General features: G+C 41.9%; 50 protein-coding genes, 2 tRNA genes and 1 pseudogene (1 of these 53 running past the window's edge). 26 read left to right on the top strand and 27 right to left on the bottom strand.

Annotation, left to right across the window (positions count from 1 at the left end):
• On the top strand, positions 1–150 hold the 3' portion of the coding sequence (locus H7844_09235; protein ID MEO5357467.1) for a TIGR02757 family protein. It extends 705 nt beyond the left edge of the window; only the last 150 of its 855 coding nucleotides appear in the window; its start codon lies off the left edge, out of view; the stop codon is at positions 148–150.
• Positions 151–180: 30 nt separating this feature from the next.
• On the opposite strand, the gene H7844_09230 is transcribed toward H7844_09235, so the two are convergent.
• The 11 genes and pseudogenes from H7844_09230 to H7844_09180 form a co-directional block, all read right to left on the bottom strand.
• On the bottom strand, positions 181–435 hold the full coding sequence (locus H7844_09230; protein MEO5357466.1) for a sulfurtransferase TusA family protein: 255 nt from the start codon (positions 433–435) through the stop codon (positions 181–183).
• A gap of 33 nt (positions 436–468) precedes the next feature.
• Positions 469–882: a DsrE family protein gene (locus H7844_09225; protein ID MEO5357465.1), complete on the bottom strand. Its 414-nt coding sequence runs from the start codon at positions 880–882 to the stop codon at positions 469–471.
• A 1-nt stretch (position 883) separates the two neighbouring features.
• Complete coding sequence (locus H7844_09220) at positions 884–1,243, bottom strand: DsrE family protein (protein ID MEO5357464.1); 360 nt, start codon at positions 1,241–1,243, stop codon at positions 884–886.
• Between the two features lie 8 nt (positions 1,244–1,251).
• A complete protein-coding gene (gene tusB, locus H7844_09215; protein MEO5357463.1) occupies positions 1,252–1,548 on the bottom strand; it encodes a sulfurtransferase complex subunit TusB in 297 nt (98 codons plus the stop codon).
• A 126-nt stretch (positions 1,549–1,674) separates the two neighbouring features.
• A pseudogene (gene crtI, locus H7844_09210) lies at positions 1,675–3,162 on the bottom strand (phytoene desaturase family protein).
• A gap of 78 nt (positions 3,163–3,240) precedes the next feature.
• Entirely contained in the window at positions 3,241–3,648 is a 408-nt protein-coding gene (locus H7844_09205; GenBank protein MEO5357462.1) for a redoxin domain-containing protein, read from the bottom strand.
• 149 nt (positions 3,649–3,797) lie between these two features.
• Positions 3,798–6,344, bottom strand: coding sequence for a dynamin family protein (locus H7844_09200; GenBank protein MEO5357461.1), 2,547 nt, complete (start codon positions 6,342–6,344; stop codon positions 3,798–3,800).
• A gap of 30 nt (positions 6,345–6,374) precedes the next feature.
• Positions 6,375–7,097, bottom strand: coding sequence for a hypothetical protein (locus H7844_09195; protein ID MEO5357460.1), 723 nt, complete (start codon positions 7,095–7,097; stop codon positions 6,375–6,377).
• A 112-nt stretch (positions 7,098–7,209) separates the two neighbouring features.
• Positions 7,210–8,667, bottom strand: a complete 1,458-nt coding sequence (locus H7844_09190) for a glycosyltransferase family 39 protein (protein ID MEO5357459.1) — start codon at positions 8,665–8,667, stop codon at positions 7,210–7,212.
• A gap of 277 nt (positions 8,668–8,944) precedes the next feature.
• Positions 8,945–9,028: transfer RNA gene (locus tag H7844_09185), tRNA-Leu, on the bottom strand.
• A 171-nt stretch (positions 9,029–9,199) separates the two neighbouring features.
• A complete protein-coding gene (locus tag H7844_09180; protein MEO5357458.1) occupies positions 9,200–10,786 on the bottom strand; it encodes a hypothetical protein in 1,587 nt (528 codons plus the stop codon).
• Between the two features lie 117 nt (positions 10,787–10,903).
• On the opposite strand from H7844_09180, the gene H7844_09175 reads away from it, so the two are divergent.
• From H7844_09175 to H7844_09160, 4 genes are all read left to right on the top strand, one after another.
• Positions 10,904–11,788 carry a hypothetical protein gene (locus tag H7844_09175; protein ID MEO5357457.1) on the top strand — a complete coding sequence of 295 codons (885 nt, stop codon included), beginning with the start codon at positions 10,904–10,906 and terminating at the stop codon, positions 11,786–11,788.
• A gap of 146 nt (positions 11,789–11,934) precedes the next feature.
• Positions 11,935–14,520, top strand: coding sequence for a dynamin family protein (locus H7844_09170; GenBank protein MEO5357456.1), 2,586 nt, complete (start codon positions 11,935–11,937; stop codon positions 14,518–14,520).
• On the top strand, positions 14,510–15,295 hold the full coding sequence (locus H7844_09165; protein ID MEO5357455.1) for a hypothetical protein: 786 nt from the start codon (positions 14,510–14,512) through the stop codon (positions 15,293–15,295). Before H7844_09170 ends, H7844_09165 begins: the two co-directional genes overlap by 11 nt.
• Before the next feature lie 194 nt (positions 15,296–15,489).
• On the top strand, positions 15,490–17,634 hold the full coding sequence (locus H7844_09160) for a response regulator (protein ID MEO5357454.1): 2,145 nt from the start codon (positions 15,490–15,492) through the stop codon (positions 17,632–17,634).
• Between the two features lie 237 nt (positions 17,635–17,871).
• Here H7844_09160 and H7844_09155 read toward each other — a convergent pair whose 3' ends face one another.
• Positions 17,872–18,267 (bottom strand): response regulator, encoded by a 396-nt coding sequence (locus H7844_09155; GenBank protein MEO5357453.1) that lies wholly within the window; start codon positions 18,265–18,267, stop codon positions 17,872–17,874.
• A 260-nt stretch (positions 18,268–18,527) separates the two neighbouring features.
• On the opposite strand from H7844_09155, the gene H7844_09150 reads away from it, so the two are divergent.
• Genes H7844_09150 through H7844_09135 form a run of 4 tightly spaced genes read left to right on the top strand, consistent with a single transcriptional unit; the run spans position 18,528 to position 22,207 of the window.
• Entirely contained in the window at positions 18,528–18,698 is a 171-nt protein-coding gene (locus tag H7844_09150; protein ID MEO5357452.1) for a hypothetical protein, read from the top strand.
• Complete coding sequence (locus tag H7844_09145) at positions 18,695–19,351, top strand: EcsC family protein (GenBank protein MEO5357451.1); 657 nt, start codon at positions 18,695–18,697, stop codon at positions 19,349–19,351. Before H7844_09150 ends, H7844_09145 begins: the two co-directional genes overlap by 4 nt.
• Before the next feature lie 10 nt (positions 19,352–19,361).
• A complete protein-coding gene (locus H7844_09140) occupies positions 19,362–19,730 on the top strand; it encodes a cyclic nucleotide-binding domain-containing protein (protein MEO5357450.1) in 369 nt (122 codons plus the stop codon).
• Between the two features lie 32 nt (positions 19,731–19,762).
• Positions 19,763–22,207, top strand: a complete 2,445-nt coding sequence (locus H7844_09135; GenBank protein MEO5357449.1) for a polysaccharide pyruvyl transferase family protein — start codon at positions 19,763–19,765, stop codon at positions 22,205–22,207.
• 1 nt (position 22,208) lies between these two features.
• Here H7844_09135 and H7844_09130 read toward each other — a convergent pair whose 3' ends face one another.
• The 4 genes from H7844_09130 to H7844_09115 form a co-directional block, all read right to left on the bottom strand.
• Positions 22,209–22,730, bottom strand: a complete 522-nt coding sequence (locus H7844_09130) for a Uma2 family endonuclease (GenBank protein MEO5357448.1) — start codon at positions 22,728–22,730, stop codon at positions 22,209–22,211.
• A gap of 71 nt (positions 22,731–22,801) precedes the next feature.
• Complete coding sequence (locus H7844_09125; protein MEO5357447.1) at positions 22,802–23,878, bottom strand: 3-methyl-2-oxobutanoate dehydrogenase subunit VorB; 1,077 nt, start codon at positions 23,876–23,878, stop codon at positions 22,802–22,804.
• Between the two features lie 460 nt (positions 23,879–24,338).
• Complete coding sequence (locus tag H7844_09120; GenBank protein MEO5357446.1) at positions 24,339–24,716, bottom strand: putative toxin-antitoxin system toxin component, PIN family; 378 nt, start codon at positions 24,714–24,716, stop codon at positions 24,339–24,341.
• Positions 24,717–24,726: 10 nt separating this feature from the next.
• Positions 24,727–25,032: an AbrB/MazE/SpoVT family DNA-binding domain-containing protein gene (locus H7844_09115; protein MEO5357445.1), complete on the bottom strand. Its 306-nt coding sequence runs from the start codon at positions 25,030–25,032 to the stop codon at positions 24,727–24,729.
• A gap of 240 nt (positions 25,033–25,272) precedes the next feature.
• Between H7844_09115 and H7844_09110 the strand changes: the two genes are divergently transcribed.
• The 8 genes from H7844_09110 to H7844_09075 all read left to right on the top strand — a co-directional run bounded on the left by H7844_09110 (position 25,273) and on the right by H7844_09075 (position 35,019).
• Positions 25,273–26,145: a glycine--tRNA ligase subunit alpha gene (locus H7844_09110; protein MEO5357444.1), complete on the top strand. Its 873-nt coding sequence runs from the start codon at positions 25,273–25,275 to the stop codon at positions 26,143–26,145.
• A 2-nt stretch (positions 26,146–26,147) separates the two neighbouring features.
• The gene (gene glyS, locus H7844_09105) at positions 26,148–28,238 is read left to right on the top strand and encodes a glycine--tRNA ligase subunit beta (GenBank protein ID MEO5357443.1); all 2,091 of its coding nucleotides are present in this window, start codon (positions 26,148–26,150) and stop codon (positions 28,236–28,238) included.
• 36 nt (positions 28,239–28,274) lie between these two features.
• Complete coding sequence (locus H7844_09100) at positions 28,275–29,771, top strand: B12-binding domain-containing radical SAM protein (GenBank protein ID MEO5357442.1); 1,497 nt, start codon at positions 28,275–28,277, stop codon at positions 29,769–29,771.
• Between the two features lie 44 nt (positions 29,772–29,815).
• Positions 29,816–31,045, top strand: coding sequence for a cobalamin-dependent protein (locus H7844_09095; GenBank protein ID MEO5357441.1), 1,230 nt, complete (start codon positions 29,816–29,818; stop codon positions 31,043–31,045).
• A 14-nt stretch (positions 31,046–31,059) separates the two neighbouring features.
• Positions 31,060–32,049, top strand: a complete 990-nt coding sequence (locus tag H7844_09090; protein MEO5357440.1) for a glycosyltransferase family 2 protein — start codon at positions 31,060–31,062, stop codon at positions 32,047–32,049.
• A 99-nt stretch (positions 32,050–32,148) separates the two neighbouring features.
• Entirely contained in the window at positions 32,149–32,991 is an 843-nt protein-coding gene (locus H7844_09085) for a lysophospholipid acyltransferase family protein (protein MEO5357439.1), read from the top strand.
• A gap of 251 nt (positions 32,992–33,242) precedes the next feature.
• On the top strand, positions 33,243–34,088 hold the full coding sequence (locus H7844_09080) for a tetratricopeptide repeat protein (GenBank protein MEO5357438.1): 846 nt from the start codon (positions 33,243–33,245) through the stop codon (positions 34,086–34,088).
• A gap of 28 nt (positions 34,089–34,116) precedes the next feature.
• A complete protein-coding gene (locus tag H7844_09075) occupies positions 34,117–35,019 on the top strand; it encodes a VacJ family lipoprotein (protein MEO5357437.1) in 903 nt (300 codons plus the stop codon).
• Positions 35,020–35,028: 9 nt separating this feature from the next.
• Here the strand turns inward: H7844_09075 and H7844_09070 are convergent, their stop codons facing one another.
• Both H7844_09070 and H7844_09065 read right to left on the bottom strand, forming a co-directional pair.
• Positions 35,029–36,087: a HAMP domain-containing histidine kinase gene (locus H7844_09070; protein MEO5357436.1), complete on the bottom strand. Its 1,059-nt coding sequence runs from the start codon at positions 36,085–36,087 to the stop codon at positions 35,029–35,031.
• A complete protein-coding gene (locus tag H7844_09065; GenBank protein ID MEO5357435.1) occupies positions 36,077–36,682 on the bottom strand; it encodes a response regulator in 606 nt (201 codons plus the stop codon). Before H7844_09065 ends, H7844_09070 begins: the two co-directional genes overlap by 11 nt.
• Positions 36,683–36,878: 196 nt before the next feature.
• On the opposite strand from H7844_09065, the gene H7844_09060 reads away from it, so the two are divergent.
• The 3 genes from H7844_09060 (at position 36,879) to H7844_09050 (ending at position 38,964) form a co-directional block, all read left to right on the top strand.
• Positions 36,879–37,082 carry a hypothetical protein gene (locus tag H7844_09060; GenBank protein MEO5357434.1) on the top strand — a complete coding sequence of 68 codons (204 nt, stop codon included), beginning with the start codon at positions 36,879–36,881 and terminating at the stop codon, positions 37,080–37,082.
• A 34-nt stretch (positions 37,083–37,116) separates the two neighbouring features.
• On the top strand, positions 37,117–37,887 hold the full coding sequence (gene truA / locus H7844_09055) for a tRNA pseudouridine(38-40) synthase TruA (protein MEO5357433.1): 771 nt from the start codon (positions 37,117–37,119) through the stop codon (positions 37,885–37,887).
• Between the two features lie 138 nt (positions 37,888–38,025).
• A complete protein-coding gene (locus H7844_09050) occupies positions 38,026–38,964 on the top strand; it encodes a TerC/Alx family metal homeostasis membrane protein (protein ID MEO5357432.1) in 939 nt (312 codons plus the stop codon).
• A gap of 258 nt (positions 38,965–39,222) precedes the next feature.
• Here H7844_09050 and H7844_09045 read toward each other — a convergent pair whose 3' ends face one another.
• Positions 39,223–41,469 (bottom strand): ATP-dependent RecD-like DNA helicase, encoded by a 2,247-nt coding sequence (locus H7844_09045; GenBank protein ID MEO5357431.1) that lies wholly within the window; start codon positions 41,467–41,469, stop codon positions 39,223–39,225.
• A 72-nt stretch (positions 41,470–41,541) separates the two neighbouring features.
• On the opposite strand from H7844_09045, the gene H7844_09040 reads away from it, so the two are divergent.
• Positions 41,542–41,931 (top strand): nucleotide pyrophosphohydrolase, encoded by a 390-nt coding sequence (locus H7844_09040; protein MEO5357430.1) that lies wholly within the window; start codon positions 41,542–41,544, stop codon positions 41,929–41,931.
• A 120-nt stretch (positions 41,932–42,051) separates the two neighbouring features.
• The gene (locus tag H7844_09035; GenBank protein MEO5357429.1) at positions 42,052–42,591 is read left to right on the top strand and encodes a macro domain-containing protein; all 540 of its coding nucleotides are present in this window, start codon (positions 42,052–42,054) and stop codon (positions 42,589–42,591) included.
• A 74-nt stretch (positions 42,592–42,665) separates the two neighbouring features.
• Here H7844_09035 and H7844_09030 read toward each other — a convergent pair whose 3' ends face one another.
• Entirely contained in the window at positions 42,666–43,736 is a 1,071-nt protein-coding gene (locus H7844_09030) for an AI-2E family transporter (GenBank protein ID MEO5357428.1), read from the bottom strand.
• A 241-nt stretch (positions 43,737–43,977) separates the two neighbouring features.
• Here H7844_09030 and H7844_09025 point away from each other — a divergent pair, with 241 nt between their 5' ends.
• Positions 43,978–45,048 (top strand): sigma 54-interacting transcriptional regulator, encoded by a 1,071-nt coding sequence (locus tag H7844_09025; GenBank protein ID MEO5357427.1) that lies wholly within the window; start codon positions 43,978–43,980, stop codon positions 45,046–45,048.
• Positions 45,049–45,234: 186 nt separating this feature from the next.
• Here the strand turns inward: H7844_09025 and H7844_09020 are convergent, their stop codons facing one another.
• The 6 genes from H7844_09020 to H7844_08995 form a co-directional block, all read right to left on the bottom strand.
• Positions 45,235–45,753 carry a Uma2 family endonuclease gene (locus H7844_09020; GenBank protein ID MEO5357426.1) on the bottom strand — a complete coding sequence of 173 codons (519 nt, stop codon included), beginning with the start codon at positions 45,751–45,753 and terminating at the stop codon, positions 45,235–45,237.
• A 201-nt stretch (positions 45,754–45,954) separates the two neighbouring features.
• A complete protein-coding gene (locus H7844_09015; GenBank protein MEO5357425.1) occupies positions 45,955–47,382 on the bottom strand; it encodes a mechanosensitive ion channel family protein in 1,428 nt (475 codons plus the stop codon).
• Positions 47,383–47,563: 181 nt separating this feature from the next.
• On the bottom strand, positions 47,564–48,823 hold the full coding sequence (locus H7844_09010) for an insulinase family protein (protein MEO5357424.1): 1,260 nt from the start codon (positions 48,821–48,823) through the stop codon (positions 47,564–47,566).
• Between the two features lie 97 nt (positions 48,824–48,920).
• Positions 48,921–51,008 (bottom strand): polyribonucleotide nucleotidyltransferase, encoded by a 2,088-nt coding sequence (pnp, locus tag H7844_09005; protein ID MEO5357423.1) that lies wholly within the window; start codon positions 51,006–51,008, stop codon positions 48,921–48,923.
• Between the two features lie 11 nt (positions 51,009–51,019).
• Positions 51,020–51,265, bottom strand: a complete 246-nt coding sequence (gene rpsO, locus H7844_09000; GenBank protein MEO5357422.1) for a 30S ribosomal protein S15 — start codon at positions 51,263–51,265, stop codon at positions 51,020–51,022.
• Between the two features lie 182 nt (positions 51,266–51,447).
• A tRNA-Cys gene (locus H7844_08995) sits at positions 51,448–51,520 on the bottom strand.
• A gap of 139 nt (positions 51,521–51,659) precedes the next feature.
• On the opposite strand from H7844_08995, the gene H7844_08990 reads away from it, so the two are divergent.
• From H7844_08990 to H7844_08980, 3 genes are all read left to right on the top strand, one after another.
• On the top strand, positions 51,660–53,930 hold the full coding sequence (locus H7844_08990) for a GspE/PulE family protein (GenBank protein MEO5357421.1): 2,271 nt from the start codon (positions 51,660–51,662) through the stop codon (positions 53,928–53,930).
• A 138-nt stretch (positions 53,931–54,068) separates the two neighbouring features.
• Positions 54,069–55,103, top strand: coding sequence for a tRNA 2-thiouridine(34) synthase MnmA (mnmA, locus tag H7844_08985; GenBank protein MEO5357420.1), 1,035 nt, complete (start codon positions 54,069–54,071; stop codon positions 55,101–55,103).
• A gap of 71 nt (positions 55,104–55,174) precedes the next feature.
• On the top strand, positions 55,175–56,350 hold the full coding sequence (locus H7844_08980; protein MEO5357419.1) for an LL-diaminopimelate aminotransferase: 1,176 nt from the start codon (positions 55,175–55,177) through the stop codon (positions 56,348–56,350).
• 164 nt (positions 56,351–56,514) lie between these two features.
• On the opposite strand, the gene H7844_08975 is transcribed toward H7844_08980, so the two are convergent.
• On the bottom strand, positions 56,515–57,378 hold the full coding sequence (locus tag H7844_08975) for a cation diffusion facilitator family transporter (protein ID MEO5357418.1): 864 nt from the start codon (positions 57,376–57,378) through the stop codon (positions 56,515–56,517).
• Between the last annotated feature and the right edge of the window lie 293 nt (positions 57,379–57,671).

Here is a 57,671-nt window from a genome sequence, read left to right as displayed (position 1 = left end):
GGTCTTAATCCGCAGGATCCGTTAAGATACGACTTTGCCCTCTGCCACCACGGCATCTCAGGCTCATGTAAGGCAATACGGCAAGCCGATGCCTGCAATAATTGTTCCCTTAATTCAGTAAGGGAAGGACAAAGCCCTTCCCATTACTAAAAATATTCAGTAATTATTAAAAACCTGCTGCTATTTGGTTTTTTTAATGTACAGTTCCCAGTGGCCTTTATCCTCGACCTTAACGGAGTCAAACCCAAAGCCCTGTTTTTCAGCATATTTTGGAATGGAGTCCTCGGCAGAGGCCGGGGCGTCACAGAGAACTTTAAGAAGTGTGTCTTTTTCCATTTTTTCCATTTTTTTCTTGGTTAATACCAAGGGATAGGGGCACACCCTTCCTAAAACATCCAGGACCTCAGTGGGCTCCTCCGCTCTTAAATCACCCATATAGTGTTACCTCCAAAGGCAAATTTTTTATACTTAAAAATACATTAAGTGGACAGATGATTCCATCTCAGCCATAATCTCGCTAAATGGGACAATCTGGGTGGTCATATCGGCGCCCAGGTCCTCGGCATCCATAATCAGGGTGTCCTCGGTAAGGCCAAGTCTTTTGATGTCTTCCTCACAAATCAGCACCTTGATATCGGTAAGCAGAGCGTTTTTAATGTGAGATTCCAGTGTGGAGACGCCATATGTATTGGCGTCTTGGTTTTTTAAACAATTTAAAACGCCGTTTCCGACAAAGGCCAGCACAGGTTCAACGTTTTCGTCCTCCTCAAGATGTATCTCCACGGTTTGGCTTGCTATGCAATGGGTGAGGGCCAGCCTTGAACTTTCACCCTTATACGGCAATTTATCAACAATGAAAGTTATCTTCTTAATCGCCGACATCCTACTCACCTCCTATATGAAGTACCCGGTCGGCATTATAACAACTTGCCAGATACCAGTCCATGCTTTTTCTGCCAAATTTGTCAATAAGGTCTTCTTTATGGTACCCCCTGGCCTCGGCACAAGCCTCGCAGGCAACAACAGTCATTCCACCGGCAACCAGATCGGTCATGGTTTTCTCAAGTGATGAATAATCCTTAAAAGTGCGCTGCCCCTTCTTTGAAAGCATAGTGCCGTTGCCCGAAAGCCACATATCAACATCGTGGCCTTTTTCTCTGGCCGCCTCGGCAAGCTTCACAGCAAAATCCAAAGTCATGGAACCCACCAGGGATGAAAAACATCCTATAGTTAATTTGCTCATTGTACCCCCTATAGCCAGATTAATTTTTCAAAATCGTTAAAAATTAAATCCACAAGCCCGCTGTAATCCACGACCGTTACACCGGATGTGACCTTTGATGGATCAAATCCTCTTACCTGCAAATCCTCCGAAAGAGCATATATTTTCGTACCTTTCCCAAGAACCGGTGAGCTCTGCCCGTTTTCACTAACCACAGCATTATAGACTCCGTTTTGCACCAGCACTATTCCCAGAAAATCCGTTTTCAGCCTTTCGAGGGTATCGTTCTTTGTGCCATATTCACTGACAAATACCCCTAACTTCATAAATACACCCCCCTTAAATATTGCTTTTATTTAACTACCACAGTTATTTCAAACAACCCTCTAATTAAAACAATTGGAAGATAAAATTGTCAACAGGCAGGCTTAACTAAAAAAAAGTAAATTGAATTAGAACTGGAAATAACCCCTGCCAGTGTCGTCTTTGATAAGCAGCTCAGCTGTGATTATTGAGGATATACAGATATTTGGCAGGCCGCTGCCGGGATGTGTCCCGCCTCCGGCTATGTAGCAATTTGACAACTCCTCAGACCTGTTGTGCGGCCTGAAGTAAAACATCTGGCTTAAATCATGGCTAAGGTTAAACACCGCACCATTGTATATGTTAAAGTCCTTTTCCCAGTCATCAGGTGTTAGTACTCTCTCCACCTCAATGTGGTCTTCAATGCCCTTGAGCTCCGTGGATTTACCAATAAAATCCAATACTTGATCTCTGAAATCCTGCCTTACTGCACCCCAGTTAATTTGAGCCTTATTATTTGGCACAGGCACCAATATATAAACTGAGGATTTCCCCTCCGGCGCCAAAGTGCTGTCTGTAACAGAGGGATTTTGAATGTATGCAAAGGCCGTGGATGAGGGTTTCAGCGTCATTGTTATATCATCCATTTGCCCCTTAAAGCCGCTGCCGAAAATAAGGTTGTGGTGAGGCATGTCATACTTCTTGTCAATGCCAAGATACACCATAAACGCTGAACACGAATAGTCACGCCTTTGCAAGTCATTATCGGTATATTTTTTCCGCTTCCCCATTAAATTTGACATTGCATAGGCAAAATCCGCATTTATTATTACATAGCCGGAGTAGTCCCTCTCACCATTTTCTAAAAGCACTCCCACAGCTTTTTTATCCTTTCGTAAAATCTGTTTTACTGCGGTTGAAGTGTGAATCTTGCCGCCATATTTTTCAACAACAGATGCCATAGCAAGCGTTAAACGGTTTAACCCTCCCGTTACGTGTGCGATTCCCCACGTATGTTCTATAAATGAAATTAATGTATAAGCCGACGGCGCCCGCCACGGTGACATCCCAATGTATTTTGTCTGAAATGACATTGCCAACCGCATCTTCTCATCAGTAAAATACTTTTCCAGTCTGTTTCTCAGAGTGTTAAATACATCCATTTGAGGAAGAGCCTCTATAAAATGGGGTCTCAGAAAATCATACAGGCTGTCGTAAGGCTCTTTAAAACACCGCTCTATGCGTCTGAATCTGTAGTGTTCTAGTTCCTTAAATTTTAGATAATTATCCACTTCCGCAGGAAACAGCCGCCTTATTTCGGCTATTGTTTTATCTGTATTTGTTGAAGGAAAAAACTCCGTGCCGTCATCAAACTTTAGCCGGTACAACGGATCCAGCGCCTTAATCTCCACATAGTCTTTCAGGTCGGCCCCGGCAAGCGTAAAAAGCCCCTCCATGTACTGAGGCATCATTAAAAACGTGGGCCCTATGTCGAAAACGTAATCATCAATAATAAGTCTGCCCGTCCTGCCCCCGACAGACTTTTCCTTTTCATAAACTGTTACATCGTAGCCCTTATAAAGCAACAACATAGCCGTAGCCAACCCGCCCGGCCCAGCTCCTATAATTATGATTTTCTTTTTCATGTAACAGAGAAAAAAGAGTGCTTAAAATCCCCTCTCACAAGGGAGCGCAACCCCCTTGACCCCTTTATTTCACTCTGCGCCACCACTGTGGATACCCAGTCTGTAAATATCACGCAGGAGTTCACCTGCAGAGGGGTGGTCTGCAATATTTTTTGAGTAGTGTGCATATCTTATGACGGCGTTAACGTCTATTATGAACACTCCTGAGAGTTGAAGGACATCCCCTGCGGGCACTCCGGGAAGATGTCCTTTTCCTAAGGCCCTCAGGCCGCTTATTAATACCCTTGGAGATACAATGCCGGTTACGCCTGCGCTGTGGAGCTGATACGCCCTGTAGAGATTCTTATGAGGGTCGCATATTATCGTAAATGTAATGCCGTGGACCTTACGGAACAACTCCGCCTGCTTGAGTGTGCCCATGCCAACAAGTATTATGTTAATGCCAAGAGCATCAAAGTGCCGCCTTTCTCTGTGCAACTGCACAGCCTGTTCCTTGCAAAACGGTCATCCGAAATGCCGCAAAAACACAAGCACTATTGTGCCCTGAAGCCACAACCGGCTTAACTGCACTTCTGTACCCTCTGACAGAAGCACCTTTGAGTCAGGAGCAATGCTGCCATATTTCATCATATGGCTGAGGAAAGCTCCGCAAACTGCTCCAGCAGGATGTCCTCTGTAAATGGTTCATCCAGCGGCAGACATTGATTTTTCCATATTTTAAGACAATCCTCCGGCTCTGAACTCTCAGGCGTCATCCCTCCGGCTATTTCGTAAAAATAATTATACCTGATCTCGTAACCCTCATATATAAACCAATGAATATCCGTATTGCCAAATATTTTATTGATCTCGGCTATTGCCTCCACTACCATAATGTGAAGCCGGTTTTTTTGAAAATACGCACCTCCTGAGTAGGTCATGAGCAGTTTATTTTTATGTGTCTTAAAGAAGTCAAAAAACTGATTTCTCTCCACTAAATCCACCAGGGCGGAGCCGACCCTGTGCAGGTCGTCTATCATTACCTGAATTACATCCGCCTGTTCAAAAAGACTACCGGATTTTATAAATGACAATGATTTCTCATTATTTCCAATTACAAAAAAAGTCAGACTATCCGAAAATTCCCCTTTTATAGTCAAGCTGTCTATGTCTGTAACAGGATTTTGCGGATTAAGCACATAGGGCACTGTGAGGTTACGCAAACGCCCGGCATCCTCAGGCTCAATCCGTAACAGCCTGCTGAGGAAATTAACATGTTGTGCAAAGCTCTGGTCTGTCAAGATAATTGTTTTTTTGTCGTTTGCCGACAGCCCGGATATCTTCTTAAAGTAGTAATTATGAAACATGGACTCATAAAAGCGGTTACACATCTGCAAAAACAGGTTGGTAAAGACTAAGTTCTTTTCACGGGTATATGTTTTTTTAGTATAGACCGGAAAAGCCTGCTCTATAAACTCCATGCTGCAAAGGTCTGCAACCTCTCTGACTTTGCTATGCAGAGCTTTGCTTATCTCCATTAGTTTTCTGTACTGTTCTTTATCAAAATCACTAACCTTATCGATGTTTGTAATGTCGTCTTCTATGCTGCTGATTTTTTTAGTAAGCGGCTCGACAAACGATGTTGTAACGGTTTTGTCCCACCACTGCAGATGCTCTATAAGCGGCATAAAAAACATCTCCATAGAGCCTTTCAGATCCTTTATAAACTGAGACTTATCTATATACTCCGGCGCACTCTCACCACTTTTGCTTAATAAGGACTTTGCCGAGGACCCGACAGCTTCAGAGACACGTCTCTTTTTCATATTCGGCAAAAAGAAGCTCTTTACTGTTGTGTTTTGAATATCCGTACGCCTTACGTCAAGGCCGAGGTCGTCAAAGTACTCTTTGAATTTATTTCTTGCATTATCGAGATTATCCAACATGCTGGCCTTGATTTCATACATCTTTTCACCGATTTCATTTGTTTTCATGGTAAACTCGGTATCGCGCAAATAATTGAAGTCATAACGGGATGCAAACATTCTGGATAGTTCACGCTCATAAACAGTATATAAGCTGTTATAATCCATCTTTTGGCTCCAGATAGTAACCACCTGCTCTTTTGTGTGTTTAATCCGCTCATAGTACTTTTTATATTTATCGAGCTTTTTGATTTGCTCTTCAATACTGGTTTTTTTCTCCGCTTCCGCTTTTCCAACCCCTAGCACCAAAGCAATAAGGGCATTTACCTCATCCACTACTTTTCTGAGGTTTCTTATCGTATATTCGTACTGGAGCTGCTTTGCCACCGCCTTAATAATGTATATCAATTCCTCAAAGCCCGACTCCGCCCATACGGCATTATCCTTATTTTTAAAATACTGAGTGGCGGTGGTGGTCTCAACCTGAGCAATGGGAGCGTCCTTCAAACTTGCGTATGGCCGTATGAGCTTTTCAAAGTCCTCTTTAAAACTATCCAGACGTGACTCAATTGTATCTGAGGCGTCTCTGCCCAACGAGCTGTCAACTACCGCCCCCTTGCATGTTTGAACGAATATGATTTTCTGGTCGGCATCCATTATTTTGTTCAGTATCTTTCTGTCCGCTTCTTTCATCGGGCTTCTGATTGAAGACAAGTATATGATTAAATCAGCCTGCGGCAGAAACTCTCTTAATGTCAGGTCCTCATGCTCTTTAAGCCCGTAAGCATCGAGTCCCGGGGTGTCGGCCAGTTCTATGTTGTCACCAAGCATAAAAGAAGGCAGCCCAAGTTTTATATACTTAATGCTGTACTTATTGCCGGGGTTTTCGTCCTCAGAGCTATACTTCCAGATGGATTCCTGCAATACCTCATCACCGGTTTTCTTTAAACGCTTTTCATCCTCAAACATGATTTCAAGTGTTGGCTCTGAGGCTTTTGAACAGAACACCAACATGTTTGTCGTTGCCTTGCTCTGCTCTTTTAATATCTTTGTCCCTGTACCAAGCAGGATATTTAATACGGATGATTTCCCTGAACTCGTTATTCCTACAAGGCCGCTTTTTATTGTGTGGACGGAAAATGAATTTATATTTTGTTCTAAATTGTGTATTCTGTTTGTAAACTGGTCAAGTTTCAAAGCCTTCAGGTCTGAGACTATTTTAGAAGTCTCACTTAGAAAACTTTGTATTTTGCTCTCTTCTTTTTCCATGTTAAATTCCCATAATAAAACTTCTGTTTATCAGGACTGTGATGAACCGCCAAACATTTGTTCTATTGCCGAGAGCTTGTCCCTGAGCTCCATTTTGTTGTTTTGTGCACGTTGAGCCAAAAGATCGACACCTCGCAGTTCACTTTCAAATATCGTCCGTAGTATTGTCAGCATCTCTGCTTTGTTTGCTGAAAATGATGTTTCTATCTTTTTTATTTCCGCTGTAAGAGAGTCTTTTATTGTCTCACCGGTTACGGACTTCATGCTTTGAAGCAATCCGATAAGTTCTTTGACGGTACTTTCCATAGAAGCAGCGGTATCTCTTTTGATCTCGCCGACACTGCCTCTGATAACATCCATAATTTCGTTGGTTTTCTGCATCTGTTTTTCAAGTTGCACTGTAGAGTTTTGAAATTTGTCCGGAAGGGTTTTTAACTGCTCTTCCACGGACTTTGCAAGTGAATCAAGTTGGGTAGTATTGGCGGCGTCTATTTTCTGCTTAATGTGGTTCAGTTCGGTTTTAAGATTAGTGATTTCCACCGACTGGTTTTTAAGAATACTTTTGCTCTCTTCAATTGAGTCATTCAGGTTTTTATTTAACCTTTCAAGTATTGTAAGAAATTTAATCTCCAGTTGAGCCGTTGTCAGCTCCATAACTTTTTGTAACTGTCCTGAGACGGCACTTGAGATGTGCCCGGACAATGTGGAAAGTATATTTTTTGTTACAACATCAATGTAGTAATCGTTATTCATCCTCTTCCTCATGTCTGTATAATCATTGCCGGCCAACCGTATAGTTTTCAGCGGCCGCTGCAGTGAATTATAGCTTATTTTATCAGTAATGTCTATAGTGCGGATTGTGAAATCATTTCAGGGAGTAAATCACCATCGAGCCGTCTCTGGATTTCACTTTTAAGTTATAATCACCGGCAATAGTTTCCGCTATGCAGCCGACCATATTCAACCGGCTTTCAACCACAATCAGTTTAGGTCTCTTTGTGGTTAAGTCGCTGCAAAATTCCCGCAATATTACATTACTAACTTCTGCAACGTGTAAAATGGTACTTAGATAGTGGTACTTTGAGCATGAGGCACGTTCAGACATAAAGTACAGCTTGGAATCATTACCGATTACGGCTATCCTGTCATCTTTCCCTGTAGTGTTTTGAATAAAGTTTACGACTTGCGTTATGTACGGTTTTGGTATATAAGCGTAGTTAATTAAATAATAATGCATTACAAGCGCATGCCACGTTAAAATTAACATAATTCCAACCGGAAAAATAACTGTTTTGGCATATTTAGAAATTGCTGAAAAGCACATTGCCACAGCAACACATACAACAGGTATATAGGCAATTGCATAGTGGTCAAACCCCCTGTCAGACAATCCGCAACTAATAAACATCGTAAGAAAAATATTCAGAAAAACGGCTGTGTGCAAAGGTTTATTGTCTTGCTTTTTAAAGTTCAAAGCAACATGCCACATATAAATAAAGACGAGTATCATTAAAGATGTTTTACTAACACTTTCTGTGGATTTATATGCGCCGGAGATGATTTTAGCTAATGTGGTGTTAGAGTATGCAATATTAAATTCCCAAAAACAGAATATTGCATCGGACAGAATGTTTTTCTTCACCGCATATACTATAAAGGGTAAAACTGTTAAAAAAACTCCTGTAATAGCTGTAAGACTATAACGAAGGACATCGTTATACTTTCTTTCCCTGATTAAACTGAAACAAATAACTACAGCAAAGCCGACCCAAAGTGGGACAAGATTGGGGCGTAAAAGGAAGGTGAGTGTAAAGCAGACTGCCACAAGCAGTGTATCAGTGTAACCCATCGTTCTTTGCCTTGCGGTATAACCTGTCAGGATATAACCGGAGAGAGCCGTAAAGGGCAGGGCATATTCCTCGGTAAGATTTCCGCCCTCAAGAAGCGGAGTCAGAGTAAGTAAGAGAAATACCACAGAGATTACGGCCACAGTATCATCGTAAAAAAACCTCAGCGTTTTAAACATATACAGAGCTGCAAGGAATAAAGAAATCACTTCAATCAGCCAGATTCCTGTCAAATTACCATTTAGGATTGTCAGCCCGATAATATTGATTAAATAAATTACGGGGCCTTTATGGTCAAAAACTTCTTTGTAAATCAGCTTACCGCTAATGATCTCCTTAGCGCAATAAATAAAAACCCCTGAGTCGGCAATAACAACATTATTGGCAAAAGGAGCCAAAGGGCTCTGAAGTAAAACAAAAACGGTAACTATGAGTAAAATAACGGAAGCAGAATATTTATAAAACTGTTTAATCATCTTCCTGCCGCTGCACAAGGAGAACCTTTAAACAAGAGTGATACCTGTTTGCTTTCAAAAAAGCAATTTAATAAGGGAAAGGGCTTTGCCCATTTCCCTTAAACCCTATCCCACAAGGGGTAATGATTTCTCCTCGATCCCCTCGGCTTTTTATATGTGTTTAGGCGGCTTAGTGTGAAGTTTTTTGGGAATGACTGTATTTTTAAATTTTTCATTTAATATTATACCTTAAATAAACGCAACGCGGCATAAAAGTGAAATTGCAAAATAAATTAAATGCCGGAGGCCGGACTCGAACCGGCACGAGCAGAAACCCGAGGGATTTTAAGTCCCTTGCGTCTACCAATTCCGCCACTCCGGCGTTCTTTAAAAAGACCGTTTAGCTACTGTACGCTATCACACATTGAGCAAGGGTGTCAAGTAGTTTTTGGTTTTCGAAATCCTATTAAAAAATAGATTTCTGCAATCATTTTTTACTCCTAAAGTACATTGCCTGTCTGAAGGCTGCACTTTTGAGGTGATGTCACAGATTTTACCCTCCGGATATATAAGCAACCATATATATCCAGTAAACCTCATCATATGCAGCGCCTCTGGGAAAACTTCTCAACTCACTGATATGCAGAAATTCCATAAGGTCTCTTTGCAGCGGATAGGACGTCACAAGCACTAAATCCTTTTTCTCTTTTTTGACAATATCTGTTAAATCCTCCGGTGTCCAGATTTTCCTCTTTTTGTCCCAAATAATAAAGGTGCCCAGCCTGCCGGAATCCAGATAATACACCGGACGGTTGAGGTAGCCGGCAATTGGGCTTACTATATAATCTATGCTTCCTGCAATAGGAAGATTAGCCGTGCGGGGGTCGTTTTTAATGAAAGCTGCAGCCTCAGAAGATGAGGAAAAAGGCATAACTATATCCATTACGTTGGCTGATACACCGGCTGCAAAATTAACAATTAAAATAATAATAAGGATATACCTCATCAGAATTTTTTCGGAAAATACGGAAAACTTATGCATATACGTATTTCTGAAATCATGGGATAACGTATTTCCACGCCAAAGCCACATCGATGCTATAAAAATGAGATAGAGATGCCCTATGTATCGTACTCTAAAGACAACGACAAAGTAAAAGAAAAACACAAAACAGCTGCTAAAAAGGTAGAAAAATAAGACTCTCGGTTTACGCATAAAAGCCGCTGTAATTATGATAAATACGGCAAGGGAAATAACAAACCGGATCATATATCTCTCAAACGGCTTAAGCGGCAAATAGCTTATTGCGTTAGATTCCCAAAACACGGTCTCAAACCGCGGCAGCGGCATGTATGCACTCCAGAGACTGGAAACAATGGCGGTAGTGTCTGCAACAAGCTCTTCAAAATTTGCCGGCAAATGCAGAGGCGCATACAGGGAAATATCCGGTTCAGGGGACATTACCCTTAAGGCGGTTATCAGGCCGCCTAGAAAAACAACTGCTGAAAATATAATCTCTGTACGTTTTTTAGGAGATGTTATCCAGTCTGCTCTTTGTTGAAAGAGCGTAATTGCACTGTAAGAAGCACAAGTGACGGCTAACACTGTGGCAAACACATTTGCCCGACAGAGGAGAAATAAAATTATTGCTAAAACAACATAGTTGTTTTCCAAAATCCGTTCCTTGTGTATAGACAAAAAACAAAATAACAAGAGTACTCCAACGGCATAGTTTCTGCTGATTATGTTGTACTCATAAAAGACAAAATATCCAAAGACAAACAAAATTCTCTCTGTAATGGTAAAGGGCGCATAGCGCGCAAAAACAAAAACGCTTATGGCGGCGATAATTACATGAACCACCTGCATGGCTGCCGGATTCTGCGTCAAGTGCTTCAGTGCATAAAGAATAATAAACCACAAGGGTGGATGCCCCTCGTATTTAATGTTAGCAAAGAGCTCGGAAATGGAATTACTGGATATGGCAATCATCCATGCCTGAAGTTCATCGCGCCACATCTCATGGTGTGAAACGCTGTAGAGCGATGCTATAATAAAGACTAAAGAAAGTACAATGCCGGGCTTTATGTAAAAACGCTTATCTGTGGATTCATTCATCATAACCCCCGGCTTAATCATTGTATTTTATCGCTGAAAAGTTTGTCAATCAACATGCAATACTTAGGTTTAACGGAATAATTTGACAACTTCAGGTAAGGCGGTTTAATATAAAAGTATTAGGAGGTGGTCTTAGTAATGGATGTTGACAATTTAATTCAGTCGTTTAAGCTAAGGATGGAGCTATACGAAAACAATAAAATTAATCTGGCTTTGGAAAACTCAAAAGCAGAACCGGACAGAGACAAAATTAATGAGCTTCGTATAAAAGGTGAGCTTCTTCAGAAACAGTTGAATGAACTGCTGAAAAGCGGCACTGTTCCTCAAACATATTTAGACTCAGTTGACATTCAGAAAATAGATATAGAATCAAGAATAATAAGTGATTTTACGATGTTAAATTACAGAGAACAACTTGGAGTGCTTTTTAAACTGTCGGAGATAAATGACAGAGCAGGGCTTAGGGGCGCAGTGTTTATAGTGTTGGACCTTGGTAACCACTCCTTGGTTGTTAAAAATATATCTAATAATCTTTCTAAGGAAAAATTTAAGAAAGAGATAGGCAAATTAGAGAACAGTTTATACACGACATATAAGATAGAAAAAGGTGAATTATCCGGAGACGGGCGTTTTAGCGTATCATTTATACAAGGGAAGGAAACTGATACTGAGTGGGCGTCAAGGAGTGTTGATTTTGCAATTGCAATGATCAAGGGAATCAGCGGTTTAAGAAAAAACACACCCGCTTATGAGCAGCTGTACGTTAGAATCGGTATGCACGCGGGGCTTGTCAACTGGGTTGATGACATACCATCTGAAAAAAACATTGCTAATATTACATCTAATGATGCAAATATTACAGGGCATCTGGAAAAGAAATCAAAGGAACTGGTTGAAGGAGATAAATCAAGGGTGGTAATAAGTAAGACGCTTTACGATATGCTCCCTGGATACAAGAAATCTCTGTTTACTAAAGTCTCTGAAAAGATTGACGGCGTTAAGTGCTACATCATGGCAGAGTGAAATAATAGCTTTGTGCTGTTGACATAGTTGTACAAGGCATCTACCCGGCCAGCCGCTCATCTCTTGTTTCACTATTATCCGCTGCTTATCCGGCATATTATTACGACTTATTGACAGGATTTTAATTCACTTGCTACAATGCGTTTGTGCAAAAAACAGCTAAGACAGAACCGGTCAGTCAGATAGCAGGATTAAGTATCCGACAGTTTCTGTCCGATGCCAATGCCCTCCTTGCCCGTATAGCCGCAACCGGCGCCTCTCATTTAAATGAACGCACAAATGCTTTATTAGAAAAAATAAATAATTTCACAATTGACCCCATTAAAATTGCTCTTGTTGGAATTACAAGCTCAGGAAAATCATCCATTCTCAACGTTCTTCTGGGAACAGGTGAGAGAATCTTACGAGAACAGTGTAAGGCTACCACAAACGTGATGGTTGTATGTGAGAAGGCCTCTGAGACAACATTAGAGGTTCACTTCAACAGCGGCCACTTTTCTCAGTATAAAAATAAAGACGAATTTCTAAGTCTGGCCGCATTGTACAGCTCCGAAGATAAAAACCCCCACAATAAATTCGATGTTAAATATTTGAAGATATCCATGTCAACGGTCTTGCTTGACGAGGGGGTGGAAATCATCGATACACCCGGGCTGGATGCCTTTAAATTAAAAGAGCACGAGGACCTTACGCTTCGTGAGTTCTTACCCAATGCAAATATAATTCTCTACTTATCCCCCATAAGAAGCCAGATGAAAGAGCCAGATAGAAAAATGCTGGACAGGCTTATGGAAAAGGACCAGAAAATCATATTTGTTCAAACCGGCAAGGGCTATGTGGTTGACAGAAATTATGGTGACGGTAAGGTGGATGACATTTGGCAGCAGACGGAGAAATCCCGTCAAGACTTGGAAATCGGTCTTCAATCCTACTCCAAACTTAAAAACTCACCTATTGTACAAGTCGAGACAACCTCAGCCCTGGAATACTTTGCAACAAACGACGATAGTTTGTGGAAAGATTCCGGTTTTGATGATTTACTTGATGCTATAAGAAAAACAGTGGATGCCGTTAAGAGGGAATTCGTTTTAAACAAGCTCCGGCGATTAATCAGTGAAATCTCAGTTTTAAACAATCTGATTAAAGATACTCTCAACAATGAGGATACATCTGAGCGTAGTAAGTACATAGAGACCATGAAAAATTATTGTAACGAAATTATCAGTGAGGAAGAGTTTTTTGTTTCTAAATGGAGCAAAATGCTGGACTACAAACAGGTTTATAATAATTACAGGGCTGTGTTGGAAAAAACCTACAGCCGGCGGTATGATTATAATCCGGCTCACGATGAGGAGTTTATTGAAAAATCCAAAGAACTCTTTAGAAGGACGCTTAAAATTAAAGACACCTTTTTAACTGCCATGGATGAGATACGGGTTAAGTACAGAGAGTATTTTGATACGTTAGGACTGGAGGTCAGGCGGACTGATATTCAGAAAACGCTTCGTACCGAGATGTCTTTACCCGAAATCAGTAAAAAAAGTGTTTCATATGACGATGCCGGAGCAGTTTCAGGCAGCAGATTTAATTTCCTCAGATCCGTATTTTCGAAAGACAAAGACCGAACATTATATGAATATATAGATAAAACCAAATATTATGAGGATCTTAAGGACTCACTAAAGGCCTTTTTTGATCCTTTGTTAAACCACCTGCACTGGTGGAATAATCTGGTTACTTATACATTTATGGAACCGCTGCAAACAAAAATTGGCAGTTTCGAAAAAGATAACCTCTCGCTTGAGCAAAGCAGAGGATATGCCCAATACAATAAACATAATTTAATCAGTATAAGTGAGGAAATAAAAAATATCACCTCTAAAACTCTTAACTACATTGACAGTGATGTTGTACCGCAGTTGATAATTGAAAGAAATCTTAAACCTATGCCACAACTAAGTACAAAAAAACTTACCGGCACAAGCCTTTTTACCGTTGTGTATAACAACATTAAAGATGCAATGTTTCTGAACTATTATTTGAAGACTGTATCACAAATTTCACAAAAGCTGGGCGACATCGTAATCTTATTAGTTGGACATGAGCATAAGCTGATGATTGACTTCATAGCCCGGTTATACAGGCTAAGTAATGATGAAATGCAGCAGCTTGAGGAAATGGTACCGCCTTTTGGAATAAATACTGCCGATATGAAATTCAGATATATCACTTTTGACAAATTAAAAGGACTTTCCTTTTATGTGTTTTTAAATAACAACAGGTCTCTTATAAAGGAGCAGAAGGAGCGGATATTTGATAGAGCAGATGTTGTACAGGTTATAGTGGAGGATTTGCACAGGGTAGGTTCAGCTATCAGTGATATGGTAGAGAGGCATCTGTTTTACAGACAAATTTACGACAGTAAGCACAAATTACTGCTGACATACCCAAAGGCGGCATACTTTCAGAAAGACAGGTTACATATTATGTTTAATGAGGCCATAGAGGAAGTAAACAAGGTGTTTCTTCCTGATTCGGTTAAATGGTTCTTTTACGAAAACTATGAAATACGTTATAATTACTTCAACGATATAGCAGCCGCTGCAATAAAAGAAAAAATCTTAGCGGAAGAATCTGTACGGAGATGGAAGTCTTACGGAATACCGATGGATGCAAATTTTAGTGAAAAAATACTGAAAACACAATTTGAGGCGGTAACAGATGGAATCTGAATTTTACATTGATGACATTACAAGGCTTATAATTACAAAGTTATCTGATGAGATAACCGGCAGGGTGGCAGCCCAGATAAGTGAAAAATTTGACAGCATACTGCAGGAGAGGTTTCAGAAGCCGGCGGCAATTATTGCCGAGGTACAAGATGACGTTAAGAAGTCAAAAAATGCAATGCTGGACTTTGTAGCAGGGCTGCTGCCTGTGTTACAGAAGCTGGAGAGCGCCTCTAATGCCTCAAAGGTAATGCTGGAGACTTTCAGCAGCCGGCTGGATAGTTTTACCGGGCAAATAATGGAGCATATTAAAAAGATGCCGGAAGAGATACAATCACAACAGCACGACACTGTGGAAACACAAGCCGCACCGGAGCAGTTTAATAAAATAAATGACACGCTGGTTTTAATCAATGATGAGATAAAGACTAATGCAGAGTTCGTCAGAGGCGCAATTAAAGATATGCTGGATTCCTATACGGAAAGCAACAGTAACCGTCTGGACAGCTTTTTAGAGGAGATGACGGAGCATGTAAATCTTCTTAAAAAATTAAATAAAGAGGTTGAATCACTAAAGCACCACGCCCCGGCAGGGAATGCCGTTAGTGTGGAGGAGTTTAGTAAATTGAGGGACTGGTTGATTTTAATAAACAATGAAATAAAAACTAATGCAGACCTTATGAAAAACGCATTTAAAGAAACAATAGACTCAAAAAGGAAATTGACGGACATTCAGAAGTTATGGGATTCATTAGAAGGGAAAATATCAAAACTTTAACACTGTCGGAATATGTCCGCACTGAGGTTGTGCAACCTTTGTGTGTGGTATTTCGGCGGCTATAACAAATAAGGAAGGGGGACGGGACAATTACAGATACAAACCCCACTGAGCAGCAACTCAGGAAGCAGATACTTGAACTCACCGCCTATAATGAAAAGCTGCTGCTTAAGATAGAAGGCTATAAGCATGAAGTGCAAGAGTTGCTCAGATATAAGAACTCCTCAGACGGTATAAATAAAGAAAAAAAGGTGTTTTTAGCCAATATGAGCCATGAGCTGCGTACCCCGATCAACGGTATAATAGGAATGACTGAGCTTGTCCTTGATACAAACCTGAATTACGAACAGAGAGAATATCTCAAGATGGTCAAAAACTCATCACACCATTTGTTAGGCCTTATAAATGATATACTTGATTTTTCAAGAATAGAAGCCAACAGGATGGTAGTAGAAGATGTTGATTTTGACTTGATTTCAACGATAAATATCACAGTTGAGCCATTTACTGTTCAAGCACTGCATAAGGGAATAATTCTTAACACTGAGGTTTCACCAAATGTCCCTGCATTTTTAAGAGGGGATGTAGGAAGGTTGAGGCAGGTACTGGCAAATTTGCTAAGTAATGCTCTTAAGTTTACTGATAGGGGGAAAATAGAGTTAAAGCTGGATGTTGCCCCTGCAACTTTGAAAGGGAGGAAATTACCTGTAGTTTCTGATAACGAGAGGCTTTTACTGTTTTGTGTATCTGATACCGGCATAGGAATTGCTGAGGAGATGTCCGATCTGATTTTTGAAAGCTTCACACAGGATGAGGTTTATATAACAAGAAAGTATAACGGCATGGGGCTGGGTCTTGCTATAGCAAAAAAGGTTCTGTATATGTTAGGTGGTGATATATGGGTGGAGAGCGCCTTAGGGAAGGGCAGCTCGTTTTATTTTACCGCAAGGTTTTTACTACAGAAACTACCGGGATCAACAGCTTTGAAGGTGGATGAGACAGACGTTAAAAGCAGGCGTGTACTATTAGTCAACAGTAATTCTTCAATACTATCAGGCATGTCCGATATGATAAAAAGTGAGGGGTATAGTGTTGACACTGCTCCAAACGGCCAGAGCGCACTGAGCATACTAAATTCATCAAGGACTGCTTATGATGCAGCTGTTTTAGATCTACAAATCACCGACATGGATGGGTTTGAACTTGTAAGGAAGATTAAATCAGACATGGGGCTGTCATCACTTAAAGTAATCATGATAGTTGCAGCCGGTTTAAGAGGTGATGCGGCTTTATGCCGTATGCTGGGCGTTTCAGGTTATCTGGTTAAACCTGTTTATAAATCGGACTTACTGAAGATACTTAATATGGCAATTGCCTGCGGTGATGGTCCTGTGGCTCAGCTTTTGACTTGTCACACAGTACGGGAGTTGCGAGGGCCTGTTAATATTCTAGTAGCCGAGGATAATATTGTAAACCAAACGCTTGCTGTTAAACTTTTGCAAAGGCGAGGGTATATGCCTTTGGTGGTGGGCAACGGACGTGAGGCTATACGTACGCTGGCTCACACAAACTTTGACCTTGTCCTCATGGATGTGCAGATGCCGGAGATGGACGGTTTACAGGCGACACGGTACATAAGAAGTACAAAGGATACCAAGATAAAAGCAGATATTCCAATAATAGCCATGACTGCCCATGCACTAAAAGGAGACATGGAGATATGCCTTGCAGCAGGCATGGATGATTATATATCAAAGCCCCTTAGGGCAGATGATTTGTATAGATTGATTGAAAAATACATTGCTTCCAGCTCTAAAGATATAAATAAAATACCACAGGAAACACACCTAATGACTGATGTGCCGGAAGTACAGCTAAAACCGGAGCAGTCGTTTCCAAAACCGGAGTCTGTGCCGGATAAGTTGCATATATCTATACAGCAGCCATCAACGAGAACCTCTGCCGGGGCATTAGATATAAAAGAAACGATGCAACGCCTTGACAATGATGAGGAAATTCTCAGAGACATGTGGATTGCCTTTGTGGATGATGTTCCAAAGCAAATAGCTCTTCTTAGAGACCTCCTCGATACAGGAGATGTGGATGAACTTCAAAAGCAAGTCCATTTGATACAAGGGGTATCTGCAAACATAGGGGCTACAGCCCTAAAGAGCGAGTCTCTCAGAATAGAAATAGCTCTGAAAAAACTAAACAAAGACCTTAACGATTCTGAAAAAGCGATTATTTCAAGTTTTATAGAAATCTTGCAGTTTGAACTTGATATGGCTCTGAAGGAAATCAATACAAATCTTGCAAAACCCATAGGTACAATAAGATAGACAACACATTCTTTAATGAAACAGTACGGCAATTATACCAAGTTGTATTCATTCGATTAACTTTGTTGGCTTCGTCTAAAGCTCCTTAGCGTCTCCCCTAAAAGGGGATTCCCCTGTAAGGGAAGGTGTCCCATTCTCCCAGCCGCCTCGTTACTATTTTGACTGCAACCTTGTATAAAATGACATTATGCAACGGTCTCAACTTGGTATTACTGCTGAAATAGGTGCAAGAGTTGCTCAGGCTAAACCTAATTTTTCAATCAACTGACGCAGTTTTTTAGTATCAATTGGTTTCGTAAGATAATCATTGCATCCACCACGATAGTAGGCGTCAAGAACACTTTTAGCGGAATCCAAAGCCGTAGTCATGACAATCTTCACCTCGTCAAATGGTGTAATTCCCATTGATTTTTCTTTTTTACGAATAATCTCCAAAGCCTCCAAACCGTCCATTTCAGGCATCATAATGTCAAGGCAAATGAGATCATAGGGTTCTCCCTCATCCAGGGCAAGCGTGAAAGCCTCAACCGCCTCCGCTCCATTTACGGTTACGTCCACATCCCCAAACGGAGACAGGAAATTTTGCAGCAATGTACGGCTTGTGAAATCATCTTCCGCTATTAGTATTCTCATAAATCAGACACTCCTTGTAAAGTTAATAACGACATAACTATTTCAGTACAAACGTGCTGTAATAACAGGCTAATCACGCTATATTTAAACATTAATACTTAAAAAAGGTCAAACAGGTCTAAAAACCGGGCAATCGCATTTGAGCAAAAAAAAATATAATCCATGTAGTTATCATTCCTTCTCTCTTCAAGTGTGTTACTTTTGACGCCTATTTTTAAAGTATTTCCCCATTTTATAAAATATTTAAAGCCATCCCTGGTGTGATAGAGAAGTTTTATGCTCCTAATGCGATTGCCCTCAGTGCAAAAAAGTTTGACTTTAAAAAAAAAATAAAAATAGACTATAATAGTGGTAAAAATATAGGTAGGCACTTTGGCTTCATCATCAAAAACGATACAGCAAATGAGAAGGTGACAGGTAGCAAAATATGACTGAAATAGATCAAGGATTAATAATGAAAATGTTGGATTATTGCTATGAAAAAGCTGTGGTTGGATTACCTGGTTTTGAAACTGCTGAGGAGCTTGCACAAGGCTATATGAGTAGATGTGGTTCCGTGGAGTCCAACGCAAAAAAACTCGTTGCTGTGCAGGCGGTTAAAGCAGGTGTTTCCGGTTTTGTCACAGGAATAGGAGGTATAATAACTTTACCTGTTGCAATACCTGTAAACGTAGGTTCAATTGTATATTTACAAATCCGCTTGATTTCAGCAATTGCTGTAATGGGAAACCGTGACATAAGAAGCGATGAGGTTAAGTCTGTTGTGTATCTTTGTCTATGCGGCAGCGCCTCTGCAAATATCGTAAAGGATTTAGGTTTACTTATCAGTAATAAACCGATAGTAAATTCTATAAGAGGGATATCAGGAATGACTCTTACAAAAATCAATCAAGCCGTGGGGTTTCGTTTATTAACCAGGTTCGGGCGGAGTGGTTTTGTAAATATCATCAAAGCCGCCCCACTTGTCGGCGGCATTGTCGGCGGCATGATTGATGCAATTACAACAAGAGCGGTTGGTAAGGTTGCGATAAACCACTTCTTGAGCGAACCCTTGTTGCTTGAAAAAGCCGAAATAACTAATTGATATAACTACCATGGATTACATTCAAAGAAGCTATAGCGAAAACGAGATAATCTTTTCAGAAGGGGAAATTGGTAATAGCGCTTATATACTCAAATCAGGGATAGTTGAAATTTCAGTCAAAAGCAATAATAAAAAAAGAATAATATCAACTTTAACACCTGTTACTATATTAGGAGAGATGGCGCTTCTGCTTAACTGCCATACACGGACAGCTACGGCTACAGCCATAGAACATTGTGAGCTTATCGAAATAACTAAAGAGGTTTTTGATGGGTTCATTTCACAATCCCCGCCTTTTATCAGCCTGACTCTTAGAGTCCTTGTGGACAAACTCAACAAAGCTACAATGCTGATAAAATCACAAACCGAACTTCTGTAACTAATAAATATGGAATTTTTGCATAACCTGACATGAAAATACACATTTCATTTACCGGCCTTGGAGCGGGAAACATCGGCGATGAGGCTATGATGAGCGGGTTTCTGTCCCTTTGCAGACTCCCTGAGGGTACAACTATTGAGGTTTGGGATAAAAACGAAAAGGCTCTGAGCATCTTTCCCCCATGTTACGAATTCGTGGATTTCAGGGATGAGGCCACATGCAGGGCACTTTGTAAAGCCTCCGATGTGGTGCTTGTCATCGGTACTACCCTCGTTACCGAGGCCGAGTCTTTGATATGGCCGTTAGGTGTTCTTGGCGACAAACATATGTTTTGCAGTGAAAACGGAATTCCGGTTCATGCTGTCGGTGTAGGTGTGGATGAGTTAAAAACACCTGAGGCAAGAGAGCTTTTTAATAGGGGTTTTCTCCACTCAATAAACACATGGACGGTGAGGTCAAGGCGGAGCAGGGAGAATCTGCTGAAGCTGGGAGTTACACCGGAAAGAACTGCCGTCACAGCCGATTTAGCGTGGCTTACACCATATCGTCGCACTGATAACGGATGGGCATACGGTTTTTTTTTATCTGTCGGAGTAAATCCTGATATTCCGGTTTTAGGAGTAAATGTTGTAAATGCAAGCTTAAACAACTCTCTTAGAAAAAAGATGGCTGAAACATTTGACTATGTAGTACAAAAGATGGGCTGGCAAGTCGTATTTTTCTGTAATGAAATAAGAAATGAAAAAGGGTTTGATAAAGCCGGAGCGGTCTCCATTGCTAAGAAAATGAAAAAGGGTTGCACCTATGTGCCGCAATTTTATTTTACTCCACAGGAGATGATATCGCTTCTTTCACTTTGCCGCATGACGGTGTCTTTCAGATATCACTTTACAGTGTTTAGCATGTTGGCAGGGACTGTGCCTGTGTCTTTTCAAAGGAGCGAAAAGCTGGCGGAGCTTACAGAGGATGTCGGCAGAGCCGCCCTTATAACGGCAGATGAAATAATCAACGGCAATCTTTTAAATACAATACAGCGGATTAACGAGCATTACGATGAGATAAAAACACAGCAGCAGCTCGGTGTATCGAATGCCAAAATGAGGGCACTTAATAATATCTGCTATATTAAAAGAGATATTCTCACTGAGGGCTCTAAAAAAATACTTGAAACTGCAGCCATGGAAACGCAAATCAAACATATTCTTTGGATCAGGACAGACGCCCTGGGGGACTGCATCCTGTCAGTATCTATGCTTAGAGAAATCAAACAGGGATTTTGTAACGCCTTTATCATGGTAGTGTGTCAGAGCCATGTTACCGAAATTTATGAAAGTTACCCGTTTGCAGACAGTGTTATTTCCTTTGACAAAAACAGGGCATACACAGACATTGCTTACCAAAGGGAGCTTATAGAAAAACTGCGTGCTTTAAATGCCGACATTGCCCTTAACTCAGTGTATTCACGTGAGCCGCTAACTGATATGTTAACATTGCAAAGCGGGGCAAAGGAGACTGTAGCCTTTGAGGGAGACTTTGCAAATAAGATGACGCCGGAACTAAAAATGATAAACGATCCGCTCTATACAAAGCTAATAAAACGATGCGGGACACTCAAGGCTGAGTTGCAGCGTAACGAGGAGTTTTTACACGCACTGGGGCTTATGCCTGGTGCTCTTAAACCAACGCTGCATCTGACAGAGGATGATATTGCTTTTAGTGAGAGATTCTTTCTTGAAAACGGCCTGAAAACATCTACAACAATAGCGCTTTTTCCCGGTGCTTCCAACCCGGTAAGAATATATAAAGATTACCATTTAGTCGTTAATCAATTTAAGGATTTTGATGTGGTTATTCTTGGCGGGGAGGATACGGAGATGATTGTAAACAAAACCGGAGCCAGCTTCAGAGTAAGATTTATAAATCTTGCCGGTAAAACCACACTGGGACAGTGTGCCGCCGTCATAAGCAGATGCCTTATTTACCTTGGTGCAGACTCTGTGGGGGCTCATATGGCATGTGCAGTGGGAGTACCCTGCGTTGTAGTGCTGGGTGGAGCGCATATCGGACGATTTTTCCCTTACAATGAGTTTACCACAACAGTGAGTGTTCCCCTTGACTGTTATGACTGCGATTGGTACTGTAAGTATAATATTTGCCACTGTATTGACGCTATACGTTTTGAGACAGTGTCAGAGGCACTCAGCAGGGCAATAGAAGATGCACGGCGTGGGGTTCATAAATGCAGGATGTTTTTTCAGGGTAAAGCCCTGTATAAGGAAACACCGTACAAACCCAGGTGGAAATGGTTTAGCAAGGCTGGATTACTGGATTATGTCGAATTTGTGTATTATGGCGGCACATTGGATACAGCGGCGGTTGTGAAGAAAAGCTTTATTACAATGGGTTTAGAGTGGGTGCGGTTTTTGATTTACAAGATTAGGAAGAGTTGGAAACAGGCCCGGGGTGCCCGATAGTTTAGTCGAATATATCCTTTACATTGACTTGAAGTCCTTCTATTACTTTAGATGTAACAATGCCCTCAAGCTCTGCATAGGAGTGTTTTTTATACCTGTCGTTTTCGATAGTCAGAATTCTAATTGCTTTAAACTCAGGCAGGACTATCCAATACTCCGGGACTCTGTACCTCTCATATATAGCTCTCTTAATCTCTGTATCCTTTTCGTAAGTGCCTTGCGAGACTATCTCACAAACCATATCCGGTACACCTCTTATCCAATCCTGCTCGATATTGGAATGTTCCGTGCCGACAAACAATATATCGGGCTGGAGCCTGTTAACCCCTTCTTCAAAGATTACGTCAAGCGGAGATAAATATATCTCACCCAAATTCTTTAATTTAATATGTTGGCGTATAATGTCTTGCAGTTTTCCAACAATCCTCTGATGTCCCCTAAATGGACTGGGCCCCATGATTTCCTCTCCATTTATGATTTCCGTCAGGTCTAAATCTCTTTCAATCGTTTCCACAAGCAGCATAGTATTAATGTAGCCTCAAAATAACTGTTTTGTCAATAAATAGAATTCTTCTTTATGAGTGCAGCTTGGTATTACATATAAATTTTTGAAATAAAATCGTGGACTTCGTTAGGTTTCATCATAGCACCACCGGGGCGGCCGTAAAAAAGAACTTCAGATTTGCCGTTTACAGAAAGTCTTACATCCTCAACCATTTGGCCTGAGTTTAACTCCACCACTACAAACTTCCTTCTGCTGCCTGTCAAACTCATCAGGGCATCCCCCGGAAACGGAAACAGCGTTATCGGCCTGAAGAGTCCTACTTTCTTGCCTTCCTTTCTTAAAGCCGCCACGGCTGAATGAGCAATCCTTGCCGCTATCCCAAAGGCAACAACCACAATGCCGGCATCATCTATATCCAGAGCTTCAAAACGCACCTCTTTTTCCCTGATTGTTCTGTATTTTTCCTGAAGTACATTGTTAAGTCTCTCAAGTTCCTCATCACCCATGTACAGGGTTTTGATTACGTTAGGCGTTCTGCCCCTGCATCCGGTGAGAGCCCATGTCTTTTGTGGTAACGGAGGCATAACATATGGTGTTGTGGTCAGTGGCTCCATCATCTGGCCTAAAATTCCGTCTGCAAGAATCATAACAGGGGTTCTGTACTGATCGGCCTTGTCAAAAGCGAGCATGGTTAAATCCCACATTTCCTGAACATTATATGGGGCATAGACAAGGAGTTTGTAGTCGCCGTGTCCGCCGCCTTTTACCGCCTGAAAATAGTCGGCCTGCGAGCCGGAAATGTTACCCAGTCCGGGGCCTCCTCTCTGAACATTTATAATGACGGCGGGGAGCTCCGCCCCTGCTAAAAACGACAGCCCCTCCTGTTTAAGGCTAATCCCCGGTGAGCTTGAGGAGGTCATTGCACGCACACCCGCCGCCGCCGCCCCATAGACCATATTTATTGCCGCTATTTCGCTCTCGGCCTGTATGAACACCCCCCCGGACTCAGGCATCGCCAAAGACATATACTCAGGGATCTCGTTTTGCGGCGTTATCGGATAACCAGCATAAAACCGGCACCCGGCCGCTATTGCCGCCTTCGCTATTGCCTCATTGCCCTTTATTAAAACCTTCTCAGTCAAGTGATTTGTCTCTATATTTGCCATGCAGCCTTCTCATGTTATTAGATTATAACATAGGAGTATAAAATTTTTGATTTAATTTATTTCTGGTTTACGCTAATATGGCTGAACAACTATTATATCTTTCGTTATACTCCTTTTACCAATCTCAATCCAACTAATACCGAATCAGAAACAAAGCCAAAATAAGACTTAATCAGAAACTCAAGGTGTTGAGCATAGTGCTAAATTAATTTTGTCAATGAATTTATAAAACGGTCATGACTTAAAAAGGCAAGTTTACCGACAAGGATAAAACAATTTTAAAGCCGGATAGTCCTAAAAACTTGAGTGCTTTTTTAGAAGACGAACCTTTACGGAAAACAGTAAGTATGGATTCTTTATCTCTGTAAAAAATCTCTGCTAATGGTTGCTTAGACTCCTTAATTGAAAAAGCTACCAAACAATTAGACAAAACGATGGCACTTACTGTTATGACTGTATTTTAGTATAACTCTAAAAACTTTCTTGGGCTTATAATCTTCACTCCTTCGTAATTGTCAAAAGGAAAATGCTTTCTGTCTCCTGTAATCAAGACATCGACTTTGGCTGTTATGGCTGTGGCAAGGTAAATTTCGTCATCGGGGTCGGCAAGTTTAAAAGAATGTTGCGCCGGTTCAATTATTGTTGCTACTTGCCAAATCACATTAAAAGCCGTAACTTTTTGAAAATTCGGCCTGTTGGTTACATTAGTGTATTCCTCAATAATTTCTGGGGAAAAGTAAATTGTATGATTTTCAATCACTATATAAATTACATCTCGGCACGTGCCTTTATTTAACCCTGCAGAAATAAAAATGTTGCAATCAATAACTACTTTCATTTAGAAGTATTTAAGTGTACTGCTTCTTCCGTTCCTCTCTGCTCTTTCTAATTTCCTCATTGGCAATAGCCATTATTTCATCTTCCGAAAGATGGCTAAACTCATTTTCCGGCTGGCTATCCAAAACTTTTTTTAACTGTTCCACCATCGCTTTTCTTCTTATTACTTCCACCGGTCGCAGTATAAACACGTCGTCTTTTTGCTCAAACTCAATCATGTCTCCGATATGCAATCCAAGAGCTTCCCGTAGTGTTTGCGGAATAGTTATTTGAAACCCTCGGCTTATTTTTCTGACGATAGTTTTTTGTTCGTTCATGGAGCTCCTCTATAAATTAGTAAAACAGGGAAATACATTTTTAGTATAAAACAGAAGCTCAGAAAAAAACAATCCAAATTTTAACATCACTAAAAGGTTTCCAATAAAGTAAGTTATGAAAAAAAAGGAAACAATAAATCCAATACATAATAATTGACAAAACAAGTCGGTATTCTTTATGATTTTATCTACCTTTGTTTTGGGCTGTTTTTAATAAAAAAGAAAGTGGTTTATCGAAAAATGTACTTTCAGGATATTTATTTAAAATTACAGGAATTCTGGGGTAAGAAAGGCTGTGTACTGCTTCAGCCCTACGACATGGAGGTCGGAGCGGGGACATTTCACCCTGCTACTTTTTTCAGAGTGCTGGGGCCTGATTCATGGAGCACTGCATACGTGCAGCCCTCACGCCGCCCCACAGACGGCAGATACGGTGAAAACCCCAACAGACTTCAACACTACTACCAGTATCAGGTAATCCTCAAGCCCTCGCCTCAGGACTCTCAGGAGATTTACCTGCAAAGCCTCGTTACCCTGGGTATTGACCCCAAAAAACATGACATCCGGTTTGTCGAGGACGACTGGGAATCCCCCACCCTTGGCGCATGGGGACTCGGCTGGGAAGTGTGGCTGGATGGTATGGAAGTCACCCAGTTTACGTATTTTCAACAGGTCGGAGGTTTTGACCTCAAACCCGTTTCCGTTGAGCTCACATACGGCCTTGAGCGTATAGCCATGTACCTTCAAGGCGTGGATAATGTCTATAGTCTTAAATGGAATGAAAAATTCAGCTACGGAGATATTCACCATGAGGATGAGGTGCTTTTTTCAAAATTTAACTTTGAGCACGCCTCAGTTGATATGCACAGAAGGTTGTTTGACGATTTTGAAAAACAATCTCAGGAATTAGCCAAAGCACGGCTGGTGTATCCGGCCTATGAGTTTTGTCTTAAATGCTCCCATGTGTTTAACCTACTGGATGCACGCGGTGCCGTCTCCGTCTCCGAACGCACATCATACATAGGGCGGGTAAGAGCACTTGCCAAACGCTGTGCCGAGCTGTATGTCGAAAATTTAAGTCAACGGCAGACTACACAAGAGGAAACCCCTTAATTATGAATACGGTGGATTTACTGCTTGAAACAGGCACGGAGGAAATACCGGCAGGGTTTCTTCCTGATGCGCTTAAACTATTAAAAACACTTGCCGAGAAGTCTCTGGCTGAGGCCTCGGTAACATTTTCCAATATAAACACATTTGCCACTCCAAGACGCCTTGCCCTTGTCGTTGAGGGGGTGAACCCTCAACAGAAGGGATGCACAAAGGAGCTCATGGGGCCTCCTGTAAAGGCCGCATATGACGAGACGGGAACCCCCACTAAGGCGGCCATAGCTTTTGCCGCATCAAGCAACATACCGGTCGAAAAACTTGAAATTCGTACTAAGGGTAAGGGGCGGTACGTGTGTGCCGTGATTGAAGAGCCGGGCAGGCCGGTGCGGGAAATTATCGGCGGCGTGTTTTTAAAAATCATCTCCGGCCTTACGTTTCCTAAAATGATGCGATGGGGCAGTCTCGATACCCGCTTTGCCAGAGCCATTCAGTGGATAACCGCACTCTATGGCGATGAGCCTGTTGTGTTTGAATTTGCAGGGATAAAAAGCTCCAACAAAACAAACGGCCACAGGTTTTTATCGCAAGGGGAAATCTCTTGTAAAGATGTGTCTGATTATAAGGAACTCTTACGGCAGCACTATGTAATAGTTGACCAAACGCAGCGCAGAGCAATTATAGAGGCCCAACTTGCCGATATAGCCGCCCAAAACAGTGCTTTCTTACATGAGGATAAAGCCCTCCTTGACACTGTTACGTTTCTGGTTGAGTATCCGGTTGCGGTTACCGGTGAGTTTTCAGCCGAAAGATTTTTAATGTTACCGCCTGAGCTTTTAGTTACCGTTATGAGAGACCACCAAAAGTACTTTGCACTGGAGGACAAAGACGGGAAGCTTATCAATAAATTTGTTGTTATAAGCAATACTGTATTAGAAAATGCAGACACAGTGAGGGCCGGTGCCCAGAGGGTTATAAAGGCACGCCTTGATGATGCTAAATTCTACTATGAGGCGGATTTAAAAACACCGCTTATCGACCTGCTCAGTAAACTAAGCGGCATTGTCCACCATGAGTCTGTCGGCACTATGCATCACAAAATAAACCGTATGCTTCTCACAGCGTCATATCTTTCAGATAAATTAGCTAAGAGCCGCCCGGAGAGTTCAACGGAGATTTTTCCTGAAAAGGCAGTGGTGGAAAGAGCTGTAAAACTTGCTAAAACCGATCTGTTAACCGGCATGGTAAGAGAGTTCCCTGAGCTTCAGGGGATAACAGGCGCACGGCTTGCCACTGTTAACGGGGAGGATGCAGAAGTTGCTAAAGCGCTCTATGAGCAGTACTTACCGCATTTTTACGGTGATGAGATTCCAGAGACGGCAGCCGGTACGATTTTAAGCCTGAGTGATAAGGTTGACAATATCATATCGTTTTTTTCGGCGGGGCTTGTTCCATCCGGCTCTGAGGACCCCTATGCTCTCAGGCGACAAGCACTTGCAATCATCTCGATATTACTAAAAAAAGGATACAGTGTCAGTCTAAAAGAGATTTTTATCGAGGCCCTCAAACTTAACAAATTTGATACTTCTTTAGTTACGGTAGTAGAGGTTTTTTTCCGGCAGAGAGTGGAAGCATTGCTGGCGGTAACGATGGGCTACCGGCACGACATTGTCTCGGCAGCTTTAAAAGATTTCTTTGCGATACCTGTACTCAGTCTGATAAACAAACTGGAGACTTTAAAAGAGTTTAAAACATCAGAGGGATATGAGGAGTTTTTGATGGCTATAAAGAGGGTGTATAACATAATCCCTGATGGATTTGAGGGCGGCGTAACTCCGGGGCTTATGGAACTTGATGAGGAAAGGTCATTGTTTAAAGCTCTCAGTGAAGTACAAGGCTCAATAGATGAATCGGTCTTATGCGGCAACTATCCGGCGGCTGTGGAAGGAATGAAAAAACTAAAAGGGCCGATAAACCTGTTTTTTGATAAAGTATTGGTTATGGATAAGGATGAGGCCAAAAGGAACAACAGATTGTCTCTGCTGTCAGAGATAAAAAAGGTGTTTCTAAAAATTGCTGATTTTTCAAAATTACAGTAATCATGCTAAAAATAAAAGAGGGAGTTTTTTTAAAGAATGAAAATAACACTTATATCCCCATATCCTGATATAACGGTTTTCGGCCTCAGAACCATTTCGGCTTGTCTTAAAGAAAAAGGCTACGAAACTCACATAGTGTTTTTGCCCGACCCCTACGGCGATAACATTATCCACGGCAAGGACAGATACGAACAGTATGTGATGGACGAACTGGTGGAGATATGTAAGGACTCGGACTTTATAGGCGTCACTCTTATGACAAATTTCTTTGACGGGGCGGTACAGATCACACGCAGCCTTAAAAAGTCCCTGAAAGTACCGGTTATCTGGGGAGGCGTGCATCCTACTATAAGGCCGGAGGAGTCACTTGAGTTTGCCGATTATGTATGTGTTGGGGAGGGAGAGGACGCTGTAGTGGAATTTGCTGAAAAGCTGGCCTCCGGCAAGGACCCTGCCGAGACCCCCGGCTTGTGGTGTCTTAGAAACGGCACAGTTATAAAAAACCCCGTGGGCGTGCTTGATAAAAACCTCGATAAATACCCTCGCCCCGACTACAGCTTTACCGACCACTATGTACTTTTCAACGGCCGCATAAGGCCCCTTACCAATGAACTGACTAAGGAGTTTCTTGAAAAAGGCACCGTCTCTGCATATCTGAAAAAGATCGGTTATCAAACTATGACAGGCCGCGGGTGCCCGCACAAGTGCACCTACTGCATAAACGATACGATTAAAACCCTCTACAGCGGTAAAGGCTACCTCAGATGGCGCTCAACCCCCCATGTTATTGACGAGCTCCTGTGGGTCAAGGAAAACATGCCATATATCGGCTACATATGGATATCTGATGACTCATTTTTTGGCAGAGGGATAAAAAACATCGGGGAGTTCTGTAAAAGCTATAAAGAACAGATCGGTTTGCCTTTTACATGCCTTGCAAGCCCCCTCACAATAACAGAGGAGAAAATGGAACTTCTCGTTGATGCCGGCCTTATGTACATCCAGATGGGAATAGAAAGCGGAAGCGCTAAAATCCAGGAAGTTTTCAACAGAAAGGCCATGTCTAACGACAGAATGATGGCAGCCATTAAAATTATCAATAAGTATAAGGACAGGATGAGCCCTCCCTCTTATGATTTCATACTTGACGTCCCTTATGAAACCGATGAGGATAAAATTGAAAGCCTTGAATTTGTTTCCAGGATTCCTAAGCCCTTTCACTTGCAGCCATTTTCCTTAGTACTCTACCCCGAGACAAAACTCTACCAAAAGGCTAAAGAGGATGGCTACATTACTGATGAAAAACGTGATATTTACTCTAAAACATACACAATGCGGGATCCAAACTACTTTAACCTGCTCATATCCCTCTCAAAAGACGGTAAGCTGCCCGGACCGGTTCTGAGGTTTTTGATAAAACCCAAAATAGTTAAAATGATGATGGCTGATAAGTCAAAACCAATTGTGAAAAATGTCTATCATATACTTCAGAGGGCAAAACAAATAGTCAGACACCTGGGGGAGCGGACATAAAAATCCTGCTTGTACAATCGTACCTGGGCGGGGCGGAGCAGATTGTGTTTCCTCTGGGGCTGTCATCTCTTAAGCGTGCGCTTTCAGGACATGAGGTAAGCGTTATTGACCTCAATCTCCATAAGGAGGAACCCTTTAAAGCGCTTCAGGAGCATATCGCAGCCTTTAAACCGGAGACTATCGGCATATCCCTCAGAAACATTGACTCCACAAACAAACGCAACATAGTGTTTTACTATAAGCATCTGAGGGAAACCATGCGTACGATAAAATCCTGTTCAGGGGCAAAGGTGGTAATAGGCGGCTCGGGGTTTTCCATGTTTGCACGTGAAATAATGGAGGATGAGAGGGATATAGACCTTGGTGTTTTTCTTGAAGGAGAGACGGCATTTCCTCTGCTTTTGGAAAACCTCTCAACCCCGGAGAGGGTACCATCGGTTTTTTATAGAAAAAACGGTGAGGTGCTCTTTAGCGGCTCCGGCAGACAGGTTGACGTAAGCGAAATTGATTATCCAGACAGAGACGGCATGTCCATTGGTAAGTACAGCGCACTGCCCGATAGTGTTGGAGTGGAAACTAAGCGAGGCTGCGGCCTTAACTGCATATACTGTATTTACGGGTTTTTAAACGGCAAAAAAATTCGCCTTAAAGACCCCGTTAAGATTGTTGATGAGATAGAGAATCTTGTTAAGATTCACCGGGTTACAAGATTTACCTTTGTTGACTCTGTGTTTAATTTGCCTCAAAAACACGCTGAGGACATTTGCAGGGAGCTTTTAAACAGAGCTCTTAATGTACAGTGGTCGGCATGGTTTAATGAAAAAAATCTGACCAGAGATTTCGTAACCCTTGCACTTGATGCCGGCTGCAAAAACATAATTCTCTCGCCGGATGGATTTTCAGACGGTGTTTTGAAAAACCTCGGCAAAAATATAACCAAACAGGATGTGCTTAACTCCTACGAGCTGCTAAAGGACATGGACGGCTTTGAGATAAGTTATAATTTCTTTAAGAATCCACCGGGGCAGGATTTAGGGACGTTTGCTGCAATGATGCGTTTCTACCTCACCGCCAAGGGGCAAATGGGCAGGCGTGTTCACTTTGAGTTTAATTCAATGCGCATAGAGCCGCACACAAAACTATACGATACAGCTCTCAGGGAGGGACTTGTTAAAGACGGTGAAAACCTCCTCTATCCAAAGTACTATACTAATTCAAAAACAAAGTACATCGAAAGTATTTTTAACGTTCTGTTACGATTAAAAGGAATGTAATGGGAGGAGCATACATGCAGCAGCAACGGCAATATCCGCCGGTATGTGCGGTGGTTGTTACCTATAACAGAAAAACACTACTATTGGAGTGTCTTGAGGGTATAAAGAAACAAACTGCTCCGGTTGAGGCCATCTACCTTGTTGATAACGCATCGGTTGACGGCACTCCTGAGGCCCTTCTTGATGCCGGTCTTATAAGTGAACTTCCACAGCAGGGGCTCAATGACTCTGCAATATATACTTATAAGCCTGACACTCTGGAGGGCATAACCTTATACTACATCAGGATGCACAAGAATACCGGAGGCGCAGGGGGATTTCATGAGGGGTTAAAGAGAGCTTACGAAAATCCCTATTCGTGGTTTTGGCTTATGGATGACGACGTTGAGCCGTTGCCAACTGCTTTAAGCACACAACTGTCTTTTTCCGGCATCGGTAAGTGTATTATGCCGGGAAAGAAATTTCTTGACGGCACAGTCCTTGTAGATGACAGTCACTTTTGCCTTACCACGGGGAAAATGACCCCTGTCAAGGGCAGCATATTTTCCGCAGCAGAGCCGTTTTCTTGTAAAAACTACGGAACCTTTGAGGGAATGCTCATAAGCCGCGAGGTTGTTGAGAAGGTAGGGCTGCCGGATACCCGCTTTTTTTACATCGGTGATGATTTTGTTTATGGCGCTATGGCCTCTCTATATACCAATGTGCTGATGCTTAAAGAGCCCGTTTTTTTAAAAAAACTCAAAAGAGAGGATGCAAAAACTGTAATGGGAAAGGACAGTGTGCGTCTCAGGGATATGGAAATATACTATGGTACAAGAAACCGTTTTCTGATATTTGAATACTTAAAGAAACTCGGCACATTTTCTTCCGTAGCATATGTGTCGGTTTTTTTAGGGGTTTTACGTTCCACCGCCGGTATCCTGTTTATTGACAGAAGCCTGAGAAAGCTCTACCTGCTGTATAAAGGCTTATCAGACGGAATCTTAAATAAGTTCACTACATAGGCTGTGGTAACTCATGAAAGTATATATCGGGATATTTTAAGACTGTTAGTGTGGTATCCCTTCAGGTGGTTTGTAGAAAAGGCACCTGTTAAGACAGGTATGACAGCTCTTAAAAAAATGGGACATTTACACTTTTTACTATCAAACAGTAAGCATTCGGCTCTTATGGAAAACCTCAATAGATTTAAACCTGAAACGGATGAGACGGCACCGGAGATTATCAGGAAATACTTTGAAAACCACTACATAGACAGACTAATGATTTTTATTTTTCCAAAGTTCAGCAAGCGTGAAATTGATAAGTACATAGAGTTTGAAGGGTTAAGCAATCTTGATGAAGCACTGAAAAGAGGCCGGGGGGTTATTTTAATCCACGGGCACTTCGGGCCGGTACATCTGCCTCTGGTAGCACTGTCACGTCTTGGGTATCCTCTGAAGCAAATAGGGCTGCCCTCAGATGAAGGGCTCAGTTGGACAGGTAAAAAAGTGGCTTTCAGGCTAAGGCAAAAGTATGAGGGTATGATACCGGCTGAGATACTCAATGCTGAGTCATTTCTGAGGCCTGCCTTTAAATGGCTTAATGAAAACGGCATAATTATGATTACCGGAGACGGCAGCGGAACAGACAAGCACGTGGGCAAACACGCTGTGTTTGATTTCTTAGGGTATCCGGTTTCAGCTCCCGTGGGACCCGCTCTGCTTGCCCAGAAAACAGGGGCATCACTGAATCCACTGTTTATTGAACCCGGCACAGATAAAATGTATAAAATTGTTATTGATAATACGATTAATCACAACAGTAACACCGACCCTGTGGCAGTTACTCAAAAGTTTCTGCACTTGTACGAACAGCGCATAAGGAGATTTCCGGCCTTTATGCATTTTCTTGACCGCTTTGATGAAAACCGCCTGATTATTTCAAAACAAAAACAACAATTATAATGCAATATTTAAACCGCCGGTGACAATTAGGCTATTGACAATAAGTACTTACAAGCCGTATCTTATACCAAGTTGCATTCATTCGATTAACTTTGTTGGCTTCGTCGAAAGCTCCTTGACGTACGAGCATAGTACGCCTGTGTCGCTTTCTCCTTGCCGCCTCGTTACTCTTTTGACTGCTACTTGGTATTAAATAAATACAAACTGTACAGAAATATATTTGAAACCATAATAAATAAAGGAGAGCGCAGATGGATGATTTAAAAAACGAATTATCTGATTCCGGTATGAAAGAGAGCAATGAAGAGCCGGCCGGAGGAAAGGGTATTCCTGCCGTGGGAATTATTCTTTCAGCTGTTATAATAGCTGTAATAGCTTATTTTTACTTAACTCCAAAAGGTAACGATTCTGATGAGTGGATGAAAAAAGCAGGGGCTTTTATATCTCAGAAACAATTTCAGGAGGCAATAAACGCCTATAGTCTTGCTATAGAGAAAAATCCTAAAAGCGCAACAGCCTACCTGGGCAGGGGCACAGCATACGGTGAACTAGGTAAACATGATGATGCACTTAAAGATATGAACAGGGCAATTGAAATATCTCCCAGTGCTGAGGCATATGTAAACCGTGGAATAGCCTTAGCAAAGACCGGCAATAATGAGGGGGCCATAAAGGACTTTAATAAGGCTATAGAATCAAACCCCTCGCTGGCATATGCCTATTCAGCCCGTGGGCTTTCTCATTTTATCATGGGTAATATAGATAATTCTATCAATGACTATAAAAAAGCAGTAGAGCTTAATCCTAATGATAAACTGGTTTATTCCATGTTAGGTGCTTCATACCTGAAAAATAAAAATATTGCAGAGTCTGTTAAAAACCTGGAAAAAGCTTTGGAGATTACGCCCAACGATTCCTTAATTATGTACAACCTGGCATGTGCATACTCTGTTGACGGCAAGGTGGAAAAAGCATGTGAGTATCTTAAAGCTAGTGTTGACAACGGCTATAAAGAATTCAACAACATTAAAACTGACAATGACATGGCAAATGTCCGTGAGCATAAATGTTATAAAGACTTAATGGCGAATAAATAGGGTTTTCATGCCTCAAAGGAGATATACTATGCGTTTTAATGTTATTTTTACTACTTCCACCATGATTTTTGTGGTGTTTTTTTTGATATTATTTTTTTACGGCCGGCCGGCTTGTGCAGATGATACGACAGGTGTTACAGATGTGTTTACTGAAATAATGCCGTTAGAGCCGTCTGCTTTTGTAAATGAACACACAAATCTACAACTGGCTGCTCTGTTGGCAGACATTAGTGATAGTTCCACAAAGCAAGATAATTTGGTTTCACAAAAAGATACACCGGCGCAGGAAGGACTTCAGGGCGATGATGAGAAAACCGGAGATTTGGAAATTGCCGACCCCCTTGAGTCATTAAACAGAGTAATGTTTGAATTTAACGATGCCCTCTATACAGGGGTACTGAAACCGTTGACTACCGCTTACAATTTTGTTGTGCCTGAGGATGGACGCATAGCGGTTGATAATTTCTTTTACAACCTCTTTATGCCTGTGCGGTTTGTAAATGCTGTTTTACAACTGAAATTTGAGGATGCAGGCAATGAACTGTTACGGTTTACAATAAACTCTACAATTGGAATAGCGGGGCTTGCTGATTTTGCCACAAGTGAGTTTAATCTTAAGAAATCTGAAAAGGACACAGGACAGACGCTTGGGTTTTACGGCCTTGGCCATGGCTTTTATATTGTGTGGCCGCTTCTTGGCCCGAAGTCGTTAAGGGACTCTTTCGGCTACGTCGGGGACATGTACCTAAGGCCGATTAATTATCTGGGCGACTATAGAAAGTCGATGGCTGTCACCGCTTACAATTACACCAATCACCTGTCACTGCATACGCAAGACTATGAAACACTAAAAGAGGCCTCTGTTGACCCATACCTGTCTTTGAGAGATGCGTACTTACAACACAGGGCTTATCTCCAGGAGAAAAAATAAGTGAGAATTTTATGGCATTGCCGTCAACTGAGGGATGGTTAACTGAAATTTAACACCTTTTTCGAGGTTTTGTGCCTCTATTGTGCCACCAATCTGCCCAAGCATGTCTTTGACCTGAAACAGACCAAGCCCTGAGCCGCCTTCTTTAGAAGAATAGAAGGCCTCAAAAACTTTTGAAATTTCAAAAATCGGACTTCCGCTATCAAACACACTCACAACGACCTGAGTATCATCCACCTTAATATCTATAGTGCAGGTGATTTCCTCAACGAGGGATTTGTCGTAGATGTTTTTAAGCAGATTATCAAAAATAAGGAAAAGTCTGCTCTCATCAAACACAACCTGAGCATCCCCGTTTATTTTACATCTTAGCTTGTATAAAGATGTGATTTTTTCAATGATACCTCTTAGATTTACCATTCTGGGTTTATCAGAATATTGTTTGAAATCAATAATATTTATGATCCTTGTGGCTTTAAGCAGCAGCGGTTCAAAGGTTTCCTTTAAGTATTTAACATATCTGATTTCTTCCTCGGTGCTGTTTAAACTTTGCAGGTTGTAGGAGCAATTTTGGATAAACTGGGCAATATTTTTGATATCGTGCTGAATAAAAGTATGGATTTTGGCGATATTTGCAAACGTTTCATTCATCATTTTAATCTTCATGAGAATATCTGATTTCAGCAGCAAAAACAGCACCTCAATGACAATACGGTTGATAAGCCTGTACTCTCCGCTTCTGTAGCGGGGAAAGGTTCTTAAAATAATGGTACAATCATCGTCTTTATAATGTTTAGATATGGGCTCATCTTCCAACAGTGGATCAAAACTTGCGATAGAGCCGACAAAGACGATATTATAAGAATAATCTGTAATATTAAGGTCATCAAAATAATTTCTGACATCTTTAATAAACTGTAAAGGATTGTAGTTAAGTTTTTCATTGAGGTGGATAACATCTATGCAAGTTTTAAACACTCTGTTTCCAATAAATTTGAGATAGATAAGGACGGCAATTATAACAATACCACCAAAAATTGCCAATAGTGCGAGAAATTCAGCTTTCATTTTTATCGCGTTTAAGACCGAATTTTTTTAAGAAGTAATATATGTTTTCACGCTTGATGCCCATGATTTTGGCTGTCTTATAAACATTGAAATCTGTATCTGTAAGGACTTTTTTTATTAATTGCTTTTCAGCCTCATCTCTTATGGACTGGAGACCGTCCCCCAGTTTAACGTTAAGTGAAATCTTTCTGATACCCTCTTTTTCAATACTATCCTCGGCTTTTTGGTAAACCAGCGCTCTTTCCACAGCATAGAGGATTTTCTCAACCGGAGCGGGTTTCGGTAAAAAATCAAAAACACCAAGTTTGATGGATTCTATAGAGGCCATGTCTGTTTCCTGTCCTGTCAAAACTACAACCTTGCATTTAGTTTCAGCGATAATATGTTCGATAAGCATGAGGCCCTCTTTTGGTGTATTTTCTGTCGGAGGCAGCCCCAGGTCTATGATTGAAACGTCTATGTTTGTGTTGGAGGCTAAAATATTAAGAGCCTCCTGACGTGCGCCGGCCTCAAAAACTTTGTAGAATTTCTCAAGTGCAAACACCAGCTGTTTCCTTAAAGACAGGTCATCCTCAATAAGCAGTATTTCCTTCAAAGCGTCCATGCCGGTATTTTAACATTTATCAAAATTTTTTACAGTGTCTAAGGCATTATATTTTAAGAAACTTTTGCTCTACCGTCCCTTACTTGAATTGTGCAAACTTTTTGTGTATCATACATCTATAGCATTGTTTAGCTTTTCAGGTGGTAATGTTACTACCGGAAGCTCTTAAAGTAAAGGGGTACGGTGTATGATTCAGACGTTTCACATGACTCTGAGACAACACAACGGCAGGTACGTGGCAGAGTGTCTTGAGGCTGAACTTACCGGTGAGGGGGACAGCAGGGAGGAGGCGGTAGCTGATTTGCGTGACAGTCTGTTTGTCCAATTTGAGGAGCTTCGCCCGTTTCTAAAAATCTATTTAAAACAAGTGGAGCCTGACTCTGCGGGTTAGCTGCTTTTTTATATAACCTGTTAATATTGAGATAATGACAAGAAGAATTCGGTTATCCGTACAATATGACGGAACGAATTATCTGGGATGGCAGAGGCAGCCTTGCGGCAAAACCATACAGGGCACAATTGAGGCTTTCTTAAAAAAAATAACCGGTGAGAATGTTACACTTACCGGCTCAGGGCGTACCGATGCCGGCGTACATGCCCTTAAACAGGTTGCCGCATTTAACACAACAAATCACCTTAGTCCTGAAATCTTTCAAAAAGCTCTGAACAGTTTGCTTCCCTGTGATATCAGGGTAACAGATGCAGCCGAGGTTGACCCCGGCTTTCACCCGCAGTTTGACGCTAAAAGCAAAAAATACTTTTATTTAATTTACAATGCAGAGATATTAAGCCCGTTATTGAGCCGCTACTGTACCCAACTGAAACGTCCCCTTGATACAGATAAAATGACAGATGTGTCTCGTTGTTTTATCGGGCGAAAAGACTTTAAATCCTTTTCCGCCGCCGATTCAGATGTTAAAACAACGGAGCGGGAGATTTTTTCGTTAAACATCTCCCCTATGGATTATGTTGACTTTGCCGGAACAGCTATAGCCGGCAACTATATAAAAGTAACTGTGGAGGCTGACGGTTTCCTTCGCCACATGGTTAGAAACATAGTTGGAACATTGGTTGACGCCGGTTACGGCAAGGTTGACGGCAATGATGTAAATGGAATAATAGCAGGCTGTGACAGAAAACTTGCAGGGAAGACTATGCCTGCTAAGGGGCTGTTTCTTGAGGAGGTTTTCTATTAACTTCATAGGAGGTTTTTCTCAACGCTCCGTCTTTCAGCCCTGCTTTTCAGTATCGGGATTGCGCACTAAGAGTTGACATATTTAACCACTGCTGATACTATACACAACGGCTTAGCATAATTAAAGGAGGTGGCAGTGATGCCCGGGTATAATCTCACCAGTATTGTTATTTTTTGCGCAGCGGTTTTAGCAGCATTGTTAATTGATCTATTTTCACACAAAAAAGATAAGCCGGTCAGCATGGTTAATTCAGCTCTCTGGTCAGTGTTTTGGGTGGTTCTTTCTTTTGTCTTTGCTTTTTACATTGGCTGGATTCATGGCATGGAAAAAGCGTATTTGTTTATTTCCGGCTATCTCCTTGAGAAATCACTGTCTGTTGATAATCTCTTTGTTTTTATGGCGATTTTTTCGAGTTTTGCCATTAAAGACCAATTTCAGCACCGGATACTGTATTTTGGAATAATAGGCGCATTGATTATGAGATTTCTGTTTATTGCCGTTGGTACGTCTCTGCTGCTATTGGGACAGTGGGTGCTTGCAGTGTTTGGAGCATTTGTATTATGGTCAGCGTGGAAGATGTATCAGGCTAAAAGTGCCGGGCATACAGAGATACAAGATTATACTAATCATTGGTCTGTAAAACTGGCACGCAAAATATTCAGCGTTCACCCGTACGTTGAGGGAAATGTGTTTTTTTTGAGGCAGGGCGGCAAGTTATTTGTCACTCCTTTATTCTTATGCGTGATTGCCGTGGAAGCGGCGGATATCATGTTTGCTTTTGATTCAGTGCCTGCAGTTATTGCAATTACACAGGAGCCTTTTTTGATCTACACGTCAAACATATTTGCAATTTTAGGGTTAAGGTCCATGTATTTCCTGCTTGCCGCCGCTAAGAAATATCTGTGTCATCTGGAGATGTCCGTTATAGTAATTCTTGCGTTTATTGGAGTAAAAATGCTGCTGGCAGTAACCGGCCTTTGGCATATACCGGTAAATGCAAGCCTTATTTTTATGTTGCTTTGTCTTACAGGCGGTATAATTGCATCCATCGCTTTTCCTAAACAGACTGCTATATAGTGTTTAATTTAATTTGAAATAAAAAATTATCGGGGCGGGACTCAACAAACAGAACCTCTCGGCGGGAAATGAAAAAATCTTGTTATACAATATTCAGAATATAGGCGAACGCCGAAATATAACTACAAGGAATCATGAACCTATTTGTCGTCAACCCAACGTGCATGGACAATAACGGGAGATTATGGTAAAGGTAAGTCCTCGTTTGCTTTGCTTGTTGCACAGATGTTTAGTGTCGGCTTAGCTGTTCTGAACTTATCACCCTTGTCTCTTATACGAAAACATCTGCTCCGGTATATCTAAAGACGGGGCCGACATAAGGCGTTGTTTTAAGTGGCTGTAGCGTTTTCTTTCCTTATCATTGTTTATTGACATGTAAAGAGCCTGTTTTGTGCCCACAAGAACCACAAGCCGCTTGCCTCTGGTCACCGCCGTGTATATCAGATTGCGCTGAAGCATTATAAAATGCTGGCTGTGGATGGGAATAATAATGGCCGGATATTCGCTTCCCTGTGATTTATGAATTGAAATGGCATAGGCTAAAAAGACCTCATCCAACTCCTTATAATCGTACTTGACCGGACGGCCATAGAAGTTAATTATCAACTCCTGAAGCTCCTCATTTATGTTGCTCACCCTTCCGATGTCTCCGTTAAATACTTCTTTATCGTAGTTATTTACCACCTGCATGACCTTATCCCCGACCCTGAAGACTTTGCCCATCCGTTGTATTTCAAACGCTGATGGATTCAGTGAGTTTTGAAGCTCGGTGTTAAGGTTTGTGGTGCCCAGAAGCCCCTTGTTCATCGCCGTAAGTATCTGAATATCATTATACTCATCCATCCTGAAACGCTCCGGTAACAGCGTCTTATTAAGGTTCAGAATAATTTGAACAATCTTTTCCGGGTCACTCTCCTCAATAAAATAGAAGCCGCCGCCCTTGGCCATATCTTTAACTAAGACTGGACTCTCACCTTTGTTGATTTTATGTGCATTTAGGACTATCAGGCTCGTTTGCGACTGCCGGAATATTTCGTTGAGCATAACGGTGTGAACCTGCCGGGACTCTATAATATCTTTCAGGACTGTTCCAGCCCCAACTGAGGGTAACTGGTCAACATCCCCAACCAGAATAAGCGTTATTGCAGCCGGCAGTGCTCTCAGAAGCTGGTACATCAGCATAGTGTCCACCATTGAAGCCTCATCAACAACAAGCAGATCGGCCTCTATCGGGTTCTTTTCGTTTTTCTTAAAAGCACCCTCCTTAGGGCTGAAATCAAGCATTCTGTGAATTGTCCTCGCCTCTGAGTGGGTTACTTCCGACATCCGCTTCGATGCCCGTCCGGTTGGTGCACACAGTGCCACCTTTAGTCCCAGCCGCTTAAACACCCGGATTATTGAATTAATTATCGTGGTTTTACCTGTGCCGGGACCTCCGGTTATTACCAGCAATTTTTCGCTAAATGCACTTTTTACCGCTTCTTTTTGCGCCTTTGCCAGCTCTATGGAAAGCTCCTTTTGCACCCACTGTAGTGCCTTATCATCATCAAAGTCCTTCACTGACCTTGTTGCTGAGTTAAGATTCTTAAGAATTTCTGATATCCCAACCTCAGCCGTGTAATACCTGCTAAGATAAACCGACTGAGAGTTAACCCCTGACCTGCCCTCAAGAGATTGCTCTATAACCAGATTATCAGCGATGGCCTGTGCTGAGACGGCTATGGCCACATTTTCCCTTGCTATCTCAAGCACCTTAACGCATTCGTCAACAAAGGAGTCATACGGAAAGCACACATTGCCGGCATTGGTCAGTTCATTTAAAACAAACAGTACACCAGCCTCCGCCCTTATCGGAGAGTCTTTGGCTATGCCGATTTTTTCGGCAATTTTGTCAGCCGTCACAAACCCCACTCCCCATATCTCCATTGCCAGGCGGTAGGGGTTTTCAGATACCACCCTGACGGCGTCGTTTCCGTACTTTTTATATATTTTGGCGGCATAGGCTGTGCTTACTCCATAGCTTTGAAGAAACAACATCACATCACGTATCTCGCGCTGCTCATCCCATGCAGATTTTATCTGCTCCAGCCGTTTCCGGCCTATCCCCTCCACCGCCGCCAACTTTTCTATATCGTTTTCGATTATATCCAGCGTGTTTTTGCCAAAGGCTTTAACCAGACGTTTGGCATACTCAGGTCCTATCCCTCTGATCATACCGGAGCCCAGATACTTCTCGATTCCATCAACAGTTGCAGGCATTATGGACTTAAAGGTTGATGCGTTAAATTGACGGCCATATTTGGGATGATTGTGCCATGAGCCGTTTATGTGAATTGTCTCCCCTGGAAGCACTCCCGGCATAGTGCCGCAGACTGTTATAAGCTCCCGTAGCCCTAAAACTTTCAGCTTTAGTATGGCAAAGGCATTTTCTTCACTGTAAAAGGTTAGACGTTCCACCACGCCCTGAAGTTGTCCATTGTCTTTTATTTTTGACGCTGTTGACATATCTGCTTACGTATTTTATCATATTTATAATAAAACGTGTGTTTTAATCTTATGGAAGGATAGTGCCGGAATTTGGATAAACTTGAAAAACTGAGAGAATCATTGAGGGAGTTTGCCCGGGAAAGGGATTGGGAGAAGTTTCACAGTCCAAAGAATTTAGCGATGGCGCTAAGTGTGGAGGCGGCGGAGATTGCCGAGATTTTTCAGTGGTTAACCGAGGATGAAAGCCGGAGGCTTTCTGAGACAAAGCTCTCCGCCCTGCAACAGGAGATAGCCGATGTGTTTATTTATCTGATTAATCTCTCCGATAAGTTTTCTATTGATATACTAAAGGCTGCGGAAGACAAACTCCAGCACAATCGCACAAAGTACCCTGCACACATCGTCAGGGGTAAGGCTGATAAGTACACAGCGTATAGCTCAGGGGAGGATACTTATACCAAGTTGCATTCATTCGATTAACTTTGTTGGCATCGTCGAAAGCTCCTTGACGTCTCCCCTAAAGGGGAATCCCCTGTACGGGGAGGTGTCGCTTTCTCCTTGCCGCCTCGTTACTCTTTTGACTGCTACTTGGTATTAGCTATGGAAATTGTAAGGGAAAAGCAGACGGCAGGGGGAACACTCCGGCTGGTAAAGGGTGATATCACTGAAAGGGATGTGGATGCTATCGTAAACGCCGCCAACTCACACCTTCAACATGGCGGGGGGGTGGCAGGTGCAATAGTCAGAAAAGGCGGCGTAGTAATTCAAAAAGAAAGCGATGCCATAGGATATGTAGCAGTGGGCAATGCCGCTGTAACAACATCTGGAGCTCTTCCGTGCAGGGCTGTAGTTCATACTGTAGGGCCGCAGATGGGTGAGGGTGGTGAGGATGGAAAGCTCAAAAACGCTGTCCATAACGCACTGCAGCTGGCCGCTGAGAAAGGTTTCCAGAGCATATCTATGCCGGCTATAAGTTCGGGGATTTTTGGTTTTCCAAAGGACAGGTGTGCAAAAATCCTTGTAACTGAAAGCTGTAAATTTCTTAACAACAACCCTGAGTGCTCTCTTAGGACAGTGGAATTTTGTATTTTCGACTCCGATACTTTGAGCTGTTTTATTAATGAATTTGATTTGCTTTAATAATGACTCATAAAATTCTCAAAAAACAGACTGATTGTTTTACACAATTGTGTTGCTGCATGAGAGATGCCGTGTTAAATTAGTTTTTTATTTGACAGCTCATTTTTGAAGTACGCATAGTAAATTGGAGCCGCAATCACTCCTGCCATACCGAATGAGGCTTCCATGAAAATAATTGCAAGGAGTATTTCCCATGCAGCGGAGTGTGTCCTGGAACCAACAAGTTTAGCATTTAAAAAATACTCCAGTTTGTGTATAACTACAAGAAAAGCAAGCGATGCGATTGATACATTAAACGAATAATTTAAGCTTACGACAATAATTGCGGTATTGGAAATAAGATTACCGACGACAGGCAACAGGCCGGCAATAAAAGTAAGCAGTATCAGAGTTTTAGTGAGGTTCAGATGGATGCCAAACATCGGCAAAGCCACAGCAAGATAGAGAGCTGAAAAGACGGTATTGACGGCTGAAATGCCAACCTGTGCAAAAACCACATTGCGAAATGATAAGGCCAGTCTGGAAACACTGCCAATCAGTGATTGCGCAAGCGGTCCGTAAACCTGCTCCTCTTTTACCTCATTCAGAGCTGCCAAAGCGCCAATAGCCATACCCATAAGAATGTGGGCGGCGATTCGTGCAACTTCCTTACCGGCGGTTTGCAGTTGACCGGCATGTAAGCGCAGCCACTCGGAGGCGGCAGTCTTAAAGCCTTCAGTATTGGAAGGTAAATAGTTTGTAATCCATGCAGGTAAAGAGTTAAGGGAGTTATCTATAATATCTGCCATCTTTTTAAGTAAAGCAGGTAGGCTGCCTGTACTGTTACGAAAAAAATCAACTATTAAAAAAGACAAAAAAGACACAGATAAAATCACCACAACAGCAAGAAGTGCAACTGTAATTATTTTAGAACCATGTCCTGTAATACCTTTAATAAACTGCAATTTCAGAGAAAGAGTGGAAATAAGCTCATGCACTATCAGGCCTGCCAACAATGCCGGCAGCAAGTGCAGTTTAAGCACTAGAATCAGTGCTGTTGTTATAAGCAGCCATGAAATATAATCAAAAACCTGCTTTGAGGTCTCCTGATAATCATCCATCCACACACTGTACTCTATATCTCCACTGAAAGTCAAATATGACAATGAATTTGCATGTGTAAACTCCTTGCCGCCTCGTTACTCTTTTGACGGCAACCTGGATTATTCCTTCTTTTACCCACACGATTTGATAAAGAGCCTATTTATTTGTTTGACATTAAAGATACTAACTTGCGATAATAAAAACGTTCATAATATAATTAAGTGTACGTTTATGTACACAATATTTTGTGATTTTCAATAAAATGAAAATAAAAGTGTTGTAATACAGGAGGGAGCAGACAAGATGAAAAATGATTATGACTTAAAGAGAGCCTTAGTACAGAATGAAATGGGTGAAAGCGAGACGATGGTTCGAATTAGCGGTAACTTATTAACAGCCTCTGAAAGTGATGCAACCTTGATTATTGAGGGAGAGACCGGTACAGGAAAACGTTATACGGCAAAGCTGGTACATCGTTTGAGCAAAAGAGCAAGTCAACCTTTTGTAACTGTAGATTTGAGTCTCATTCCTGAGCCTTTAGTAGAAAGTGAGTTGTTTGGCTACGAGGAAGGAGCCTTCACAGGTGTGGATAATACAAAAAGAGGATTTTTTCAAGCAGCCAATCATGGCACCTTGTTATTGAGCGAATTACAGACCCTTTCAAGAGAATTGCAGAAAAAGCTGCTAAGTGTTATTAAGAGCGGTAAAATAACTCCTCCCGGCACTAAACAACACATGGAGTTTGATATACGGTTCATTGTTTCGGCAAACAAGAGCCTGGATGAAATTGTTAAACAAGATAGTTTCAGCGGTGATTTATACAAAAAGCTTAATGAGTCTATGATAAAGATTCCTGCATTAAGAAACCACAAGGAAGACATAGCTTTTTTTGCTAAAAAGTTTTTAGATGAGATATCTGCAGAGGTGGGAAAACAGATTTACGGTTTCTCGGAAGATGCTATTACTATGATGGGATTCCATGATTGGCCCGACAACTTAAGGGAACTTAAAACTGTTATAAGAAATGCTGTATTGATGTCTAAAACCAACATAATAGATATTGCCGACCTTGCTTTTCTGCGTGCATATGTAAAAGGATACCGCCCATCGGCAACCGGCAGGCATATCGAAAAAATACACAGAACTTTGAAAGATGTATCTAATAAGGCGGCTGAGTATATAGAAAAAGAAACCATATGTCACGTCCTGAATATAACAAGCGGTAACAAAAAGAAGGCAGCCAGTCTTTTACAGGTGGACTACAAGACACTGTTCAATAAAATCGGTGAGTACAATGTGGTTTATCCTAAAGAGCCGCTTACTCTGAGATCACCAAGATTAGACACAAGGTCCAGAAGAGCCATAAGGCTTTAAGCACTCTAAAGCTGTTTGTTTGAAGCCCCTTTTGACGGGGGCAAAACAGGAGATTCAGAGGCTTGTGTTTTACTGTGTTATACATTCCCTGAAGGGGCTGTAAAAATATCAGGGCGGCTCTGTGCTGTCTTATGATTTTGGTGTTCAATAACTATGGCTTTGTGATATGCAACTTAGTTCTAAAGGTTATACAAACACCTCAGTAATGTTAACCTGAAGTCCTTCTATGACTTTAGATATAACAGTGCCTTCAATTTCCGCGATAGAATGTGTTACGTATTTATCATTCTTAATAGTTAAAATCCCGATGGTTTTAAATTCCGGCAAAACTATCCAGTACTCAGGTACTCTGTATTTCTCATATATTTCTTTTTTAACGGCAGTATCTTTTTTATACGTTCCGGGTGAAACTATCTCACAAACCATATCCGGTACGCCTCTTATCCAGTCCTGGGCAATACTCAGGTGCTCTTTCCTAATAAACAATAGATCCGGTTGAAGCCTGTTTATCTCATTTTCAAAGATTACGTCCAGAGGCGATAAATATACCTCACCTACGTTGATTTTATCGATATATCGGCATATTTTATGGTAAAGATTGCCAACAATTTTTTGATGATATCCAAATGGACTACGCCCCACGATTTCCTCTCCATTAATAATCTCAGTTAAGTCCAAATCCGTTACTATAGTTTCCGTAATCATGCTTTATCTTAGCGTCAAAATAACGGTTTTGTCAATAAACTGATATGACCTGCAATCCGATATAGAAAAACCGATAGCCCGTTAAAAGTGGATTTTGAGCGGAAATTTCAGATTACATCAGACCTATCCATTTCTTTCTATATAAAAAGTTTATTTTTTCATCAACAATACTAAAATCAATCAAGTTTACCCGCCAATATACTAAGACAGTTTGAAGAAACCTCGGATTTTATTGAATATCTTCATCTTTTTATTTTTAAACTGGGCGTTGAGTTGCTCATCTGAGAATACCTGTTCGCTTAATTTCAAGGCCAGTTTTTCGTTTTCTATTTCTCTGCGTGTCATGATGGCACTTATGGTTTCAACAGCGCTCTGATTTTCCATTATAATATTGGAGAAACTCTCCTTGTCAAGTACCAGCACAAGGGTATCCTCTTTTGCCGTTACTCTGGCAGTTCTTACCCCACCGGTAAAGAGTGAGAACTCCCCGAAAAAGTCCCCCCTTTTTAGAATAGCCACCTCGTTACCACGGACCTGTACAGAAACGCTGCCCCTGCGGATAATGTAGAATGAGTCACCTTCCTCACCCTCATCAAAAATATTTTCACCTTTTCCAAAGTGTTGCTGTATTAACAGCGAAGCGATTTCTGTTTGTACATCCTCGGGGAAGATGGAGAAGAATTCGATTCGTCTAACAGTGTTGAATCTTTGCTGGATATCTCCGCTGGAATCAGTGTCAGTTACGGGATGGCAGTAAACATCTCTAATCGGGAACGGGATTTTGATGTTTTCTCTTTTGAAGGCGTACCAGAGCTTAGTCATAATGTTGCTGGCTGTGCGGTATTTGTTGGCGTAGTCGTTAATCCAGACCCTGATTTCGTATTCGATGGAGGAATCGCCATATTTTATCAAGCGTATCTCGGGTGGAGGTTTGCTTGATACCTGGTCTGTATTTAAACAGACTGATTCAATAACCTGTTTTACCTTGTTTGGAGGTGTGTCGTAGTCCACGCCAACGAAGAGGCTCATGATTTGGTCCGGTGTCGGATAACCTACGCTGAGAATCGTATCTTTTAAGATGTTGTTGTTAGGAATGACAAGGTAGTTGTCAGAGCGAGTAAGGAGTTTAGTGGTGCGCCAGTTTATCTCGACAACCTTGCCGTCAATGTCTTTTATCTGTATCCAATCGTTTAACTTAAAAGGTTTTTCTATGTACAGTACGACTCCGGCGATGAGGTTGGTTAAAGTGTCTTGCAGGGCAAGTCCTATGACCATGGAAAACACTGCGGAGGTTGTTATAATCGGAGTCAGGTCAATGCCAAACTGTATCTTCAGTATCGCAAACATGGCTATTGCGAGGATTATCCCCTTAACGATGTTATGGATGAGCGTAGGAACAGCTACTTTTGACTTTTCGATGTAATATTTGCTAAAACAGTATTCGGCTATTTTAAATACACCATAAAACAGTACAGCATATACAATGGCATTGACCAATTTAATATCAAACGGCGGTTTATAGACAAACACAAAAATACCGGTACCCATGGCCAATACGACAAGCACTACATAATAAACAAGCGACATTGATGTCCTCGGCTTGAATGAATCCTTTATTTCCGTGTGCAAAACCTCCTATTGAATATTGTGCAAAACAAATTGAAACATTAAGGGGGCAACATTGTCAATAGACAAATCGGAGTGGTAAAAATGCTCCATCATACACTGGAAAAGACTGAACAATATTTAACTATTACAAAAAAATAAACGAAATTATAAATAACATAACTCATAACCCTGGGTGAACCCCTCAAGCCACGCCCTTTAATTTACCGGCATCAGCAGGGCCGAAAACCGTAATCGCCTTAGGCACATTATCAATAAACCCCTCTATTATTTCGTAAACGTGTTTCATTTTTACGTTCTCTATGCCTCTTATAATTTGTGCCGGACTGTAGTACTTCCCGTAGTAGATTTCCTGTCTCGCTATATTTTGCATACGCCCCGAGGATGACTCAAGGCTCATCAGAAGGTTGCCCTTTAACTGATTTTTTGCTCTTTGCAACTCATCTTCCTTTAAGGTGTTTTTTAATAAATCCATTTCCTTTATTATCGTCTCTATTACCTCAACATATTTTTTCTTACCCGTTGCCGCATATACTCCAAAGACTCCGGTATCACTGTATGAAGACAGAAACGAAAATATGGAGTAAGCCAGCCCCCGCTTTTCTCTCACCTCCTGAAACAAACGTGAACTCACCCCTGCCCCGTAAATGGTATTTAAAATAAGAAACGGATACCTGAGCTTACTGTTTTGCTTTACTCCCTCAATGCCCATACATATGTGCACCTCGGAAAAGTCCTTCTTATAAACATTTAATGAGGCGTTAAAAGGTTTTTTTTCCAATCCTTGACTACTTTCAACAACAGATGTATTTTTTACGGTAACATCAGCTCTTTTGCTGTTAAACAGCTCTACCATCGCCTCGTGTTTAATATTGCCGGCACAGGAAATCACCACATCAGCCGTTCCGTAGTGTGCGTTTAAATGCTCGGTAATATCGTTTCTTGTTATTTCACGTACTGTTTCCTGTGTGCCCAGAACCGGAAGACCAAGACCGCTCTGTCCCCAAATGTCGGTATAAAACAGGTCGTGAATATAGTCATCCGGGGTATCCTCCACCATTTTGATTTCCTCTGAAATAATCTCCTGTTCCTTGTGGATATCCTGCTCTTTAAACAAAGAATTCAAATATATATCTGTGAGGATATCCACAGCTTCATTTACATGGTCTTTTAGTACTTTTACGTAATAAGTGGTGTTTTCTCTTGTAGTAAAAGCGTTTAGGTCACCTCCAAGATAGTCTATCTCTGTGGCGATTTGCTCCTGGGTTCTGTTATGCGTTCCTTTAAAAAACATGTGTTCAATAAAGTGGGATATCCCGTTTTTTTCCCGTCTTTCAAAACGTGCCCCTACCTTTACCCATATCCCTATGCTAACTGACCTTACCCCTGCCACCTTTTCCGTAACTACTGGAGTTCCGTTTTCAAGATACCCTTTTTTGTACATGTTCCCCCACCGGCTTTTTTTAATTTAATAATAAAAAAAGGGATAATTTACTATCCCTCCTTTCGTCAATATTATAGAAAACGGCAGCCTTCAGGCTCTATTGCTGCTGGTCCTGTAATACCTCTTTCCGGCTAAGTTTAATCTTTCCGGCTCTGTCAACCTCTATAACTTTAACCATAATCTCATCGCCTTCTTTTAACACATCCGTGACTTTATTAATCCGTTCCTTTGCTATCTGAGAAATATGCAGAAGCCCGTCTGTGCCCGGCAATATCTCAACAAAAGCACCAAAGTCCATGATTTTCTTAACCTTACCGGTATATACCCTGCCAACCTCGGCATCCTCAACTATGCCCTGTATAATAGCCTTTGTCCTGCTTAGTGATTCCTCATCACATGAGGCTATGGTAATGATACCGTCGTCGTTAATATCTATCTTAGCCCCGGTCTGCTCAACGATGCTCTTAATTACCTTGCCCCCTGAGCCGATTACATCTTTTATCTTATCAGCCCGTATCTGCATCTGGTGAATACGAGGAGCATTTGGCGAAAGATTTTCCCTTGGAACAGCAATAGCCTCTGTTATTTTACTTAAGATGTGCAGCCTTCCCTTTTTTGCCTTATCCAGTGCATGTACTAAAATCTCTTTGGTGACACCCTTTATTTTAACATCCATCTGGAAGGCCGTAATGCCGTACTGGGTCCCGGCAACCTTAAAATCCATATCGCCCAGGTGGTCCTCAAGGCCTAGGATATCCGTAAGGACTGCCACGCTGTCCCCTTCCTTTATAAGCCCCATGGCAATACCCGCCACCGGATTGGAAATCGGCACTCCAGCATCCATAAGCGCAAGCGTCGCACCGCAAACTGAAGCCATGGAGGATGACCCGTTTGACTCAAGTATGTCAGATACCACCCTTATGGTATAAGGAAAATTCTCTGATGATGGAATTACAGGTTTTATTGATCTCTCCGCCAACGCCCCATGTCCTATCTCCCTTCTGCCGGGTGATTTTAATGGTTTAACCTCACCAACACTAAAGGGAGGGAAGTTGTAGTGGAGCATGAAGGACTTATAAGAGTCTCCCTCAAGGGCATCAACTCTCTGCTCATCTGAGGAGGTTCCCAAGGTTACGGCCACAAGGGCTTGTGTCTCACCTCTTACAAAAAGAGCCGAACCATGCACTTTTGGCAAAAACCCTACCATGCACTCTATGCCTCTTACCGTATCGAGATCCCTGCCGTCAGCTCGTATCCCCTCTTTTAAAATCATTCCCCTGATGAGGTCCTTTTCGAGTTCCTCAAAAATACTTGCTATTTCCCTTTCTTTCCGTGTGTCGTCTTCCGCACACAGGGTCTTTATAGTCTCATCAAGAAGATTGTCAAGGGCCTTCTGTCTTACGAGTTTGCCTGGGATAGCTATCATCCCTTTCATTTTTTCAAGACACGAATTCTTAACAGCGGCAATCAACTCGTCATTGGTCTTGACCTCAGCCACATCGCGCTTAGCTTTACCGGCCAGTGCGCAAAGCTCCTCCTGGGCCGCCACTATCTTTTTGATTTCCTGATGAGCATAGTCAATAGCCTCTATGAGAACCTCCTCGGAAACCTCAAGAGCGCCACCCTCAACCATTGTCACCGCCTCTTTTGTGCCTGCCACAACCAGACTCATATCGAGATCCTCAAGCTCCTTCAAAGACGGATTAATTACAAGCACACCATCAATGCGGCCAACCCGCACGGAGGCCACCGGTCCCTCAAAAGGAATATCCGATATGGCCATCGCTGCAGATATTGCGGTTATTCCCAACACATCTGCAACATTTTCATCCCCAAATGACAACAGCGAAACTACTCCCTGAGTCTCGGAATTAAAACCCTTTTTAAACAGAGGCCTTATCGGTCTGTCTATCAGCCGTGAGGTCAAAACCTCTTTTTCAGACGGCCTGCCCTCTCTTTTTAAAAAACCTCCCGGTATTTTGCCTGCCGCATAAGCCTTTTCCTGATAATCCATTGTCAGAGGAAAAAAATCCTTACCTTCAACGATTCTTTTGTCGGCTACCGCCGTGGCAAGCACTATAGTGTTGCCGTATTTGGCAACCACCGCCCCATCTGATTGTTTGGCCAAAAGGCCGGTCTCAAGCACTAACTTCTTTCCGCGTATCTCCACCTCTGCTGATTTCAAATAGTCATCTCCTACTTTCTGATACCAAGACGCTCTATCAATGTCTTATAACGCTTGATATCTTTTGATTTTAAGTAGTCAAGAAGTTTTTTCCTTCTTGCCACAATTTTTAACAGACCCCTGCGTGAATGATGATCTTTAGTGTGGAATCTGAAGTGTTCGGAAAGATACTTCATTCTGTCATTCAGAAGTGCTATCTGCACCTCCGGAGAGCCTGTATCTTTCTCATGAACCCTGAACTCCGTTATCATTGCCATTTTGCTCTCTTTAGTCTGTGTCAATTTATCACCCCTTTCTTCTTAAACTTATATTCACATAAAATTATTCACTTTCTGCAATCCACTCAATATTAACATAATATTCAATCCGCTGTAAAGAAAGTGCTGTAATTATATTTCAATGTCAGGATTTATACCAAGTTGATGTTAGAAGCAAACACAGGCGGCGGCCGGATTCGAACCGGCGCATAAAGGTTTTGCAGACCTCTCCCTTAGCCACTTGGGTACGCCGCCATAGCTATAAAATAATATTATAACATCTTTTTCATTTTTTTCAACTAATTATTTACAAAATTATTGTTCTCCTTTGATAATATTACATTTAATATTATAAAATACCTTTGTCTGCGACGTTAACAAAAAGGGAGAGACTATGGCTGTTATAGAGAACACTAAAATAGAAGAGCTTGAAAAAAGGCTTCAGTTTAGTGAAAGACTCAAAAATGTTACAAATAAAATAAATGCCGTTAACAATATTGATGAAATATTTATACGGCTGAAAGACGACATCGTAGCCCTTTTTGACGCCGACAGAATCACCATATATGCGATAGACCCGGCCAGAAACGAGCTTTACTCCAAACACCTGATAGGGACGGAGATAAAAAGAATCAGGGTCTCCATTTCTGCATCAAGCCTTGCCGGCTATGCCGCCTATGCCCTTGAGTCAATCAATGTACCGGACGTCTATGATACAGTCGAATTAAAAAGCATTAATCCACAGTTGAATTTCGACAACAGTTGGGATCAAAAATCCGGCTATAGAACTAAACAAGTTTTGGCCACCCCGATAAGATTTGAAAACCGCCTATTTGGTGTTATCCAGTTAATCAACAAAAAAACCGGCGTGAAATTTACTGAAGATGACGTCAACAATGTTGAGGAGATAGCCAGGATATTAGGGATTGCCTTTAGAAACCAGGCAAAAATGCTGAGTACCAGGTTTAACTATCTTATAACCCAGAGCGTCATTACCGATGAGGAGCTAAAGAGGGCGATGCTTTCTGCCAGGGAGCGCAAAAAAGACGTGGAATCGGTTCTTATGGAAGACTTAAAGGTGCCTAAGAAAGAGATAGGAGCGGCTCTGGGGCAGTTTTACGGATGCCGCTTTATCGAGTATAGCGACAAAGTGATAATCCCTAAAGAGCTCTCACGAGGTCTTAATCTTACCTATCTGAAAAAGAACTTCTGGGTACCCATAGCAATGGAAGGCAATAAATTGGTAGTTGTGGTGGATAGCCTCAATGAGATGAAAGCAAGTGAGATAAAATCCCTGCTGAAGGCGGCTGACTTTGACTTTCGGATAGCCTTACGCGGAGATATCGTTAAGTTTATAGAATCGCTGGAGAGAGCGGAGGAGGATAGCCGTGCCTCTACCAGCGATATCCTTAAAGAGCTTGACATAAAAGAAGAAGGTGACGCCGACAAGGAAAGCGGAGAGCTGGATGAAAATGCAGGAGCAATTGTACGGCTGGCAAACCAGATAATCATTGAAGCCTATGAAAAAGGCGTCTCAGATATTCACATTGAGCCCAGCAAGATTAAAAAGAAGGTTGATATTCGTTACAGGGTTGACGGGGCATGCATGAGGCATCTGGAGATACCATACAGTTACCTTAACGCTCTGGTATCCAGACTGAAAATCATGTCAAGTCTGGATATTTCTGAAAGAAGGCTCCCACAGGACGGGAAAATAAAATTTACTTATAAAAACAAGCAAATAGAGCTTCGTGTGGCAACAATTCCTACGGTATCCGGTGAGGGTGTGGTTATGAGAATTCTTGCAGCCAGTGAGCCTCTCCCCCTTGACGCGCTTAATCTTTCCCAGAGAAACCTCAAAGAGCTCTCAGGGATAATAACCAAGCCATACGGCCTTATACTGGTTGTGGGCCCCACCGGTTCCGGTAAGACAACCACCCTGCACTCGGTTCTTGGTAAGATCAACAGCCCGGAAACCAAGATTTGGACTGCCGAGGACCCTGTGGAGATAACCCAGTACGGTTTAAATCAGGTGGAGGTTAAACCTAAAATAAAATTTGACTTTGCACGTGCTATGCGTGCCTTTTTGCGTGCAGACCCGGACATTATAATGATAGGTGAAATGAGGGATTTCGAGACGGCCTCAACAGGTATCGAGGCATCTCTTACAGGACACCTTGTCCTTAGCACACTGCATACAAACAGCGCCCCTGAGACCATCACAAGGCTCATTGATATGGGGCTTGATCCCTTTAACTTTGCAGATGCTTTCTTAGGGGTTTTGGCTCAGCGCCTCGTGCGTACACTGTGCAAGTCTTGCAAGGAGCCCTATAATCCCTCAAAAGAAGAGTTCGATATGCTTGCGGGGACCTACGGTAAAGAGCTCTTTCCCACCCTGGGCTTCCAGCACAATGATAAGTTAACACTTTATAAGGCAAAGGGCTGCTCCGACTGTAACCACACCGGCTACAGAGGACGTACCGGTATCCACGAGCTGCTTATAGGCACTGAGGCGGTCAGAAAACTCATCCAGAAAAAGGCTCTTATGGAGCACATCAGAGAACAGGCCATTAAAGACGGCATGAGAACCCTCTTTCAGGACGGCCTTGAAAAAGTATTTAAGGGTTTTACAGATATAATTATGGTGCGAAGAGTTTGTATGTAGGATTGGATTTATATTTTTTTAAAATCACTATAAATGATGACAAACATTATACTAAACAATTAAAAGGCAAGCTAAGGATACATTAATCATGCCGATACCCTCAAAAAACAATTGAAAAAACCAGGAGTAATAACAGGTATGAGCGGTGGGGTGGATTCCTCTGTTTCAGCGTATTTACTTAAAAAGCAGGGGTACGATGTGCACGGGGTGAGCTTTATCCTTTGGGAGACAAGGCAAAGGAGCGGTCATGCGGCATGTTGTTCACTGGATTCAATACGTGACGCCTCATCAGTGTCAGCCGCCCTGGGTATAGAGCACAGAGAAATTGACGTCAGAGATGTTTTTATGGAAAAGGTTATAGAGCCGTTTATTTCAGATTACGGCAGAGGGTTAACCCCAAACCCTTGTGTTTTATGCAATAAATATATAAAATTTCCTATATTGCTGGAGGAGGCCGCCCGGCTTGGGCTTGAATATGTCTCAACAGGGCATTACGCAAAAGCAGAGGGTGGTATGCTTAAAGCCGGTGAAGATGAAAAAAAGGATCAGTCGTATTTTCTGTATGTGCTGCCGCGTGAAAGACTAAAGAATATTATTTTCCCGATAGGTGACTTAACAAAGGAAGCGGTTCGGGAGATTGCCACGCAGTTGGATATTGTTTCGGCAAAGAGGGCGGAAAGTCAGGATATTTGCTTTACAGAGGGCGGTGACTACCGCAAGTTTATAAAAGACTACCACGGTCTGCAAGGTGATTTATGTGGTAAGATAGTTGATATAAACGGCAAAACTTTGGGAACGCATAATGGACTCTATGCGTATACGTTAGGGCAGAGAAGAGGTATTGGGGTGGCCGGAGGTGTACCCCTTTACGTGGTTGACATTGATATGGTTAACAACATACTGGTGCTAGGTCCACAAGAATATGTAATGAAAAGAGAAATACATGTTTCAGACATTAATATGCTGATAAAAGAAGATGAGGGATTGGAGTTTCCACTGAGGGCTTCCGTCAGGTTTCGCTCAACAATGAAAGCAGCCGGAGGGGTTTTATCTAAGACCGGCGGTGGAGATATAACTGTAACATTCGATGAGGTGCAATGGGGCCCTGCAAAGGGACAAAGTGCAGTCTTTTATACAGGAAAACGGGTTATCGGAGGCGGTGTTATTGTATGAACTGTATGGAGTTTTGGTATAATAATCTAAATTTAATCTGAAAAAGATAATTACCCGATTTTGGAGGACAGATGAAAACAGCGATAAACGTGCAGATGGCAGACAGAGTAAAGAACCTACCACCGTACCTTTTTGAAAGGATAGATAAGTTAAAGAGGGAAGCCCTTGGAAAGGGGGTTGACTTGATAGACCTAAGCATAGGGGACCCTGATATTCCCACCCCTTCACATATTGTTAAGGCTCTTCAGAAGGCTTCTGAAAACCCTGCCCATCACCGTTATCCCTCATATGAGGGGATGTTTTCATTTCGCAAGGCGGTAGCCGGCTGGTACAACAGGCGGTTTCAGGTAAATATAAAGCCTGAAAACGAGGCTCTCTCGCTAATTGGCTCAAAAGAGGGCATAGGGCACATTGCCCTTGCCTATGTTAATCCCGGTGATGTGGTTCTGTGTCCATCTCCGGGGTATCCGGTGTATTCCATCGGGACACTTTTTGCAGGCGGTTTTCCTTATTTTATGCCGCTTAGGGCTGAAAATGATTTTAAACCGGATTTTTCCCAGATACCGGAGGAAATTTATAAACGAACAAAGCTTATGTTCTTAAATTATCCGAATAATCCGACAAGCGCCGTTGCCAGCCGTGAGTTCTTCGCCGATGCCATAGATATTGCGTATAAATACAACATTATTATATGCCACGATGCAGCATATAGTGAAATCTACTACGATGGAGAAAAACCTCTTAGTTTTATGGAGGTGGACGGCTCTAAAGACGTCGGCATGGAGTTTCACTCCCTCTCAAAGACATATAACATGACGGGCTGGAGGATAGGTTTTGCCGTTGGTAATAAGGACATTCTTTTTGGTCTTGGTAAAATTAAGACAAACCTCGATTCAGGTGTATTTCAGGCAATTCAAGAGGCTGCAATATGTGCGCTTGAGACGGAGGACTCAGTGCTGTGTAACATCAGAGACACATATCAGGCAAGACGCGACGCCCTTTATGACGGCCTATGCTCAATAGGGCTAACTGCATATAAACCGCAATCCACCTTCTACCTGTGGACTGTCGTACCGGAGGGCTTTACATCTGAGACATTCGCCGAGTATCTCCTTAATAAGGCCGGTGTGATGGCCACCCCTGGAAATGGCTTTGGTGAGAGTGCCGAGGGATACATTCGCTTTGCATTGACCGTGCCGGTGGAAAGAATAAAAGAGGCTGTGCAACGTATCAGGAAGATTATATGATAATGCCAACAAAGTTATTCCAATTCTAATTCATTTGTCTAACTTTGTTGGCTTCGTCACAAGCTCCTCAACGTACTAAAAGTACGCCTGCGTCGCTTGTTCCTTGCCGCCTCGTTATACTTTTGAATTAGAATTGGAATTAGACGATTGAATGCAGCTTGGTATCAAGCAGGTTCAACATGTACAACCACATCAGCAATGCCACCCATCTTTGTCTTTAGGGTATTAACGACCTGATGGGCGATTTCGTGGCCTCTTGCCACAGTCAGCGTGGGTTCAACAAATATGTGTAAATCAACAAAAACACAACCCTTGCTGCCGCGTGTCCGGATTTTGTGGCAGCCGGTAACTCCCTCAATCATACAGACAATTTCACACAAGAGTTCTGTATCCATTTGATTGGCATCAATAAGCACACTTACGGTTGACCTTAAGATTCCAATCCCCGCCCAGGCTACCAGCACCCCTACAATAGCTCCCACTACAGGGTCGGCATAATTTAATCCCATTTTAGATAAGGCAAGAGCAACTAATACCCCTGAGGTAACAAAAATATCACTCCTTGTATGGGCAGCATCGGCAATTAAAAAATCGCTGTTAAGTTTTACGCCCATTCTTTTTTCGTATCTGCTGACAAATACATTTACGCCGAGTGTTATTATCATTACAATAAAACTTTCAAATGTAATTCTCAGGTCAGGCTTATCAATAAATGCTTTGTAAACATTCTTAAAAATCTCAAAACAAGCAAAAAACATCATTACAGCAATAAAGACAGTAAGAAGAATTTCCACTTTTTTGTGGCCGTAAGGGTGCTCAGTATCGGGTGGAGTGTAGGCAAAACTAAGTCCCACTAAACCAACCACATTTGAGAGGCCGTCAAAGACAGAATGGAAACCATCTGAATATATTGAGACCGAATGGGTAATCATACCGTAGATTATCTTAAAGACGGAAACAGTCAGATTTAACACCATGGTATATATCAATACCCTGCGTATTGACTGTATCTTATTTTCCAGTCTCATATAGTCAGCCACAATGCTTTATATTATCACAGATGACCTTATAATAAAAATTCAGAGATTGAATCCTGAAAACCGATATAGAAAATCGAGTTCCCTGCTATAAGGAATTTTCAAGCAAAAATTTTCAGGTTGAAATCGTCTTGACTTTGGGGGGTATTACAGCCAACAAAGTTAATCGAATGACTACAGCTTGGAATTACCCTTCTATCCCTGCTCTTTTTAATGCCTGTGATACTTCATAACTCTTTAACGTCTTATTGATTTCTATCACCTCACGCAGGCACTTTGCCGAT

It is taken from the genome of Nitrospirae bacterium YQR-1, from assembly GCA_039908095.1.
GTDB lineage: Bacteria > Nitrospirota > Thermodesulfovibrionia > Thermodesulfovibrionales > Magnetobacteriaceae > Magnetomonas.
The sequence above is the reverse complement of the archived record's forward strand: the minus strand, read 5'-3'. Positions and strand labels throughout refer to the sequence as shown.

Excerpts from the sequence above, each read along its gene's own strand:
- H7844_09025 (MEO5357427.1), top strand. The coding sequence starts at position 43,978 with ATGAAAAATGATTATGACTTAAAGAGAGCCTTAGTACAGAATGAAATG.
- H7844_09190 (MEO5357459.1), bottom strand. The coding sequence starts at position 8,667 with ATGATTAAACAGTTTTATAAATATTCTGCTTCCGTTATTTTACTCATA.
- H7844_08990 (MEO5357421.1), top strand. The coding sequence starts at position 51,660 with ATGGCTGTTATAGAGAACACTAAAATAGAAGAGCTTGAAAAAAGGCTT.
- H7844_09060 (MEO5357434.1), top strand. The coding sequence starts at position 36,879 with ATGATTCAGACGTTTCACATGACTCTGAGACAACACAACGGCAGGTAC.
- H7844_09200 (MEO5357461.1), bottom strand. The coding sequence starts at position 6,344 with ATGGAAAAAGAAGAGAGCAAAATACAAAGTTTTCTAAGTGAGACTTCT.
- H7844_09230 (MEO5357466.1), bottom strand. The coding sequence starts at position 435 with ATGGGTGATTTAAGAGCGGAGGAGCCCACTGAGGTCCTGGATGTTTTA.
- H7844_09155 (MEO5357453.1), bottom strand. The coding sequence starts at position 18,267 with ATGAGAATACTAATAGCGGAAGATGATTTCACAAGCCGTACATTGCTG.
- H7844_09195 (MEO5357460.1), bottom strand. The coding sequence starts at position 7,097 with ATGAATAACGATTACTACATTGATGTTGTAACAAAAAATATACTTTCC.
- H7844_09010 (MEO5357424.1), bottom strand. The coding sequence starts at position 48,823 with ATGTACAAAAAAGGGTATCTTGAAAACGGAACTCCAGTAGTTACGGAA.
- H7844_09090 (MEO5357440.1), top strand. The coding sequence starts at position 31,060 with ATGCAGCAGCAACGGCAATATCCGCCGGTATGTGCGGTGGTTGTTACC.
- glyS (MEO5357443.1), top strand. The coding sequence starts at position 26,148 with ATGAATACGGTGGATTTACTGCTTGAAACAGGCACGGAGGAAATACCG.
- H7844_08980 (MEO5357419.1), top strand. The coding sequence starts at position 55,175 with ATGAAAACAGCGATAAACGTGCAGATGGCAGACAGAGTAAAGAACCTA.
- rpsO (MEO5357422.1), bottom strand. The coding sequence starts at position 51,265 with ATGGCAATGATAACGGAGTTCAGGGTTCATGAGAAAGATACAGGCTCT.
- H7844_09100 (MEO5357442.1), top strand. The coding sequence starts at position 28,275 with ATGAAAATAACACTTATATCCCCATATCCTGATATAACGGTTTTCGGC.
- H7844_09180 (MEO5357458.1), bottom strand. The coding sequence starts at position 10,786 with ATGATTAAGCCGGGGGTTATGATGAATGAATCCACAGATAAGCGTTTT.
- H7844_09045 (MEO5357431.1), bottom strand. The coding sequence starts at position 41,469 with ATGTCAACAGCGTCAAAAATAAAAGACAATGGACAACTTCAGGGCGTG.
- H7844_09080 (MEO5357438.1), top strand. The coding sequence starts at position 33,243 with ATGGATGATTTAAAAAACGAATTATCTGATTCCGGTATGAAAGAGAGC.
- H7844_09075 (MEO5357437.1), top strand. The coding sequence starts at position 34,117 with ATGCGTTTTAATGTTATTTTTACTACTTCCACCATGATTTTTGTGGTG.
- H7844_09165 (MEO5357455.1), top strand. The coding sequence starts at position 14,510 with ATGGAATCTGAATTTTACATTGATGACATTACAAGGCTTATAATTACA.
- H7844_09140 (MEO5357450.1), top strand. The coding sequence starts at position 19,362 with ATGGATTACATTCAAAGAAGCTATAGCGAAAACGAGATAATCTTTTCA.
- H7844_09175 (MEO5357457.1), top strand. The coding sequence starts at position 10,904 with ATGGATGTTGACAATTTAATTCAGTCGTTTAAGCTAAGGATGGAGCTA.
- H7844_09125 (MEO5357447.1), bottom strand. The coding sequence starts at position 23,878 with ATGGCAAATATAGAGACAAATCACTTGACTGAGAAGGTTTTAATAAAG.
- H7844_09085 (MEO5357439.1), top strand. The coding sequence starts at position 32,149 with ATGACAGCTCTTAAAAAAATGGGACATTTACACTTTTTACTATCAAAC.
- H7844_09020 (MEO5357426.1), bottom strand. The coding sequence starts at position 45,753 with ATGATTACGGAAACTATAGTAACGGATTTGGACTTAACTGAGATTATT.
- H7844_09130 (MEO5357448.1), bottom strand. The coding sequence starts at position 22,730 with ATGCTGCTTGTGGAAACGATTGAAAGAGATTTAGACCTGACGGAAATC.
- H7844_09225 (MEO5357465.1), bottom strand. The coding sequence starts at position 882 with ATGTCGGCGATTAAGAAGATAACTTTCATTGTTGATAAATTGCCGTAT.
- H7844_09220 (MEO5357464.1), bottom strand. The coding sequence starts at position 1,243 with ATGAGCAAATTAACTATAGGATGTTTTTCATCCCTGGTGGGTTCCATG.
- truA (MEO5357433.1), top strand. The coding sequence starts at position 37,117 with ATGACAAGAAGAATTCGGTTATCCGTACAATATGACGGAACGAATTAT.
- H7844_09050 (MEO5357432.1), top strand. The coding sequence starts at position 38,026 with ATGCCCGGGTATAATCTCACCAGTATTGTTATTTTTTGCGCAGCGGTT.
- mnmA (MEO5357420.1), top strand. The coding sequence starts at position 54,069 with ATGAGCGGTGGGGTGGATTCCTCTGTTTCAGCGTATTTACTTAAAAAG.
- H7844_09120 (MEO5357446.1), bottom strand. The coding sequence starts at position 24,716 with ATGAAAGTAGTTATTGATTGCAACATTTTTATTTCTGCAGGGTTAAAT.
- H7844_08975 (MEO5357418.1), bottom strand. The coding sequence starts at position 57,378 with ATGAGACTGGAAAATAAGATACAGTCAATACGCAGGGTATTGATATAT.
- H7844_09035 (MEO5357429.1), top strand. The coding sequence starts at position 42,052 with ATGGAAATTGTAAGGGAAAAGCAGACGGCAGGGGGAACACTCCGGCTG.
- H7844_09135 (MEO5357449.1), top strand. The coding sequence starts at position 19,763 with ATGAAAATACACATTTCATTTACCGGCCTTGGAGCGGGAAACATCGGC.
- H7844_09110 (MEO5357444.1), top strand. The coding sequence starts at position 25,273 with ATGTACTTTCAGGATATTTATTTAAAATTACAGGAATTCTGGGGTAAG.
- tusB (MEO5357463.1), bottom strand. The coding sequence starts at position 1,548 with ATGAAGTTAGGGGTATTTGTCAGTGAATATGGCACAAAGAACGATACC.
- H7844_09145 (MEO5357451.1), top strand. The coding sequence starts at position 18,695 with ATGACTGAAATAGATCAAGGATTAATAATGAAAATGTTGGATTATTGC.
- H7844_09070 (MEO5357436.1), bottom strand. The coding sequence starts at position 36,087 with ATGAAAGCTGAATTTCTCGCACTATTGGCAATTTTTGGTGGTATTGTT.
- H7844_09115 (MEO5357445.1), bottom strand. The coding sequence starts at position 25,032 with ATGAACGAACAAAAAACTATCGTCAGAAAAATAAGCCGAGGGTTTCAA.